Genomic DNA, 56,592 nt, shown 5'->3' on the forward strand with positions numbered 1-56,592 from the left:
ACCCGCGTGGTGCCCAGGTGTGTCCCTTCGGCGGCCTCAGTCCCTGGCCTGCCTCGTCCTCGAAGCAGATGTGGGCGCCCAGGTCCGCCGCGGTCCTTTTACCCGCGGCCACACCTCGGCCTTCCACACCTCGATCGCCTCGTCGTCGCGTTCGATCGCCCGCCGCAGGGGTACCTGCGCGGACCAGCCGTGCCGCCGCAACAGCTTCCACACGCCCTGGACCGTGTACCCGACGTGGAACATCCGCCCGATCAGCAGCTTGACCCGCTTCAGCGTCCACCCCTGGAACTCATCGTCCCAGCCGTGCGCGAGCGGGCCCCGCTTCAACTCCCGCTCCAGCCGCTCCCACTGCCGGGAACTCAGCCGTTCCACCGAGGCCGGCCCCTTCGAGCGCAGAGTGTCGCCACCGCCCTCCTCCCACGCCCGCCGCCAACGTCGCACCGACCGCGACGTCACCCGAAGCTCCCGCGCGACGGCCTCAGTCTTCTCCCCACGAGCGAACCGCTCGGCCGTCTCAAGACGCAGCCGCTCCCGCTTCTCCTGCTCCCTGGGCGACAGGCCGCCCCCATGCGCGTACCGCATGACGACGTCATACCGCAACGATCAAGAAGCGTCACGGGCCACCGGACTCCACGAGTTCAACCTGAGTAACCGCAGTAAATAGCGACCGGGCCGACCCCCAACTACAGTGGGGACGGCCCGGTCGCGTGATGAGGCATCGGGACGGGTCAGAGATCGAGCAGGAAGTCGAAGTCCGTGTCCTTCGCACCGAGCAGCCAGGCCTTGGCCTCAGCAGGAGTGAAAACCTGAGGCAGGCGCCCCGGGTTCTGCGAGTCGCCGATCAGAACGTATCCGTCCTGGACGGCAACCTGGACGCAGTTCCCGCCGCCGCCGCTGTACTTGGACACCGTCCATTCGATCGACGCCAGGTCGAACGAGGATGGGTCCGGCTTCGATGTCACTGTTCTAGCTCCTTGATCCTTTTCTCGAGGCGCCTGCGCGTCTCTGCGGGGTCCAGCGCTCGCTCCCACAAGTTGGTGAAAGCTGCGGTGTAGCGCTGCACGTCTTCGTCACCGTCGAAGTACACCGAACTGACCATGGTCTCCACCCACACGACCTGACGGGCAGCTTCGGGAAAGCCCATGAGGACGAACGCGCCTGCAGATCCCGGATGGAGGCCGATCGGATCCGGCAGGATGCGGATGGTGTTGCGATCTTCCTCGGACTCGGCGCGGATCCTCTCCAGTTGGCGCCTCAGCACTGGTCGGTCGCCGATGGTGTCCCGGAGCGCGCTCTCGTCCACGAGAGCGCGAAAGTCCTTCGGTGCGCCACCTCGGACCTGCTGCTGCCGGTCCATGCGGACGTCAACGAGGGCCTTCACTTCTGCAGGACGCAATTCGGGTCGCATCCGGGTGATGACGATTCGGGCGTAGTCCTCGACCTGGAAGAGTCCCGGCCACACGTCTCGCTCATAGTTCCAGAGCTCAGCAGCGCGTCGCTCCATCTTCAAGAAGCCCTCGAACTGCATGGGGCCAAGCAGGTTGGCGTTCCGCCGCCACAGTGCGGGGCGCGGCCGGCCGGCTGGTGTGGTGTCTGCGTTCAGGAGGGCCTGAATTTCAGAGCTCTCCGTGGCGTTGGCCTGGTAGCACTCGAGCAGAGCCTCGACGAGATCGCGGGTGACGCGGCGGCGCTGTCCCCGCTCCAGTCGGCTCAGCCCGCTGTTGTCGATCTTGACACCGCGTCGACGCAGCACTTCGTGGCCCGCGACATCGCCTTGGGTAAGGCCGCGCCGCTCGCGCAACTCCTCAAGGCGCAGGCCGACTTCGCTGAGGGTCAACGACCACGGCGTCTTCGCTTCTGGCATGGTGGCCAGTCTGACGGCTCGCCGGGCTGCCTACAAGCAATATGGTCGAGCAATTTGCTCGACCATATTGCTAAGCGCTCGTCCAAGGGAGCATCCTAGCCAGGGTCACGAAGTGTGCAGCACCTGTCGCCATGCGTGGAGTTCGTCCCGCTGCTTTGCTGCCAGTACACGCCTAGGGAGGGGCCGCCGCGATGCGTCGGACGCTGTTCAGCCTCCTGTTGAAAGACCGCGACCTACTCGGCTGGGAAGCGTTCTGCGTCCACTTCACGGCAGCCGGTCGGGAGCTCGCGCCCAAGAAGGGCAACCGTCGGCTCGCCACGGCCAGCGTCGGGCGTACGACGTTCGACAGATGGTCCTCGGGCACCTGGTACGGCCGTCCCCGCGGCGAGGCGGCGCAGATCCTGGAGTGCATGTTCGGACACACCGTCGAGGAGCTGTTCAGCCCGGCGCCCCACGCGAGCGAGCTACCTGTGGGGTTGGAGTCGGTCCCCGCGCGGATCGGTTCGCGTTGGCCCACGTCAAACTTGCTCCTCCCCGCTGGCGGGCCGGGAGGCATCTGGGAGATCGCTGGACGCCAGCGCCTGGACGGCACCAGCGCCGCGGTGCACCTTCTTCCCGTCGTCAGGCGAGGCGACGAGGCCGACGTTCGAGACTTGAGCCAGGACGGGCTGCACGAGCTGGAGCGGTTCTTACGGCCGGCACGCCGCGGGTTTCTCGTAGGCGTCGAAGCGCGGCAGGACGACTTCAACCTGTACGTCCGCGACGCCATAGCTGCACGCAGGTCCGCGATGCCGGGACGGCCAGCTGCGGGAGGTTTGTCGATTCCCTCGGCTTACCTCCTGGACGACCTCACCTACGGCATCCTCTGGGCGCTCACCCAGCTCGATGACGGCCTCTTGTCCGATGATCAGGCGCTCGACGCCGAGCAGCACCTCCTCGACACATACCTGTCCCTGCCCCGATCAGCACCGAGTCAGTTACTCGTCGACCTGACCGCCGTCGGCAGCAGCTGGATGGGATCGGCCTTCTGCGCCCGCCACATCGAGCAGGAACTGGCCGACGCGAACGCGGTCCCGATCTTCTGGACTCGCGAGCAGAGTGGAGAAGAGGCGGCCTGCTGGCTGTTCTTCAAGCACAAGCTGGACTACCTCCGATCTCTCGAACGCTTCCACGGGACCACGGCGCAGACCATCCGGGTCTTCTGTCTGCCCGAGGGTGAGGTGGCGCGCTCTGAGAGATACGAGAGGGTCTTGCTGCTGTTGGCGATCGCCCTCATGGAGCGCTGCGGGATCCGGGCCAGGGTGGTGCCGGATCCGGAGTACTCGGAGGTGGACGGAGTGGCCCTGATCCCCGGCCAGCGAGCCGTCGTTGCCAATTGGGTTCGGGCTCCCGGCGGAGCCCTGTGGGCTGCTGACAGCACCTCGGCGCGTGGGGAGCTGCGTACGTACGCCACCGCCTTCGCTGACGCGCAGGGCGCCGACGTGCTGGTGGGCGAGGACTCTGCGACCCGTCTGCGATCACTCGCGGGTTACCTGGGCCTGGACTGGGGCTGGTTGACTGGCCGGTGCCGTGCTCTGGGCGAGTTCGGCGTCGGCGGTCTCGTTCGCCCCCGCAGCCGTCTGCTGACCGTGGAAGCGCTGGATGAGACCCTGCTTTTCCTCGGCAAGCTCTCCTCGTCCTGATGAACCCCGTCCGCATAGCCATCCCGAGGAAAGGTCCTCCGTGCTCTCCGCTGATCGTGCCCCGAGCCGCACCGTGCTGGTACTCACCCTGGGCGGCACCATCGCCATGACGCGCACTGCCGCAGCAGCCGGCGTCACACCGACCCTGACCGGCTCGGACCTGGTGGGCGCTGTGCCCGGCCTCCAAGGCGTGGCCGAGGCCGTCGTGGAGGACTTCCGGCAGATGCCAGGGGCCTCCCTGGCCATCGGCGACATCGTCAGCCTCGTGGGCCGACTGCAACGGGCCGACGGCGAGGACATCGACGGCGTCGTGGTGACCCAGGGCACCGACACCCTCGAGGAGACCGCGTTCCTGACCCACCTCTACTACCAAGGCACCACGCCGGTGGTCTTCACCGGCGCGATGCGCAATGCTGCGACAGCGGGCGCGGATGGCCCAGCGAACCTTCTCGCAGCCGTCCAGACCGCCGTGAGTACGGAGTCTCGGGGAGCCGGCGTCCTTGTCGTCCTGGGCGACGAGATTCATGCCGCCCGGCACGTGAGAAAGATGCACACGACCAGCCCGGGAGCCTTCGATTCCCCGAGCACCGGGCCGCTCGGCCACGTCGTGGAAGGGGCAGCGCGGTTCCACCGCTCGCTGAGTCCGACCGCGCCTGTACCGCTGCCCGTCGGCGCCCTGCCGCAGGTGGAGATCGTCGCTGCGTCGTTGGGCAGCAGCGGAATGTTGCTGGAGGGCCTGGAGCGCAAAGTCGCTGGCCTGGTGGTGGCCGCGTTCGGCGCCGGCCACGTCCCCGAGACGTGGTGCAGTCGGCTGGAAGCGCTGGCGGACGCAATGCCCGTCGTGCTCGCATCGCGTATCGGCACCGGCCCCGTCCTCACCTCGACCTATGCCTTCCCCGGATCCGAGAGCGACCTGCTGGCCCGCGGCTTGATCCCTGCGGGCGCACTCGACCCCTACAAGGCCCGTCTCCTCCTCGTCGCCCACTTGGCCGCAGGCACGCCGCACCCGGAGATCGCAAAGGCGTTCCTCGACTACTCCTGACTCGCTCGCGACCAGCCAAAGGACGACTCTGACCATGCGCTACGCCCAGGTGCACACCGGCCGGCAGTTCATGCTTGCCCTTGACCACGGGGAAGACTTCCTGGAAGGCCTCACCCAGTTCTGCGCGGATCGGGGCATCCGAGCCGGGTACATCCCCACCTTCGTCGGTGGTCTCCGCTCGGCCCGGCTGGTGGGCTCTTGCGAACCCCTCGCCGATCCCGAGGCCCCCTTGTGGGACGAGATCACCGTCGAGACGCTTGAAGCACTCGGCGGCGGGACGCTCGCATGGGACACGGAGAAGGATTGCCTGGCCCCTCACATCCACGTCGCGGCCGGCATCAAGGGGAAGTCGGCCGAGGGGCGAGTTTCGCACCTGCTCGGCGCGAAAGTGCAGTTCATCTGCGAGATTCCGATCATCGAAGTCACCAACGCCGCCGAGGGGCCCGCGTTGACACGACAACGAAGCGCTGAGCTGTATGACGTGCCCCTCCTCGGCTTCGGCACCGGCATCTGAAGGCGGTAGATGACGATGCGTAGGGCGATCCGCTTCCCGGAGGTGCTTGAGGCCCACCGCATGCGCATCTACGAGACGTTCACGCTGCACTTCGAGCGGGCGGCCAAGGAGGCGGCCCGGCTCGACGGCAACCCTTCCCTCGCTTCCGTCTACGTCTCGCGTTCCACGTGGGATCGCTGGATGGTTGGGGACATCAAGGGTTTGCCCCGACAGGCGACATGCCGGGTTCTGGAGCACCTCTTCCAGGAGCCGGCCGCGCAGTTGTTCGCTCAGCTGGCGTCGGAGGCCGGCCAACAGGTCGATGTCGGGACGACCGCGCCGATGGGGGTCCACTCGGTGGCGTCGCCGCATCTGGCTGCCATGAATTCGTTCCGACTCGCGGACCGCCAGCTGGGCGGCGGCCACGTCTACCGGTCCGTGGTGCACTACCTCAACACGGTCATCGCCCCGAACCTCTTCAGCGCAGCGGACGGTCGCGAAGACGGCGAGAGCACATTCGGTGCAGCGGTTGTCCTCACGGAGATGGCGGCCTGGATGGCCCACGACGCCGGACGGGACGACATGGCATCCAACCATTTTGACCGCGCCTTACGACTGGCGCAGAGCCTTACCGACGTGACCGCGGGCGCGAATGTACTGGCCGGCATGAGCCACCTGGCCCTGCAGACCGATCAGATCGTCGCCGCCGCGGAACTCGCCCGCAGCGGGCTCGCCCGCCTCGCCGCCGGCACGCCGGTGCCGACCCTTGCCGCCCGCCTCTACGCCATGGAGGCGCGGGCACTCGCTCAACTCAACGCCGAACGTGAGGCGCAGCGGAGGCTCGACACTGCACGTGAAGCTCTGGCCCTTGCACAGACCGTGCCAGCCCCCCAGTGGGTGGCACCGTTCGACGAAGCCGCGCTTGCCAGCGAGGCCGCCTCCGTTCTCCTGGATCTCGGCGCGCTCAAGGCAGCAGCGAAGGAGGCGCAGCGCGCCTTGGCACTGCGCGACGCGAGCCGGGTCCGCAGCAGGGCCTTCGGTCAGGTCACGCTGGCACGAGTCCTGCTCGCGCAGGGGCAGTTGGACGCGGCGTGCTCGGTAGGCCTGGATCTGCACGACGTCTGCCAGTCGGTGACGTCTGTGCGGCTGAGCAAGCAACTTGACGCGCTGCAAATTGAGTTCGGCTCGCATCGGCAGGTGCCCGAGGTCCGCGAGCTCCTGTCGCGGATGACTGCGTCGGCGCAGCACCGTAAATTGCTGCTCGGCAGTCTTGTGCTCCCGGAAGGTCCGCAGTGAACCATGCACCCAAGCCGGGTGATCCCGGCCGTGACGCCTATCTGGCCGAGGGAAACGCACGACAAGCTCGGAAGCGGGCCGCCGCCGACGCCCTGATCCGAGACGAGGGCGGCAGGTTGCTTCTGGTGAACCCGACCTACAAGGACGGGTGGGATCTTCCCGGTGGCATGGCCGAGGACAACGAAGCACCCGAGGATGCCGTTCGCCGGGAACTCCGTGAAGAGCTCGGTCTCACGGTCGCCGGCCTGCGGTTCCTGTGTGTCGACTGGGTCGAACCTCACGGCCCGTGGGACGACCTTCTCGGCTTCGTCTTCGACGCCGGTGTCCTGTCACCGGAGCAAGCCGCCGAGCTGAAACCCAGCGATGAGGAGATTTCGGAGCATCGCTTCTTCGAGGTCTCGAAGGCACTGTCACTGCTGCCGGACCGTCAACGGGTTCGGGCTTCCCAGGCATGGGCGGTTCTTGACGACGGCATCCCGCGCTACCTCCGCAACGGAGTTGCTCTCTGAGCAGTGGGACGGGCCTCTGGGCCGGTCACACATTGACCTCCACGGACGGGGCACGACCCTCGGGTTGGATCAGCATGCTCCGGATGCGGGAAAACACGCCGCCGATTTCCGCAAGCTCGTGCTCAGACAGCGGCTGGCCGAGGAAGTGGCGGTCGTACTTGGCGTTCTGGTCGTCGATGCCGACAACGACCACAGCGTTCTGTACTTGCTGAAGGATGAACCGCACAGCCACTCGAGCCAAGGCATCCGGGGACGAGCCGAACCGGCTTGCCAGCTCTGCGAGGCCGTGAGTGATCGCGGACGCCATGGCTCCGGCGCAGGCGACTGCCGAACCGCCCCAAGCAGCCACAGCGCGGTCCGCGCGGCCACTCACTAACGCACCATGGGCCAGCGGCGAGGCAATCACCAAGCCCACACCGCGGCGCGCAGTGAAAGCGCCGAGGTCCTCACCCTCACCAAGGTCGACAAGCGGCACCAGGCCGCTGGCCTGCGTCCAGACCACGTCGGGGCGGATCCGGTCGAACAGATCCAGGAAGCGCCGTATCGAGCGGACCGAGGAGCGGAAGCCCGGACCACGCAAACCGACGGCCCGGATTTGACCAAGGTCGCGCAGTGCTCGCATTTGCTCGATGACCGGGTCGAGGTATCGGTCACCGAGACCGAAGTCGTACGACTCAAGGGTGTAGAGGGCCAACTCGTCCAGGTACAGATTCTCCAAGGTCTGTTCCAGCTGGTGCCGGACCCTCGGTCCGGCGTAGGGGTGAGGAGCAGAGCCTTGAACCCGACCGACCTTGCTGGCGACCTGCACCTTGTGGCCCCGATGCTCCTTCAGGACTTTGCCCATGAGCCTTTCCGCGTGGCCGCTCCGGTGGCTGTCGGCCGTGTCGAACAGCTGCGCCTCGTCCTCACCAGCGCCTGCCTCCAAGGCGCGGCGCAGCCCGTCGAGCAGTCGCGCGTCGTCTGGTTGGACGGCGCTGGGCGACCAGCGAGAGGATCCGCTGCCAACGCCCAGCGGGAGCACCGTCAGGTCCCGGGCCAGACGGCGGGGTGCGAGATCGCTCGGTGTCATCGGTCAGCGTCTTCCGCTCGGTAGAGGAAGACCGCGATGACGCGCTTCCCCATGCTGTCGCCCTGGACTCCCCAGGCGCTCGCCAGTACATCCACCAGAAACAGGCCTCTCCCGCCTTCGTCATCCTCATCGGCAGCCGGGGGATTCCCGGGCACCGCCGCGATGTCTTCACCGCCGTCTCGAACCTGGACGGTCACTCCCCAGTCGTACACGTCGAGGCAGATGTCGAGCGCCGCTCCAGCGTGCTCAACAGCGTTGCCCACCAGCTCGTCCGCGACCAGGACCACGTCGTCCGTGTACGTGTCGTCAGCTCGCCCCGCCAGGGCCTCGCGGACTATGCGGCGGGCGGCGCTCTGCGGGGCGTCAAGACCGCAGAGGTCGATCGCAGCGTGCGTAGCGGGGCTGCCGCCGTCGCGGCCTTGGCCACATGGCAAGGCAGTGCTGGTGGAACCAAGCACGGGGATCACTCCTCGCTGCATTCACGATGCCCGGGGGCACGGACTGGCAAGTCCTGCTGAATACCGTGGCCCAAGTCGCCGCGCAGGCGATAGCGAATCCCGTCCCCACTTCTCCCCACTTCACCGGCTCTCCCGCCTACTTCCGACGTGGGAGGAGGCACCAGAGTGGATGACGTCGTACAGAAGAGCGAGATTCGCGCACTTCTCTCGTAGTGCGATCCGTCGATAGGGACGTCACCGCCATCCGTCCGACGGGTGACCGAAAGCGGGAAGCGTGACGAAAACTGCTTCTACCTGGCCTTTTGCCGAGCAATCGGCCCTGATGACCGATCAGCCTGTATTTGGCGCCGATATCACTGGTGGTGAATTCCGGTCAAGCACTTCCAGAGAAGTGGGGTGAAGTGGGCTACGAAGTCGATCTTCAGCCACAAGGGTTCCGAGACCGGCATCACTACCGGAAGCGGTGACCGACTTCCGCCCTATTGTCCGATCCTCAGCGGGGTCGAGTGGACATCAACTCCGTTCTCTGCACGGCCGAAGTGGGGAGAAGTGGGGGTCGATTTCACTACCGGAACGTGCCAATGAGCGGCAACGCTATTCGCAGTTCTTCCGCCTCGCTGCCCACGGAAAGGTAGTCGTGATCACTCTCGTCCCGCCGGTCGTCGGCGCCCAGTTCGGTGGCGAAGTCCGCGCAGCCAGCTCGGCAGGCCGACGGTTTGCGTCTCGGCTGCGTCGCCTCGGACGGCCCCTACGCGGCGGCGGCGACATCGTTGCCCCCCTGATCCATCAGGTACTGGGAGACCCGGACCGGCCCCTTCCCCGTTGCCAGGGCGAGGTCGACCAGATGGTGGCCGTACTCCGGGCACAGCTGCCGGCGCTAGTGCGGGCAGCGGGCTGGCCGCGACGGGCCGCGATCCTCGCCAGCCCCGCCCCAACCGACTACATGGGCTCGCGGGTGCACCTGATCCTGCTAGCCGAGACCGCACAGCACCTCATAGCAACTGCCAAGGCAGGGGCGAAGTCCACAGTCGACCACCCCACGAGCGGGGCGGGCGCCGTCGTACGGCAGTACACCCCCGTGAACGCCGTACGTCAGCGCCCGCCCTCGGGCTCCGAGTCCTATCCCGAAGGCATCCGGTGCCACCCCGTCACCGCAGCCTCCGGAAGACCGGAGCGAGGCGCAGGGCCGTAGTGCTGCTGCCTCCCGGCTGCCGTGGTGAGTGCCCTCCACGGCAGCCGGTCCCGCTGCCGGATTGCCAATCGTCCATCCCCCATGCCGATTCTTCCGAGGACTCACCATGTGTCAGCACAAGCCCACCTGTCCCTCCGCCGAGGCCACGGACCGCGAGGCCGCCGTCGTGGTCGCGGCCCACCCGGAACAGGGCTGGAGCCTGCTGTGCAACGGTGTCCTCCTCTTCGAAGACACCGGTGAGATCCTTCCCAACGGCAAGATCGTCGCTCCGCACCGGTTGACGAGCGCCGCGGCATGAAAAGGACCCAGCACGAACAAGGGGGTCTTCCGGTGCCGTACGTCACCGCGTGGAGCGGGGAAAATCACCGGACTCCTGCCGTGGTGCGTCACCCGAGCGGGCGAGGTATCGGCTTCGCGGGCGAGATGCCTTACGACCGCGACGCGGACGGGGTGCTGTGGGTCAGGCAGTCCATCGCCCCCGGATCGGGCCGAGCGTTGTTCCCGACGGTCCACGTGCTTCGTCAACGGCGTGCGGTGAGCCGGATGCTGTGCCAAGTCTGCGGCGCCGACACCCTTGAGCAGGATCCGGAGCGGCAGCTCTTCGTTCTCAAGCAAGTCGGTCAGCCGGTGGCTGAGGGCGAGCTGACCACCGCTGCCCCGGTCTGCCCACCGTGTGCGCTCATCGCGGTCAAGCACTGCCCGCACCTGCGCGAACACGTAGCCGCCTGGGTCGAACGACCGCTGTCCTGGGGTGTCGCCGGCATCCTCTACGACCCGCGGACACTGCTCATGGTCCCTGGCAAGGACGTCGTCAACGTCTCCTACGAAGATCCCGCACTCCCCTGGCTGCTGGCGAGCCGTCAAGTGCTATCGCTCCAGGGCTGCACCGCCGTCGATCTGAACGACCTCAGCGCGAAGGCTGTGGCTCGATGAACTCAGTGCTGCCGACCACGGCCGCTCGAACCCGGCCCCGCACTCAGCGGCTTCAAGCCGGTCGCTCGCCCGGTTCGTGGCACTGAGCGAGCCGCTCCCGTACCCGCCCCTGTTCCCCGCCTCGCCTCGCAAGGCCCCGGGAGCACCCGCACCTATCGAGACGGATATTCCATGGCTGGGCGTATCGAGGACTACGCACTCATCGGAGACATGCAGACGGCCGCCCTCATCTGCCGGGACGGCAGCATCGACTGGCTCTGCTTGCCGCGCTTCGACTCCTCCTCTGTTTTCACCCGCCTCCTGGGAACCGGGGATCACGGCTACTGGCAGATCGGCCCCGCCCATCCCGACGGCGCCCAGGCCCCAGATGCGGACCGGCGCAGCTACCGCGGCGACTCACTCATCCTCGAATCCGAGTGGGACACCCCGACCGGCACCATCCGTGTCATTGACCTCATGCCTCCCCGTGACGGCCACAGCCCGCAACTCATCCGGATCGTCGAAGGGATCAGCGGAACGGTTGAAGTCGCATCCGCCTGGTGCCCGCGCTTCGGCTACGGAAAGCACCGGCCCTGGATCTACGAACATCAGGGCCGCACCGTTGCAATCGACGGGCCGGACGCCCTCTGGCTGGACGCCACCGTGGACACGGTCCAAAAGGAAGACGCCCTGGTCAGCCGGTTCACCGTCACCGCCGGCGACACGGTGACGTTCGCCCTCAGCTGGCACTCCTCCCACCGCCACACGACACCGGAAATCCCAGACACCTGGGCTGCGCTAGAGGCCACCGAAACGTTCTGGCGGGAGTGGGTGTCGCGGTGCACCTACGACGGCCCGTACCGTGACGCGGTCGTCCGCTCGTTGATCACGCTGAAGGCAATGACGTACGCGCCGACCGGCGCGATCGTCGCCGCCGTGACCACCTCTCTTCCCGAGACGATCGGCGGCGTACGCAACTGGGACTACCGCTACACCTGGCTCCGCGACGCCTCGATCACCCTGTCCGCCCTGCTGCGTACCGGCTACCACCAGGAGGCCGAGGCGTGGCGGCAGTGGCTCCAGCGGGCCGTGGCCGGCAACCCTGACGACATTCAGATCATGTACTCGATCCTGGGCGAGCGGAATCTGCCCGAGCGGGAGTTGCCCTGGCTGCCCGGGTACGAGGGCTCCACGCCTGTTCGAGTAGGCAACGACGCTGCCGACCAACTCCAGCTCGATGTTCCCGGCGAGGTCATCGACACGCTGTATCTGGCCCATGTGCACGGCATCGCCCGGTGCGAACGCACCGCGACCCTGCACCTCGGGCTCGTCGACTACCTCAAGCGGCGCTGGCAGGAGCCGGACGACGGCATCTGGGAAGTGCGCGGCGGACGACGCCACTTCGTGCACTCCAAGATCATGGCCTGGGTCGCGGTCGACCGCACGGTTCGCCTGGTGGAGGCTGGCGTCCTCGACGCCGACCTGGCCGAGCTGACCGAGCTCCGCGACGCCATCCATGCCGAGGTGTGCCAGAGGGGCTACGACTCCGAGCGGAACACGTTCACCCAGTCCTATGGATCCACCGAATTGGACGCGGCCCTGCTGCTGCTCCCGCGCACCGGGTTCCTCCCACCGGACGACCCGCGGGTTGTCGGCACGGTCGCCGCAGTGCGCCGCGAGCTCTCAACGGACGACGGCTTGGTCCACCGCTATCCGACTGACGGCAACCAGGTGGGGGTCGACGGCCTGGCCGGTGACGAGGGGAGCTTCCTGCTCTGCTCCTTCTGGATGGTCGACGCCCTCGCGCTCACCGGCCAGATGGAGGAGGCCCGGGCCCTGTTCGAGCGCCTGCTAACGCTGTGCAACGACATCGGGCTGCTCGCCGAGGAGTACGACGCGGCCTCCGGCCGGCAGCTGGGGAATTTCCCGCAGGCGTTCTCGATGATCGGCCTGATCGAGAGCGCTGTCCTGATGCACGAGCTGGAGCGGGCGGCGATGCCGGTGATCGCCGCATGAACACGGTGCCCACGATCGCGGACCTCTTCCCGGGCACGATCACCGCCGGCGCCCCAGTCGCTGTCCAGATCGGCCGTGAGTGTGACACCGCGGCGATGCCTGAACTGGCGGCACGCCAGATTCTCTCCCTGCTGGGGCACATCAACCCCCACCCGGTGGGCGCCGCGATGGCCCGCGGGAACGAGTGGGTGCTGATCCTGCCGCCCCACTCCGGCCGCGGTATGTGCTGGCCCTGGCCGGTAGACCACCGCGACAGCGGAGTTCTGGCCGTGCCCCCGCTGAGCTCCGGCCCGGCCGAGGATCTCCACTGGGCCCGACTCGGCAACAACGAGGGCCGCGTCTACTCCGCGCCCCTGCCGCTGTATGCGTCTCTGCCACTGCTCACAGCAGTTCGGCCGCAGCCCGAAGCACGCCGCTTCGGCCCTGCCCCCGCCCGTTCACAGTCGACCCCCACTTCGCGCGAGGACCTCTCATGCTCGATTCGCTGGTGACCGCGACCGCACTGCTCGGTGGCGGATTCGCCACCACGTCGGTGGGGCTCATAGTGCAGGCCCGGAGAAAGCAGGCCCTGGCCGCCAGGGTCACACCCCTGGAAGCCCAGCGCGACTCCGCGCTCGCCTACGCCCGTGCGGTGGAGGCGGAGTCGAAGCATTTCGCTGAGGTGCGGATGCCCGCGTTGGTGGACACCCTGGCCCGCGGACACCGTGGCGTGCCGGTGCCCGAACTCAGCCAGGAGCGTCTCGCCGGCAGTCCCATCGACCACAGTCATCAGACCGTGATGGGGCTGCTCCAGGAGGCCCTCACTGTCACCCGCGATCAGATCGGGCTCTCCGCGCGGTCCTCAGTGCGGGACATCATCGACGAGGCGCAGACGCATCTGCACCGCTGCCAGCTGAACGTCGTCGAGGAGATGGACCGCTACCCCCAGGGCACGACGTACCACCAGAGCCTGATGGGCTTCGACCACCTGGTCACCCAGGCCCTCCACACGCTCCAGCGCACGCGCATCCTGGCCGGTTCGTGGCCCGGTCTGCAGCGGGCGGACTGCACCTTCGGCGAGGTCGTCGAGTCCGCGCGGGGCCGGATCAACGCCTATCTGCGGGTGAGCTACACCTACGAGCCCGGCAGCGGCGAGACCTGGCTCGAGGGCCGTGTGGTCGAGCCAGTCACGGTGGCGCTCACGGAGCTGCTGTCCAACGCCACCGCGTACTCCGACGGCAAGGTCTTCGTCGAGGTGCAGGCGTTCCAGACGGGGTTCTGCATCGTCGTCGACGACGGCGGCCTGAACATGAACGCCTATCAGCGCGAGGAGGCCGCCCGGCAGTTGTCGCGGCACACCGTGCTGGACGTGACGGCTCTGCAGGACACGCGCCAGCTCGGATTCGCCGTCATCGGCCGCCTCGCCGGCGAGTACGGCTTCGCCGCCGATGTCACCAGTACGTCCCCGTACGGCGGAGTGCGGGCCGTCCTTCGCATCCCGCGGGAACTCTTCGGACACGGTCCGACCGCAGAGGAAACCCAGGCGGAGCGCCGCGCAGCGGCCTCTCGGACCACAGGACACGCCTACGCCTCACCAACCGAGGCTCCCCCGGAAGGGGACCAGGCCGACCGACAGGGTGAGCCGTCGGACGGCAGTGCTTTGCCGCAGAGGCGCAGGCGCTCACCCCGTCCCACGGCCCCCGTAGTCACTGGTGAGCCAGCGCCTGCGGAGGACCCCGAGGCGTTCACGCAGGGCTTTGCCCACCTGGCGGAGACCATCCGCGACCACGAGTCCAGCCCCACCGAAGGAGAGCAGTTCCGTGCCTGACCAGCAGCCCACCGCCGACACCCACGACATGTCCTGGGTCCTCAACCGTCTCGCGGAGGAGAAGGGCGTGCTGCACGCCGTCCTCTTCAGCTCCGACGGCATGGTGCTGGCCCACTCGGACGGCGTCCACCGCGATGTGGCCGACCGCGCTGGGGCCAGCTCCTCGAGCATCTTCTCCCTCGGCCGCTCCATCGCCGAGCTCGCCGAAGCAAACAAGGACGAGGACACCCCCCGCAAGGTCATCATCGACCTGCCGAACCGCTGCATCCTCGTCTTCGGGGCCGGGCACAACACCGCGCTGGCCGTATCCGTCGCCGCGGAGATGACCGCGCCCGAAGTGGCCGTCGCCTCCGGGGCGACGATCAAGGCCATCAAGGGCCTGGCTCCCGCGCTGTCCGCCCGGGAGCGGACAGCGTACGGAACATCGTGACCCCCCGCGGCCGGCGGCGCGCCGGAATGGTGCGGCCCTACACCCCGACCGGGGGAAGGGCCGCGCCCACCCGCCGCACCCTGGACCTGGCCACTCTCCTGATCGCCGACCCGGACAAGCCGCTGTACGGCCTGGACGCCCACTCCCGTCGGCTGATGCAGCACTGCCTGCCCGGAGTGCTGTCGCTGGCCGAGGTCAGCGCCGACCTGCAACTCCCGGCCGCTGTGACGAAGGTGCTGGTCTCCTCTCCCGTCGACAGCAGCCATCTCGTCAGCCGTGACCCCGTACCCGCCGCTCAGCAGCACGACAGACAGCTGCTGGAGAGGATCCGCGATGCGCTCATCAACCTCTGAGGGCAACTACCTGGCGCCCGGTGTCCGCCACTCGGTGAAGATCGTCGTGCTCGGCCCCTTCGCCGTCGGCAAGACCACGTTCGTCGGTGCGGTCTCCGAGATCAGGCCTACGTCAACCGAAGAACGGATGACGAAGGCCGGCGAGATCGTCGACACACTGCGGGGGTTGTCGGACAAGAACACCACCACGGTCGCGCTCGACTTCGGCCGCCTCACCCTGACCGACGACATCGTGCTCTACATGTTCGGCGGCCCCGGTCAGCCGCGGTTCGACTACATGATCGACGAGCTGATGCAGGGCGCCCTCGGCGGCGTCGTCCTGGTCGACACGGCGCGCATCACCGAGTCCTGGGACGCCATGGGGCGCATGGAAGAAGCCGATCTGCCCTACGTCGTCGCGGTCAACACCTTCGCGGCCTCCCCCCACTACAGCGAAGCCGAACTGCGCAAGGCCCTGGACCTGCACCCGTCCACGCCCCTCGTCGAGTGCGACGTACGGGAAAAGAGCTCGGCGAAGTCTCCGCTGATAGCACTCGTCTCCCACCTGCTGTCCCGCCCCAGCCTGGAGCCCGCCTCATGACCATGCCGCCCCCGCTCTCCGCGAGCGGTTGCCCCATGCTGCACGGGGCCGCCTTCGCCGCCCAGCCCCAAGCCACCTACGACCGACTGCGCAGCCAGGGACCCGTCGGCTGGGCCGAAATCGCCCCCACCGTCCACGCCCTGGTCGTCACACAGCACCGCGCCGCCGTCACCCTCCTGAACGACACGCGCACGTACTCCAAGGACTCCCGCCGCTGGGCAGCCCTGGCCAACGGCGAAGTTCCGGGCGACAGCCCCGTGCTGGGCATGATGGCCTGGCGTCCCTCGGTCCTCTACACCGACGACCAGGAGCACGCCCGCCTGCGCTGGGCGATGGACGACTGCATCGCCCGCATCAGCCCCCACTGGCTCAGGGAGATCACTCAACGCAGCGCCCTGACGCTGATCGCCCGGATCATCGGGGACGGCCAGGCCGACATCATGAGCGACTTCGCCGACATCCTCCCCATGCTGGTGTTCGCCGAACTCCTCGGATGCCCGCCCGAGAAGTCCACCCGCATGGTGCGCGCGTGCCAGGACCTCATCAGCGCCGGCCCCGAAGCGGCCCAGGGCGCAGCCGACTTCGCAGGACTCCTGTACGAGCTCATCCAGATTCGCCGCGCCCAACCCGGCCAGGACCTCACCTCCTGGATGATCAACCACGCCGCCGCCCTGACGGACGAGGAAGCACTCAACCAGTTGTTCTGCGCCGTCGGCGCCGGCATCATCCCCGCCGCCGCGTGCACCGCCTGGACCCTTCACCTACTCCTGCGCGACGACGACTACGCCGGCAACCTCGCCGCCGGAACTCTCACCGTGCGCCGCGCCCTGGAGAAGGCCCTGTGGCAGCGCCCGCCGATGGCCAACTTCTCCGTCCACTTCGCCCGCCATGACACCTACCTCCACGGGGCGTACGTGCAGGCAGGGACTCCCGTTCTCATCTCCCACGCGGCAGCGAACACCGACCCGGCGCTCCCCGACGACCTCGGGTACGACAACCGCAGCCACCTCGCCTGGTCAGCGGGCCCGCACCGCTGCCCCGCGATCTCCCAGGCGACCACGATCGTCCAGACCGGTGTCGAGACCGTTCTGGACCAGCTCTGGGACATGGAGCTTGCCTCCACCGACCCGGAGCCCCTTCTGCGGCACGGCCCTTTCCACCAGTGCCCGCAGACGATGCCCGTCAGGTTTCGGCCCAAGTCGAAAGACCGTCTTCCCACCGCCGCTCTCGCAGGAGGTTCCTCGTGACCAGCACCCCCGCCCGGACCGCGACCGTGACACTCGACAGCAGCGGCGGCCGCCGCCTGTTCGCCCAGGCCGACGAGCTCCGGGCGGCCGGCCCGGCCGTCCGGGTCCGCATGCCGGAAGATGTCCCCGCCTGGTCGGTCACCCGCGGAGACGTCGCCAAGCGGCTCCTCACCCACCCCGATGTATCCAAGGACGCCCGCAAGTCCTGGCCCTCCCATACCCCGGGCTCCATACCGTGGCTGTACGCCTGGGTCGACGTCGTCTCGATGTTCACCTCCGACGGCGACGACCACAAACGCCTGCGCCAACTGGTCAGCCGCGCCTTCACCCCCGGGCGGGTCGAAGCGATGCGCCCGGTCCTCCAGGCCATCGTCACCGACCTCCTCGACAGCCTGGCCCACCAGGACCAGACCGCGCCCGTCGATCTGCGCACCCACTTCTCCTACCGGGTGCCCACGCGCCTGATCTGCGACCTCTTCGGCGTTCCCGCCGATCAGCGCCCCGAGATGCTCCGCGTCATCGACTCCGTCCTCGCCACCGACGTCACCGCTGAACAGGCCGAAGCGACCAAGCACGACCTCTACCAGGCCATGCAGACGCTCATCGACGTCAAACGAACGACCCCGGGCGAGGACATGACCAGCCTGCTGCTGGCCGCCCACGAGGAAGACGGCGACCGGCTCAGCCACATCGAGCTGATCTCGACCCTGATCCTGATGATCGGAGCGGGGAGCGAAACCGCCGTCGCCCTCATCAACGCCGCCGTACGCGAGCTCCTCAACCACCCGGACCAGCTGGCGACCGTTCTGGCCGACCCCCGGCGCTGGCGCGACGTCATCGAGGAAGCCCCCCGCCTCCACCCGCCGATCATGCACCTGCCCCTGCGCTACGCCACCAAGGACATCGACCTCGGCGAGGGCATCACCATCAAGGAAGGCGACGCCATCCTGATCGGCTTCGGCGCCCACGGCCGCGACCCGGGCGTCCACGACGATCCCGAGGCCTTCCGCATCGACCGGGACGACAAGGACCACATGGCCTTCGGCCACGGCATCCACTACTGCCTGGGTGCCCCGCTGGCCAAGCTCGAAGCCGAAGTAGCGCTCCCTGCCCTGTTCGAGCGGTTCCCCCGAATCGCCCTGGCCTGCAAGGTCGAGGACCTCGAGCCGCAGCGCTCCTTCATCGGCACCGACGTCACCGCGCTGCCCGTCGTGCTGCACGCCGCAGCGTAGAAGCGGCGCCGCTACCGCGTCGGCGGAGACCGTGCTCACCGTCCCCGCCGGCGCACCTCCACCACCCCGCATTCGTCACACCACCGCCGACCCAGGACTCCACATGACCACCGCCCTGCCCGCCACGACCCTCACTGCTGACCAGCGCCGCGTCGCCGCACAACTCGTCTACGGCGTGTCCAACAAGGCGATCGCCAACCAGGTCTGCCTGTCCGTCGATGGCGTGGCCAGCCACCTCAGTGCGGCCCGCAAGAAGATGGGCTGCCCGGGATCTTCGCGCGCCGTCCTCGCTCACACCCTTCTCACCGCGCGGGAGGTTCCCCCACCGGCCAGCAGCGAGACGGTCCCGGCGTTCACCAACCACGAGATGACCGTCATACGGGCCATCGCCGAGCACACCCTCAACGCCGACATCGGGAACGCCATCGGTGTGCCGCCCGACGACGTGCGCGCCGAGATCGACGCCACCGTGGACAAAGGGAACGCCCGCAACGCAACCCACCTGGTCGGGCTGGCACACACGTGGGGCATCCTCGGCACCTCGCACACTCAGCCCACGACCGACGCAACGGCCACTGCAGAGCCCGCCCTATGAGCACCCAGTCCAGCCTCCATGACGGCGACCGGCAACAATCTCCGACGGACCGCAGGCCCACCGCGCCCGTGTACGAGGTGCTGCCGATCAACACCGACGCCGCTCGCGCTGAAGCCGCGGCCCTGGCCACAGACCGCGTCCGCCTGCTCGCTGGACAGGGCATAACCGTCTCCGCCGATCGCGCCAAGGCCCTTCTCCGGGAAGCCGGCGCCCTTGGGTTCTACGAGGGCGGCATCCTCGTCGGCGCTCTCGTCCTGCACAGGAATCCGGACATGCGGCACTGGGGCGCCGACGGCCGCGATCCGGGACTCCTGGTCTCCCTTGACCCGGTGACGGCCGGGTCGAGCCAGGTCGGACGGATGCTGACCCTGTGGCTTGCCGACTACGCGGCCAACAGCCAGCTGACGTGGGTCCGGTGCGACGTTCCGTGCAAGACCGGAGACGTCGATGAGGCAGCCCAGTGGTTACTGAAGTACCTGTGCGACCTCGGGTGGGAGACCCGATCGCCGACCAGTTTGAGTCCGACCGGCGAACGCGTCATCCGTCTGCGGCTGCGCGCCCAGGCCAGACCCGCACTGACAGAGGCGATCTCCGATCCGCACGCAGTCGGGCCCTCGGCGGTCAAGGCGCCATGACGACGCCTCACTTATGTCCGCCCACAGCCGAACGCTCCCCGATCCCACAAGGACACATCGATGCGCCTCACGTTCTCCCGTACGAGACCCTGTCCCTCACCTTGCCGCCGTGGGTACCGCCGCCCGGCGGCCTGGGTACCTGGGGGTGCGGCGAGCACTTCGACGCCGTACGGCTCCTAGCAACCCTCGCACCTCCGCTGATCGCCGCACTGCAGGCCGCCGGTGGGCACGGACCGGTGCTCGCCGACCCCTACAGCGGCAGCTGGCACATACTCCTCGACCCGGACACCGTCCGCCCCGGGCCGTGGGCCCGCCACGGGATACGCCTTCTGCGGCCCGGAACCCGCCTCACGATCCCCGCAGCCCATGTCACCGCCGGCCCCGACCTGCACTGGCACACCCCGCCCGGCTCCGGCCACACCCACGCCGAGTTACTCAACGACGCCCTCACCGCTCCGTCCGGTCTCACCAGCACCCCGCGCCGCGCCGCCCGGCGCCCCAGGACCAGCCGGTGACCAACAACGCCTCCGTAAGCGCACCCGGCACCCTCCTCGGGCCCGCCACGAGCCCTCACTCCGCAGGAAGCTCCGTGCACCCCACCACACCTCCGTACCTGATCCGACACCTGGACGGACGTACCGAGTACGAAGTGCTCAGCGCCCAGGTCATGGCCTGGCGCCGAGAGCGCGACCTGCCCGCCGAGAGCGCTCGGCCGATACTCGAGTCCCTGCGCGATGAGCGCGAGATGGCCGTCCTGGTCGACACCGACGACAACGCCTTTGTCGGCTGCCTCCAACTCGATCGGACCGCTCTGGCCGCGCCGCCGTGGACGGACTCCGAGAACGCTCAGCCGACACTGGCGTTGTCCAGCGCCGCTGCCGCCCCAGGCGTCGGCTACAGGATCGGCTGGCTCCTGACCATCTGGGCCCGCCATTACGCCGCCCTGTGTGACTACACCCGGGTGGCGTGCACCGTCCCCCTTCGTCACCACCGCGATTCCGCCGGCGAGCGCCTCATCGGTCATCTGGTGGACGAGTGCGGGTGGAACCGTCACCGGTCGGCGGGCCCACCCGTCGCACTGGACGTCCTGCTGACAGCAAATGCGTGCCGCGCGGACAGTCTCGACGCCTTCATCACCACGGAGATCCCCGTACTGCCCGCAGTGTCCGCGGAGAAGGAGCCGGCTTCATGAGCAAGGTGACCCTGCCGGGCAGGCGGAAAGACGGTCGGGCACTGCGGCGGCACGGCGCGGCCGTCCACCCCAGAGGGGGCGGTGCCGTGAAGACACGGTTCTCCCTGACCGGTGACCTCTGGCTACGTGTGTCGCTGAAGCTGACACGTCTTCTGCTCACTGTCCGCGTGCCGCCCCCGGGCTTCCGCGACACAGGACCCTTCGCCAGCTTCAACACCCCCTCATACCCCATGGCTCCGCTTGCGCGGGCTCAGTGCGGCCACGGGCAGGCTGGCGCCACAAAGCGCGGCCGTTGGTCGGCAGGACCCTCCAGGCCGGTGACACCGTGAGCGAGCCGTACGAGTCGAGCCCGAGTCACGCCGCGTTCGCTGCCGAACTGCTGAGCCGCGTGGAAATCACCAGAGAGCAGTGGCGCACTCCTGGACCGGAACGCGTCCGCATGGCAGCAGATGCCCTCGCGGCCATCCAGAAGGCGCAGCAGGACAACGCCGAGGCGCTGCACCGCATCGTGGAGAGTCTCAGGCAGTGGCCGGGGCACCGGACGGTGGGCCAGAACGCGTGCCAGGCGGCCGTGAGCATCGCGGTGCACTGCGACCACGATCAAGCTTTTCAGCAGAGGCTTCTGCGACTGCTCCAAGTAGCCGTAACAGCAGGTGAAGCCACTCGTGCTCAGCTAGCCCACCTTCACGACCGCTGCCTCGTCAACGCCAGGCAGCCCCAGCTGTACGGCACCCAGCACTGGTACCGCTCTGATGGGCAGCTCCAGCCGCACCCGATCGCCGACCTCGCGCAGCTCGACACTCGAAGGGCCGGCGCTGACCTGCCCCCCTACGCCGAGCAGGCCCGGCACCTCCGCGAGCGCCACGGGCCGCTCGGCTCCTTATCGACCTCCGCTACAGCGGACCCCCTCCCCGTCTCCTTGCCCGAGAGGTGCGCGGCATGAACGAATCGATCACCGTCCTGAACTGGAACCTGGAGAAGGGCATCAACCTGGAGGCGGGTGCCCGTTGGGTCCAGGAGCAACGCCCTGACATCTTCTTCCAGCAGGAAGTCCAGCCGGACCAGCTCGCCCGGGTGTCGGAACTCCTGGACATGGACGGCCATATCGCTGTCCCGCGCCCGGGCAGCTCCAACGACAACGCGATCTTCGTCCGCCGCGATGGACCGCTGGTGTGCACGGAGGAGTACCCGCAGGCCTGGGCACCCTGGCACGCGCCGGCAAACATCGCCGTCCGCCTCCGCGACCCTGACGGCACCCTCAGCCCCCGGCAGATCAGCGCAGTCAGCATGCACACCTGCTACTGGTCGCCCGAGCACCGCCTGACCGAAGCCCGCTGGTGCACCACTCTCGCCAAACCCGGATGGCTGGCCATGATCTTCGGCGACTGGAACAGCTATCGCGTCGGCACGGACATCCGCTGGGACGACTACACCGACCACGCCTTCGTCGCCAACCGCACCTACGAGTACGACGACCGTCGGCACACAGACATGCGCCCCGACCGTGAACTGCTAGCGGCCGGCTACGTCGAGATGGCACGCCACGCCGCCGAGCACCTCGACCAGCCCGAGGCCCTGGCCCCCAGCTCCGGCTACCGCGACCACCCCGGCCGGCCCTTCGGACCCCGGCACTGCATCGACCGCGGCTACCTCAGCGCCGAACTCGCCCCCACCCTGGCCAGCTTCACCGTCTGCGACACCCCGCAGCTTCGCCAGCTGTCCGACCACCTGCCTCTGCGTGCCGAGTTCGACTTCGCGCAGATGCGCACCGTCCTGCACCGGACGCCAGCGATGTATCAGCCGCACGACAACCAGCACGCCGCGTCGGTCCACGGCCACCACCCGGCGGCTGCCGGCGGTGCGGCATGACCATCACCGTGCGGCTGGGTACGTACAACCTGCTCGACGGCGGCGGTGAACGCTGGCGCGCCCAGGCGGAGTTCCTACTGGCGCAGAACCTGGACGTCCTGTGCCTGCAGGAGGCGAAGAGGTGGGACGAGAGCGGCTACGCCCGCATGCTCGGCTTCGCCGACCTTCTCGGAATGCAGGCCCAGTTCGCCCACTCCAACAGCCACAGCTGTCACCTGGTCACCCTTCACCGGTGGCCCCGCGTGCGGTGTACGGCGTTCCACCCCGATGTCGCAGAAGGCACCTTCCACCACACCGTCTCCCGCGCCCACTTCACCGCGGACGGCCACGAGCTCACGGTGCTCAACACCCACCTGGCTCCCTTCAACGGCGCCAGGCGCTCCCTCGAAGCCGGCTGGTTGACCGAGTACGCCGCCGCCGGCCGGCGCGTGGCCCTGGCCGGTGACCTGAACGTCCGGGGCTTGGACGACCCCGAACTGGAGGACTGGAGCGTTATTCCGGCCGAGCTGCACTCCCGCCACCGGCTGCAACTGCCCGACGGCAGTTACGGCGGCAGCGACGACCGTCTGGCGATGGCCAAGCTCGTGCACGCCGGTTTCACCGATCCTGTCGCGGCGCTCGGCATCCCAGTGCCACGCACGGCTGGCTACTGGAGCGACGCCGAGCGGTGGGACCACCGCTCGGATCACATCCTCCTCGCTCCGGCCCTCACCCCCGCCCTCTCCGGGTGCGAGGTCCCCGATACCGAGGAAGCGCGGGGCCTGAGCGACCACCTGCCGTTCATCGTCACGCTCGACCTGCCACAGGCGGATGCAGCTCTCACCCCCGACCGGTGAACCGCGCCGCCGCGCCCGTCCACCGTCGAGACCGTCAGCAAGGAGAACCAACACGTGACCGATGAACTGCGCGTCGTCTGCTGGAACATCGAGCACGCGCGCCACGAGGCGCTACATAACCGAGCTGGGGTGTAAGACCCCGGCCGTCGGGCGGTCGCAGCCGCCTGACTGAAGCTGAGGACAGCCTGAACCGGGGAACGCCGGGGAGGGCGGAGAGCAGTCCTGACAAAGCCCGGACGCGTCAGAACTACCAGATGGCGTGGGTCGGGCAAGCGAGGCCAGAAGGTGTAACGAGAGTGAACCGGTATCAGACGTCTCGTAAGAGTTCCAGCGGCTCCAATCTGGTGGATATGGGCCGCTTTGCAGTGCGTGCTGCCCTTGATGGGCAACAACTCCGAAGCCGTTATGTGCTTGACGGTGTGGAGGCCGTGCCGAATGCCTGCGGCGTAAGCACGGCGATGCTGCCGGGATATAGCCGGACACCTAACTGGCCAATCGGTTACGTAGTGAACGTGGGAACCACCTGTGGCTCTCCATTCGCCTGGGCATCCAGCTCAGGGAGCGGAAAGGCCCGTTGTCGGCTGATGGTCACAGCGTGGGACGGAGGCCCCGTAGTAGTCCGAGCGCGCGAAAGGCGCGTACATGGCGAAGGGGGCCAGCAAGTCAGCAGTAAGGACACTGGAATGTCAGGAGGCCGACGGTGAATACCGACGCACTGGAGTGGGCCTTAATGAAGGCCGAGCGCCGGGTACTGGAGATCCAGGCCAAGCTGCACCAATGGGCAATCAAAGATTCTCATCGCAAGTTCGACGATCTGTACAACCTTGTTGCTGACCCTGCGTTCCTTCTGGTGTCGTGGGATCGGGTGCAAGGGAACAGGGGAGCCCGTACGGCAGGAGTGGACGGTAAGACGGTCCGCTTCATTGCGGACGGGCAAGGGGTCGAGGCTTTCCTCGACAAGTTACAGTCGCAGTTGAAGGACTCCAGCTTCCGACCGGTTCCCGTACGCGAGCAGATGATCCCGAAGGCGAATGGCAAGAAGCGCCGACTGGGGATTCCGACCGTGGCGGACCGTGTGGCCCAAGCAGCCCTGAAGCTGGTGTTGGAGCCGATTTTCGAGGCGGATTTCCTCCCGTGTTCGTACGGGTTCCGCCCGAAGCGCCGAGCACACGATGCGATCGCTGAGACGCGCCTTCTGGCATCCAAGAGCTACGAGTGGGTGGTAGAGGGCGACATCAAGGCGTGCTTTGACGAGATTTCACATACGGCCCTGATGGACCGCGTGCGAAACCGGATCAAGGACAAGCGCATCTTGGGCCTGGTGAAGGCGTTCCTGAAGTCCGGCATCCTCTCGCGGGATGGTCAGCTACGGGATACGAACACCGGCACTCCGCAAGGAGGCATTCTTTCACCGCTGTTGGCGAACATCGCCCTCTCTGTACTGGATGAGCACGTGGCCGGTATGGCTGGGGGCCCGAACTCGACCCAGAGCGAGCGCGCGAAACGCAAGTACCGAGGACTCGGAAACTACCGGCTTATCCGGTACGCGGACGATTTCCTGGTGCTCGTGTCAGGCACCCGCGAGAACGCGGAGGCCGTGCGCAACGAGGTCGCCTCGGTTCTCACTCCGATGGGGTTGACCCTGTCGGAGGAGAAGACGTTCATCACGCACATCGACGAAGGATTTGACTTCCTCGGGTGGCACGTCCAGCGCCATACCAAGCGGGGAACAGATAAGCGGTACGTCTACAACTACCCCTCCAAGAAGGCCCTTACGGCCGTCAAGGAGAAGGTGAAGAAGATCTGCCGCAAGAGTACGCACTTGTCCATGGCCGCCCTGCTCCACCAGCTCAATCCGGTGTTGCGGGGGTGGACCACCTACTTCCGCCCAGGAGTGTCCAAGACGACGTTCCAGTACCTCGGTCATTACACGTGGACGAGGGTTTTCATCTGGGCTCGACGCAAACACAAGGGGATGCGGCTCAGTGGGTTCCGCCGTACGTACTGCAACGGCGGATGGGTCCCCTTCTCGGAGAGAGGACGGCTGTTCCAGGCCGCAGAGGTCACCACGACTCGATACCGGTTCCGCGGATACAGCATTCCCACCCCTTGGACGGTCACAGCATGAGAATGGCGATTGCTCAGATGGGACTTGTGGAGAGCCCGGTGCTCGGAGACGGGCACGCCGGGTTCGGCGGGCGGTCCGGGGAAACTCACCAGCGGCAACGCTGGCAGAGCGCCCCGGATCGACCCAACAACGGCCGCGGCCCGAGCGGAGGCGACGACCACCGCGACCTGGCCCGCGACATCCTCGCCGCCATCGAACCGCACATCGTGCTGCGCCAGGAGCTGACCGGCGCGTGGGACCGCGGGAAGGCCGACCTGTACGCCGAGGCCAACCGGCTCGGCGGCCTCACGCCCTTTATGGCCGCGCCGCGCGAGGGGCGCAGCCGCAACCCCGTCGGCGTGATGGTCGATCCCGCCCTGTTCCTCGTCGACGGCGAGTTCGAGCACGACCTCGCGTGGAAGCCGATCTGCAATCCCCGTGTCCGTCTCAAGGGGTGTCCGAAATCACTGGATCTGGCCTCGGCCCACCTGTGCCACTTCGACCCGGACATGCGCGCGACCGAGGCGAGGCGGCTCACCACGCTCGCCGACCACGGCCGTAGCGTCCTGGTGGGGATGGACGCCAACAGCTATCCGCACCAGACGGCGCTGGAGTCCGTGGCGCTCCTGGACTGGGACAAGGTCGAGGACCGCGTCCACTTCCAGCACCGCACCATCGAGCGCGACGGCCGCCGTGTCTCGGACACCCGGCCGGACGAGATCCTCTCCGGCGGCAATCCGGTCTTCACCGATCTCGGTCTGCACGCCGCCACCGCCCTCGGCCAGCCCGGCGCGCTCGCGGCGACGGCGAGCCTGAAGCGCACCGACCAGGGGCCGGCTCAGCGCATCGACCGCATGTACGGCACCCCCGATCTCGCCCTCGCCCTCCTCGCCTTCGACGTCTTGGCGACCGACGAGGTGCGGGAGGTGTCCGACCACGCCCTGCTCGTCGCGCGGTTCGACCTCGACGTCCTCCGCCAGGTCCTCACGCCCGCCCGCTGACACTTCTATCTCTGGGGGAAATCTCCATGCTCATCAACGCGGCGATCTGCAACTTCGAGAACAACGGCGGCGGCGACCGCGCACTGTGGCAGCGGATGCACGACAAGCTGGCGTCGCTCGACCTGCATCTGCTCCTGCGGCAGGAGGTATGGAACGCGCAGGATGACGGCAACGCGCTCGCGGATGCTGCCGAAGCCGTGCTGGGCATGGCCAGCCTGATCGGCCCCGAGTGCTGCACCGCCCTCTACCACGACCCCACCCTCTTCACCCCCGTCGGCGAGTTCCCGAAGACCGGCCCCATGTGGGTGCTCCCGCCGACCGTGCGCAGCCTGCAGCTCACCGGCACGGCCCCCGGCGCGGTCCCTCTGATCGTGGGCTCGTACCACCTCAACTACGGCTCCACCACCACGCGCCTGTCGGAGGCCGAACGGCTGACCCAGTGGAACGACAGGTGGGTCAAGGCCGACGGGCGACGCGTCCACTACCCGGCGCTGCTCGGCGGCGACAACAACAGCTACCCGGTCCCCGGCACCCCGGGGGACCCGGCCCTGCCCGTCCTGGAAGAGATCCCCGACGAGCCCCACCGGGCGCACCGCTCCTACATCGGGCCGGACGGCCTGCGTCGGATGGACGACCGACCGGACGACACCCTGCGCACCGCCGGCCTCCAGGACGTCGCCCGTCACCTCGCCACCACCGCGGGTAACAACGCCGCGGTCGCGCCGACGGTCGACGCCTACGAAACGCACGGACCGGACTCGCGCATCGACAGGATCTACGCCAGCAAGCAGCTCCTGCCCGCCGTGCGCGAGGTCGAGGTCATCAACATGAAGGGCCTGTCCGACCACCACACGGTCGTGGTGCGCCTGGACCGGGACACCCTCACCGACATCCTCAACAACCCGCTCAGCCGGGCGGTGTGACCGGTGGCAACGACAAAGCCGCTCGTGCTCCGCATGCTTCGCTCCCCGCTCGCGTACATCGCAGCCCCGCTCTGCCGTCCGTCGTCCGAGGAGTGCGCCGAGGGCTACGCCTGGTTCCGGGAACGACTCGCCGCCCCGGGGCTCCTTGACCGCGCGGTCAGTGTGAAGGTGGGCGGCGCCATGCTCCTCGCGGTGCCCGCCGGCGGCCGCCGGCGCGGCGGCTACCTGTCGGTGGGCAGCGTGGCCGATGCCGTACGCGTCTGGGCGGCTCTTCGGAGCCAGCCCGGATTCCCGCGCGTCCGGCTCGGCCTGTCGGCCCGACGCGACACCTGCCACACCGTCGACTGGGGTCCCGGGCAGCCCTGGGAGGACGCGGAGCGCGGCAGGTACTTCGGGTATTCGCCGTCCGCCATCGACTCCTTCCTCCGCCGCGGTTGGACGCCTGTCCCGCCGTTGCAGGAGGCGACGACGGTGCTCGCCTCCTCGCGGGGCGAGGAGGCCCTCAAGGAGGCGGAGGGAATGCCGCAGTCCCGCGCGCGGGACCAGGTGGAGCTCCTGATCACCGGTGCCGAACTGGCGCGCCTCCGGGGGGATTCCGCGGAGCAGACCCGTCGCCTGCGTGAGCGGCACGGGCCCATAAAACTCACCGCGCCACGCTGTTGCTCAGCCGTACGTCCAGCGCTGGCCGGTCCCGCGGTACTCCTCTACAGGGATCGGTTGCACACCCGGTCGCATGCGCTCGCGGTACAGCACGCCGCCCAGGTGGTCGACCTCGTGGTGGACGAGCCGGGACAGGCCGTGGGTGAACCGCGACAGGTGGGCGGAGCCGTCGAGGCTGCTGTGAGCGACGACGATGCTCAGCGGGCGAGGCACGAGTCCTCGGACGTCGAAGAAGCTGAGGCAGCCTTCGTACTGCTCGTCCTCGTCCTCGGATGCCTCAGCGACGTGGGCGTTCAGCAGCACGATGGGCTCTGTCCCGGCATCGGGTGGGAAGACAACGGCGGCGGAGCGGTCGATCCCGATTTGGGGGGCGGCGATACCCATGCCCTTGCCGAACGTGTGAAGTTGGCGGACGCGGCCGACTGCGTCCATCAGGGAGGTGATGACCTCCTGGGCCTCTTCAGCCTCATTGGGCAGGTCGAAGGGACGGGCGGCGCGGGTGAGGACGGGGTTGCCGTCCTGGACGATGCCGGCGGTGGCCATGGCCTGGCTCGCGGACAGGGTGCTCACGGGGTTGTTCTCTTTCTCGTCGGCTGCGTTCTTCAGGCGCCATTCGAGGCGGAAGCGGGCGTGCAGGGGCGGGTCGAGGGTGGCCCAGGAGAAGACGCTGTGCTCGCCTCGTTCCGTGCGCTGTGGGGGTGTGCGCAGTGGGGCGAAGTCGGCGCTCATGGAAGTCTCGGTTCCCCAGACGGACGGTTCACTGTCTCGGGGGAAAGCCAGTTCCACAGCCAGACACCGGGTAGGCAGTCGCACCGCGCGCTGGAACCAGGGACCCCATTTCTCGGCGCCGACCGAGTACGAGTAGGAGATCTCGGCTTCCTGGCCGGGGTAGAGAGGGAAGCGGCTCGTTGGGTTCTGGAACTGAAGCCACACCTCCTTGAACGCGTCCCGGTCGTGCTTGACGGTCCAGCCCATCGGCTCATCGGCGCAGTGCGCGGTGAGCTGGAATTCTTCCCAGGTCAGAGGGTTGCGGCGGTAGAGGGCGTTGGACCGTTCCGGTTCGGATGGGTACCGGTCGACGGCGATCCGTACGAGGTAGCGGGTGACGGGCTCGGTGCCGTTGTTGCGCAGGAGCCTGCTCATGCTCAAGTGGAAGCGCCCGTTGTCGTAGCGGAGCGCCGCCTCGTCCTCCAGGACCAGCAGGCCGGTGCCGGACGGCGGGTCGTTGTGCTCGGCCGCCTGCGGGGAGGCGTCGGTGCGCTGCCATGCCCGCCACAGTGCTCCGCCGGCGTCGAGTTCAGTGTCCGCCCGGCGAGCGAGCTGGGAGCTGCCGTGTTCCCGGCCGGCCTCAAGGTGGCTCACGTACGAGGGGTCGATGTTCAGGCGCTGGGCGAGAGCTGCCTTCGACAGTCCCCGCACGCTGCGCCAGTGCGTGAGTTCCGCAGCAAACGTCGCCCGTTCCTCCCTCTCCAAGGCGGCTTTCCTCTCCGGGAGTTGCTGACGATCGTGAGTGAGCGCTCCTCATGGTCGCCTCATCCTGCCCGGTTGAAGCCCAATGGTGCTAGGCAGCGGCCCCAGCGAACCTCCGTGCTCGTCGGCCCCCAACCGTTGCCGCGGCGACCTCATCCGAAGTTCACGATCCGTGTCACCACGAAGGATGCCCCGTGAAGGTGATCACCCGCTTGGTTCTGCAGACCAACCGGAGGCGCAGCACCGCTGAGGGACCGAGGCCCACATGAGTCCGAACGGCACCTACTGGATGAACTACGCCATTAGCGTCGCACAAAGGGCGCCCTACCCAGGTCGGCGAGTCGGCGTTGCGCTCGTCTCCGAACACGGCCGGTTGATCTGCTCCGCCTTCGAGGGCGAAGTGCACGAAGCGTCCTGGTCCCGCCTTCTGCGGCGCAGGGTCCAAGAGATCGGAGTATCCAGCGCGCACAGCGCCTATCTGACGATCAACACCCTGTCGGAGGCCGGATCCTTCGAACTGGCCGAGGTCCTGAACGACGTGCGGATCGACAGGGTGTACATCGGTCTGCCGGACCCCGCGCTGACGAGCTACCTCAGCGGCGATCCCGTCACCGAGCGAGGCCACGTACGGCGCTTCCCTGACGAACTCCAGCGCCAGATCCTGGACCAGAATCGCGCCCTCTACACGGCGAGCGGGCAGAGCATCGAGTGCAACCCCCACTACTCCACCCATCGCATCAGTGAAGCCGTCACCGCCAAGCTGTTGTCCATGGGGTTCGCGCTGACCAAGGACGACGTCAACGCGCACCGGGGAAGGGCGGCGCTTGCCTCTCTCATCTCCCAAAGGTACGGAACGGAGCACAAAGAGGCGGATGGCGCCGTGGGCGATGCACTGGCCGCCGCGTTCGATACGAAGTACGGCACCTACGACTACGCGTTCGACGCCCGCACCGCCAACGCGGGGTGGGCCGACGACTTCATGTCGGTGTACGGGAGGATGTCCACAAGGCCCCTGTCCGCCGTCAACGTCCTCAACGTCGGCGTCGGCGCTGGCCACGAGGCAACGGCCTTGTTCTCTGACTGCCCGCGAATCACCTTCGCCGATATCGCGGAAAGTGGCCTCGCAAACATAAGCGGACGCATTCCCCGTTCGAGAACCGTCGTCTCGAGCGCTGAGGATCTTTCCGCCCTGCCGGACGGCAGTTTCGATCTGTATGTCTCCTTGAGGACATACAACTCGTCATTCTTCGACACGTCCGCAGCGGCCCGAGAAGCGCACAGAGTACTGAAGCCCGGCGCGGTGATTATCGTCTCCGTGGCCAACGGGTTTCTGTATACTCAGCGGGGCTGCGTCGTTCCGGGACTCATCATTCCCGGAACTGAATTCGTCGACCTCTATCGCGGGATGGACACAGCCAATCTGATCGGCGCGGAGCTCGAGTGCGCTGGATTCAAAGATGTTCGAATGCTCCCAACAAGTACCGAGATCTACCTGTCGGCGGTCACCGTCTAACCCTCCACCACCCGGCCGGCCGCGGTCGCCGAGGTCCTGTCGGTTCCGCGGGAAGGACGGCGGACGGCGTGGGCTTCCGGGCGGCCTGGAGGACAGCGTGAAGGAAGGGCTTCTGCAATGAACGGGCGAACGACGGTTGCCGATCGCATCCTGCAGTTCAATGAGGGACTCGCGGGCACGACGCTCGAACTTCCCCCCGGGTTCAGGGTCGTCAACCCTTTCAGCGGCCCGCAGAAGGAGCGCGTCCGCGAGGTGACGACCGCGTTCTACCGCAGGTACTACGCCGACGACAGGCCCCGCCGGCTGGTCCTGGGCAGCTCGCCCGCCCGGCGGGGCACGGCCGTGACCGGGGTCCCGTTCGAAGACGCGAAGGTCCTGGAAAGCGACACGGGAGTCGACATCGCCGACGGCTATGCGGTGAGTCGGCCCTCCGCCGGGTTCCTGCACGACGTCATCGCGCGCTACGGGGGCCGCGAAAAGTTCTACGCCGACTTCGTCATGAGCTTTGTGTGCCCGCTCGGCCTGGTGAGAGCGAACCCCCAGGGAAGGGAGGTCAACTGCAATTACTACGAGAGCAAGAAGCTGATGGAGTTCCTGCGATCCTTCCTCGTGGACGCCCTGGAGCGCCAGTTGGAATTCGGGACCGATACCTCGGTGTGCTACTGCATCGGTAGTGGCGAGAACTTCAAATTCCTCTCGGCGCTAAACGACAGTCAGGGCTACTTCAAGAAGATCGTGCCCTTGGAGCACCCGCGCTTCATCACGCAATACAACAGCGGAAGAAAAGAGGAATTCTTCGAGAAGTACCTCAGTGCTCTGCGCGGAGAAGGCGATTAGCAGCGGCGCCCTCCGCAGCACCTTCCCCGGCCAGCTCCCCTACTGAGGGCTCCCAACGCGACGGATCGAGAAGAAGGAGAACAGCACAGTGGCGTCAGAAGGCAGGATCCTGGTCCACTTCGGCCCGGAACACGTCAGTGTCCACCGCTCCCAGGGCAGCGGACTGCAGCTGCTCACGAGGGAACGGCTTCCGTTCGGAGCCGGCCTCGCCGGCGAGGCGTTAGCGGAGCGCGTCGGCGAGTTCTGCGCCGGGCTCAAGGAGTACGCCGAGGCCGTCGACAACAAGAGCACGCGGGTGCACGCCACCGGGGTCTTCCAGCAGCTCCCGCGGCCGGAAGCGGCCGCGCTGGTCAACAGCGTCTACGTCGACACAGGCCTGTACTTCAACATCGTGGGGCCCGAACTGGAGCGGTTCTATCTGGACACGGGCATGTCCGCCTGCGGTTCGAACGACATGCTGGAAGGCCTGATCCGGCGGGAGTTCCGGACGGCCGTTGTCTGCGGCAGCTTCCAGCAGTGGCTGGAGCCCATCGAGGGCACCATTGCCCGGCTGCGCGAGACCGGCACCGAGGTGCTCAGCCCCCGCAGCACCAGGATCAAGCCGGAGACCGAGGGCACCGACTTCATCCTCTTCGACTACCAGGACCTGCTGAAGAACGAGCGCGACACGTGGCGGCACAAGTACGGGCACATGGACGCGTTTCGGCAGGCCGACGCTGTCGTCGTGTGCAACCCGGGCGGTCGCGTCGGAAGCGGCACCGTCTTCGAGCTCGGCTTCATGTCCGCGCTCGGCAAGAGGGTCATCTTCACCGAGGAGCCCCAGGGCGTGTCCGTCTCCTTCCCCTGCGAGGTGGGCCTGGGCGCCTGAGCCCAACCCGCTGAGGACTGCCGCACCCCACCCCGTTCCCGCGTCTTCGCCCGGATCAGGTCTCGGTGAACGGTGCAGTTCCCGGAACAGGTCGCCTGCTCGTCCTCTTTGTCCAACCCGACCCCGCTTTTCGGCTACGAAGATACGGAAAGGACTCCCGCCGGTGGAACACATCGACATAGCGCGCGACAGGCTGCGAGAGATCGTGGCGTCTGTCCTTGAGGTGGACAAGGAAGCCATCGAGCCTGGTGCCCAGTTCTACGAGGAACTCGGCATGAGCTCCTTGGAGAAGACCGAGGTCGTGGTCGCGGTCGAGCGCGAGTTCGGGGCCCTGTCCGCGCAGGAAGCGGCAGCCTTCACCAGCCTCGACGCCGCGGTGGCCGTGCTCGGCGAGCGGGCGAGGAGCCGCCAGGGTGTCGACGTCGACTTGGTCGACCGCCTGGTGGCGCGCCATGTCGACGCCGGCCGGGGTGACCGGGCCAGCTACCTCGACCCCCAGGCCGGGGCGATCACCTACACGGGCCTCCTGGAGGCAGCCCGTGGGTACGCGGGCGCCCTGCGAGCCGCAGGAGTACCCAAAGGCGCCCGCGGCCTCCTGGTCGCCGACGACTCCGTGGCGACCGTGGCCGCCGTCCTCGGCCTGTGGTGGCACGGCTGCATCCCTGTGGTGATCAGCCCGGTGCTCACGGACGACGAAGTCCGCTACATCGCCGCCGACTGCGCCGCCGCGATGGTGCACCTGGACGCAGCTCCCGCGCGCCAGCGCGCCCTGGAGGAGCTGTTCACTGCGACCACCCGCTTCGCCGGCGCTGACGTCCGCGCTGCTCTGGCGACGGCCTCGGCCGGCCCCGCGCACCGCCCGCAGGAGGCCGGGCTCCCCGCCGCGTGGAGTGCGAGGAGCGAGGCGCTCGTGCAGTACACCTCCGGCAGCACTGGCATGCCCAAAGGGGTGCGGCACTCGGCGGGCGCGATCGCGGCCATGGCCGACGGCGTCGGCACGGTCCTGGCGCTGACGCCCGATGACACCGTGCTGTCCAGCGCCCGCATGTCCTTCGGCTACGGCTTCGGCAGCTCCGTGCTGTGCCCCCTGGCGGCCGGCGCCCGCGTCGCGCTCCTCTGCGGCACCGTCGACGTCCACTCCCTCGCCGCCGCGCTGCAGCACCACCGGCCCACCGTGCTGTTCTCCGTTCCACGGCTGTACGCGGCGCTGCTGAACGCCTCCGGGACGGAGCTCGCCCCCGGCAGCGTCGACTCCGTGCGGCTGTGCGTGGCGGCGGGCGAGAACCTGCCCGGTCCGCTCAGCGAGCGGATCCGCGCCGCATTCCAGGCCGAGCTGCTCAACGGCCTCGGCGCGACCGAGGTCCTCCACATCGTCGTCGGCACCCCTCAGGGGGAAGAACGTCCGGGGACCTTCGGGGTCCCGGTGCCCGGGATCACCGCGACCGTGCGCGCGGCGGACGGCACTCCCGTCGCCGACGGAGAGCAGGGCCGGCTGCACATCGCCGGCCCGACCGTCGCCCTGGGCTACATCGGCCGGCCGGAGGCCGCGGCGGTCACCTTCGCCGACGGCGGCGCCTACACCGGCGACGTGGTGCGCCGTGCGCCGGACGGCACGTTCACCCATCTGTGCCGCGCCGATGACGTGCTCAACCTGGGCGGCTACAAGGTCGTGCCGAGTGAGATCGAGAGCGTCGTCCGCAGTGTCGACGGGGTCCAGGACTGCGTGGTGGTCGGTGGCCGCGACGCCGACGACCTGGAGCAGGCCGTGGCGTACCTGGTGGCCCGGCCGGGAACCGACGAGGCCGTGGTGCGGCGCGCGGTAACCGCCGCGATCCGTGGCGGGCTCGCCGCCTTCAAGCGCCCCGCCCGTCTGGAATTCCTCGACGAGCTCCCGACCACGTCGACCGGCAAGGTGGCCGCCTTCGAGCTGAGGAAGGCGGCAGCCCGATCGTGACCTGGGACATCACGGGCATGGCGGCCGTCGCCAACGTCGGCGCCACCCCCAGCAAGATCTTCGCCGCGCTGTGCACGGGTCAAGAGAGCCGCAGACCCCTGATGGCGTTCGACCCGGACAAGTACCGGGCGGCGTACGCCTACGAGATCGACGACCGGCCCGAGGGCGGCGGCGACCTGCCGCGGCGTGCCACCCACTGGCTGACCACCGTCGTGCGCCAAGCGGCCGCCGACGCGGGCCTGGGCGAGGACCTGGCCCAAGTGCCCGTGCTGGTCGGCACGACCATGCGCGAGCAGCGCAGCCTCGAACTGTGGTGGCGCGACGGCGCGGACGTCGCTCTTGAGGAGCTGCACTTCGGCACCGCGCTGAAGGCGGCCTTCGGGGCGTCCACCACGTACACCTTCGCCAACGCCTGCTCCGCGTCGCTGTACGCGCTCGGCATGGCCACCGACATGATCGAGGGCGGCCTGGCCGACACGGTCGTCGTCGCGGGCACCGACGCCGCTACCGAGGGCGGCTTCGGCACGCTCGACCGGGTGCAGAACGACCTCCCCGACGCGCTGCGCCCCTTCGACGTCACGCACAAGGGCATGCTGATGGGGGAGGGCGCGGCGGCCGTCGTCGTCCAGCGCGCCGGTACCGGGAGCGGGCCCGTGCACGCCCGGGTGCGCGGTGTGTCCATGGGCTGCGACGCCCACCATGCCACCGCGCCCGACCCCGACGGCATCACCCGCGCGGTGCTGGACGCCTACCGCAGAGCAGGGGTGCGGGCGAGCGACATCGACCTGGTGATGCTGCACGGCAGCGGCACCCCCCGCAACGACACGACGGAGGCGAGCGTCCTTCGCCAGATATTCCAGGGCGCGGGTGCGGGTCCGCGGATGACCGCCATCAAGGCGATGACCGGACACACCCTGGGCGGCTCGGGACTGCTCAGCCTCGTGATGGCGGTGCTCGCCATGAAGAACGGGGCGGTCCCCCCGATCCTGGGCCTGGCCGATCCGATCCCCGAGGCCGCGGGGCTGGGCCTGGTGCAGGGTTCCCCCGCCGCCGGTGACCTGGCCATCGCTCAGATCGACGCGTTCGGCTTCGGCGGGATCAACGCCGTCGCGATCGTGGAGGCAGCCAGATGAACGCGACGAGCACCACGCACACGAGGAACCCGAACGCCCGGGAGGTCGTCGTCACGGGCATCGGCCTGGCGCTGCCCGGTGTCGCGAGGTACGGCGACCTCCTGGGACCGCTGCCGGGTGAGGGCGGCTTCGACCCGGCCACCGGACTGATCGGACGCGAGCTGCGCCACAAGGACCGCGCGTCCCGGCTCGCCCTGCGCGCGGCCGAGTTCGCCCTCCACGACGCCGGTCTGACCGACGCCGACGACACGTTCACCGGCTCGACCGCCGTCGTGGTCAGCACCAACCTTGGCAACGCGGACAGCGTCTGCGAAGCCACCGACACCATCGCCACGGCAGGCGTCATGGGTCTCAGCCCTTTGGCCCTGCCCCAGACCTCAAGCAACGTCATCGCCGGCTGGGTGGCCATCCGCTACCGGCTGCGCGGCCCCAACCTCACCGTCTGCAACGGCGCAACGAGCGGGTTGGACGCCGTGGCCTGGGCCCGGAACCTCATCATCGCCGGGCGCGCCGAAGCAGCCGTCGTCGTCGGCGTCGAACCCGCAGGCGACGTGGTGACGAAGGTCCTCGGCCAGCAGTCCACCGACGCGGCGGTCGCGGTCGTACTGGAACCCGCGGACGCGGCCACTTCCCGCGGCGCACGGCCCCGCGCCACGATCACCGGCTACGCACGGGCCCGGAACCTTGCCGCGGCGCTGGACGGCGCCGGGGCAACCGAGGAGGGGCCCGTCGGACTGTGGCTCGCGGACGAGGCGGAAGCCGCCGGAGCCGGGGCGAGCCATCTGCTCGCAGCCCGGCGCCGAATCGACCTGCAATCCCAGCTGGGCCCGCTGTCCGGGGCGCTCGGCGTCCTGCAGTGCGCTGCCGCGGCCGCCTACCTGGAGGGCGGCGCCACCGGCAACGTTCTGGCCACGGCCGGAGGCCCCCGCCACGACGCGACGGCCGCCCTGCTGCTGACCCCGCCGCCGGCCCTTCGCCCATCCACGCAGGAACGAGGACAACACCCATGACCACGACGAGCGTGACCATCGAGGAGCTCCGCACCCTGATAGCCGACGTACTGGAGACCGAGCCCATGGAGGTCACCGACGACGCGCACTTCGCCCACGAGCTCGACATCGACTCGCTGCTGATGCTGGAGATCTCCACCCGAGTGGAGGGCGCGTTCGGTGTCCCGGAGAACGCCGTGGCCGCCAGTGGCGCCACCACCCTCGCCGAACTTCACGCCTTCCTCACCTCGCAGCTAACCCACGAGCCGCCGACTTCCCCGCTCATCTGCCCCAGGCCGGTGAGCGACCCAGCGGTGCGCCTATTCCTGCTCCACCACGCCGGCGGCTCACACCTGCTCTACCGGGGCTGGGCGGAGCACTTCCCCGAGGACTGGGAACTGTGCCTCCTGGAGGCCCCCGGCCGAGGCACCCTGCAGGCCCTGCCGCTGATCGACGACTGCGACCGGCTGGTCGACTACTTCCACGCCGCCATCGCACCGTTGCTCGACCGGCCCTTCGGGTTCTTCGGCCACAGCATGGGCGCACTGATCGCCTACCAGCTCACCCGCCGACTCCTGCGCCAGGGGGAACCGCTCCCCACCTGGCTGGGGGTGTCTGCCTACGGCGCCCCGCGAGGCGACGCCGACGCCGACAGCAGCCCTCACCTGATGGCCGACGACGAACTGCGCGCCTGGCTGCGGAGCGGCGGCGGCAGCCCACCGCAGCTCCTCGACAACGACGACGTCTGGCGCAAGTTCGCCCCGGTGTTCCGCAGCGACTTCAAACTCGTGGACACCTGGACTCCGCCCCGCAGCCCCGAGCCGCTGCCCGTACCGCTCACGGCATTCACGGGCCTGCACGACAATATGATCGGTGAGAAACGACTCGTCGCCTGGCGGAGGCTCACGACGGACTTCCGCGGACTCGAGAGTTACGACGGCGGCCACTTCTACCTGATGGACCACCAGCAGCGCATCGCCGCAGCCATCATGGCCGCGATGCGTTCCGCAGCTCCTTGAGCCCGCTCGCATCGCCACGCCACCCGCCAGACGATCAACTCCAGCGGGATGCCGGCGGAGGTGCGGGGCGAGCCCTCGGGTCACGCGTCGGGGTCGACCTCGGGGTGGGTGAACCGCACGGGCCGGCCCAACGACCGGGCGTAGGCAATTTCGGCTCGAGTGCTGTCTCCGATGTAGTCGCCGACAACGAGCACCTCATCAGCAAGCAAGATCTTCGACCGGTGCAACGCGTCGAGTCGAACCTTCAGCGCCTCGGCCTCGACAGGATCGGACCAGAGCTCGTGCGATGACTTCAGGTCGCAACCCGGCTTGACGACAATCCGTCCGGCTTCGGTCTCCCGCACATCGGCCTCAGCCATTTCGGCCATGAAACGAGTGGAGCCGCAAATCGCAACAATTCGTGGAAAGCTCAGCTGCTTCTTCGCCTCGGCCAGCTTTTCCTCGGGGGTGATCACTTGCGGGGATGACACTGATTCCTCCTGGTGGTGCGGCCCGAGGGATGCCTGCGGAGACGAGAACGAAGGCGTCCAAGATCATCTTTTGGTGAACGACGTGGACACCCGTGCGCTCGCACCTTATGCGACGGGCATCCCTACCCGGCGCGGCGCCCGCCGGTCGGCCCTGCGCCCCGCCTGTGCGATGCCGAACTGGTCGCCCTCGCCCCGAAGAGCCGGTGTCGGTTACTGCGTTCATCGCCCCTATCAGCCGATTCATGTGGCAAGGGGCCGCGGTGTCGGTTTGGTCGGCCGGTCCCCTGCCGGCGGCTGGTGGCGATGCCGGGGCGGGGCACGGGCACTGCGACAACCCGAACGAGGGAGGTGCAATCAGATGACCGCGTTGACGAAGCGTTGTCCGTCGGCGACCTTGCGGCCCAGGCGCGCCCCGCCGCGGCCCGCTGATCCCCTGGCGGCCACGGTCCGTGCCCGCCACCGGATCGCCCCGACCGCCTGGCGCCTGGCGCCTGCCCATCATCTGACCGCTATTGCTGTGCGCTTCGACGAGGAGACCATGTCCACCGCATCTCAGCAGCCCGCCTCCAAGCCTCTCGCCGCGCCTTCCCCACCCGGCCGCACCGCGGAGGAGGAGCAGATCATGGCGGTCGCCGCCACGCTGGTGCTCGCGTACGGGCTGCACCCGGCAGACATCACGCGTATTCCGGAAGGCACCGCGACGGACAACTACGCCGTCGTGGACCAGGCGGGTCGGCGGCACTTCGCCAAGGTCTACCGCACTCGGGAACACCTGGATCTGGAGCGGACGTCGGTCGAACTGTCCGAGTATTGCGCCGACGGAGGTGTCGCGACCGCGCGGGCAACCCGCACGCGCGAGCACGAACTCATCGAAACCCAGGGCCGCCTGCCGATGTCCCTGTGGTCGTACGTGCCGCACACCGAGACCGCCGAAGGCGGCCTGAGGGGTGCCCGGTGGGCAGCCGTCGGCACAGCGATGGGCCGCCTCCACATCCGGCTCGCAGCTCACCCCGCCGCCGCCCCCACCCTGGAACCCGGTGCCGCGGTGTGCGACGTGGCCGCCTCACGTGACCGCTTCGAGCATCTGATCCATGCGTACCAGCACATGCCCAGGCTCGGGGAGTTCGAGACGTGGGCGCTGCAGGCGGCCCGTGAGCGACAAGCCATCTTGGGGGACGTCGAGCGCGCCCTCGCTTCGCTTCCACAGCTGACCGTCCAGGTCCTGCAGGGCGACATGGCCGGCCCCAACGTTCTGTTCAAGAACGACGAGGTGGCCGCGATCGTGGACTTCCGACCGCCCGCACCTGGGTACCTCGCCTGGGAGATCGCGCGTCTTGGCTGTGACCCCAAGAGCGTGCTGGACAACAGTGCGGAGAGCTGGCTCACCGGATACACCGATCTCACCCTGGCCTACCGGGACGCCAACCCGAGGGCGTCCGTGGACGACCTCGTGTCCTCGCTTCGTGTCGGCTGTGCAGCCATGCTCTGCTCGGCCTTTCCTCTGTCGGTACCAGTGGAACGACCGCACATCCTCGACGCTGCTACGGAGGCCTATGGGCGGGTGCGGCACGAGGCAGCTCTGATGCTGCTGGACCGGCTACCTGTCATGGAGGAGGCCCTGCGTGACGCTCTTCGCTGAGTTGATGACCCCCATGGCCGGCGTACCTCACGCAAGCCGCAACCCCGGGCAGCGAACTCGCTTGTCCGGGCCCGCGGTAGCAGCAGGGCGCTTAAGGGCCGGCCGAGGGCGCAGAGTCGGCGCGTCGAGCTCGGCATGGAGCCGGGCGGCGGCCGCGGTAGGTGAGGAGGGCGGGCTGCGATCATCTGGTGAGCTGGTCCACCCGGAGCAGGTCGTCGGGGCTGATCTGGATCGCGGCGATGTTGGCGAGCCGCTGCATCCACACCGGCTCGATGCCGGGGGCGGCCTCGAACTCGGCGTCTGTGATGCACCCCTGGGCGTAGGCGACCGTCCGGTCTGCCAGCTCCTGCAGAGCATCGGGAGCGATCCAGCGGACGTTCTTCGTCTCGTGGGCGCTCGGGGTGAGGTCGCCGGCGACGGTGGCCCGGTAGACGGTCCATTCGTGGCGGTGACCGGTGCTGCGCGCGCCGGGAAGGCGGCGGCATGGGTTGTCCCGCCAGCCGCCGGTGACGTGGGTGAGGCCGGTGACGGTGAGGCCGAGCTCTTCCTCGACCTCGGCGCGGGCAGCGTCCTCGGCGGTCCCGTGGTCGTCGATATGGCCGGCGGCAGGTGCCGTGCCGGGTGGGAAGGTGGCACGGTCGAACATCAGGCAGCGGCCTTGGTGATCGGTGATGACGATGCCGACCGAGGTGTTGTCGCAGGTCTTCATGGTCTCGTTCCCGGTGAGTGCTGGAGGTCAGGCGGCTACGAGCAGAAGATGGCGAACCTCGCCGAGGCCACCGCCGGGAACAAGCCAGACGACGTCACGGTGACGAGTTGGCTCGTGATCGTCGCCGAGCTCCCGGAGGGGGCGTGACGCCGATCGCGCCCGCCCCAGTGCCTTCTACGACGGGATGCTCCCTGCCCGTTAGCTGGCCGCCGCGAGAACTTCCGGTGGTGCAGGGGTTACCTGATTCCGGTCGATGTGGTGGCCGCCCGCGCGATCCGGGATCCGACGAGGCGCTCCGCCACATCGAGTGGGTACCAGGCGGCGCCGGTCACCTCGGACTCCTGGATACGTCCGACCTCGGCGTCGCCCGTCGCGAAGGCGTAACCGATGTCCAGGTGGTAATGGTCCGGCTCGTCCTTCGCGGGCCTGGCCGGCACCTGGCCGAACTCGATATAGGCGGGGTGCGCCGAGACGGGGACAACCTGTTCGGGGTCAATGCCGGTCTCCTCGGACAGCTCCCGCATGGCTGCGCCGATCAGCGTCGTATCGGTCGGTTCAAGATGACCGCCTGGCTGCAAAGTGATCCCGTACGCGAGGTGTTCGATCAAGAGGACCTCGGCGTGGTCCCGAACCAGCAGCGCGCCGGCGGTGACGTGCATCGGGAAGGTACGCCGCGAAGCGAACCCTCGGCCTTCGGCCAAGAGCCGCAGCGGCTCGCCCAGTTGTCCGGCCTCTTGCGGGTAGCACTCCAGATAGGCGGTGAGCACTCCCGCGATGTCGGAATCAGTGATCGCCACAGGTCATCGCCCTCCGCTCAGCCCGAAGAGGGGTTCCGCCGGAATGTGCCGCTCGAGAGCGGCCATCAAGCACGTGCACAGTCAGCTCCACGAGGGTCGTGCCGTTCCGGAAGCCCCGCACTCTACAAGCCCGACGGGCCCCATACGCTCCAACGCGCCCGTTGGTGTGCGGCGCTTGCGAACCTCGGCGATTCGGCCAACCGCCCTTGGTGTCAGTGCCGTTGCGCGAGCTGGGTCGGTGCAGCTTCCACGGTTCCTCGAACGCTCTATCCCGGGACTTCAGGACCGACCGAAAAACGTGTGTTCGATATCAGGGCTGTGTCGTTGAGCCTCGCGAACCAGCCGTGACCGACCGACAGGGGGATCGACTTGACCTCGGGCAGCACAGCCGCACAGCCGAGCACGGACGAAGCAGAAGGGACTCCACCGGACAGCGAGGGCACGGCGCAGGAGGAGGAGTTCCAGTACCGGGACGAATCCCGGCTCCAAGCCGGCGCGCAGATGACGACGACCACGATGGCGCGGCGCCTGCCCGTGCTGGTGCGCCGGTCGTTGCGGATGGCGTGGCAGGTGGACCGGGGCGCGACGGCCGGACTCCTCGCGTGCCAGATCGGCACCGGCGTGCTGGCCGCACTGGGCCTGTTCGCCGTCACCGGCACCCTCACCGCGCTGATCTCCTCCGGCGACATCACCGAGCGGCTGCGGGAGGCGGCCCCGCAGCTGGCCGTCATCGCCGTGGCCGCCGGGCTGCGCGCCCTGCTGGGAGTCACGGTGACCTGGCTGACCGGGCGGCTGCGGCCAGTGCTCGCCCGCGCCGCAGAAGTCAGCATGGTCGAGGCGGCTCTCGGCGCCGAAGCCGCGGCGAACAACAAGCCCGGATACAACGACCAGTACGACATCGCCGACCGCGGCGCCCAGGTCACCCCCGACCTCGTGGAGGAAGCCCAGGACGTGCTGGCCGCCACGGCGACCCTCGCCGCCGGTGCCACGGTCCTTACCGTGATCCATCCGGTTCTCTTGCCTCTGCTTCTCCTGGCATGCCTGCCGCAGGCCGCCGCGTACGTGCGCGCGGCCCGCGTGGTGTACCTCGCGAGCCTGGAGACATCGGGGCGCCGGCGGATGCTGCACAAACTGCGCTGGCACATGTCCTACATGGAGTCCAGCGAGGAGATGCGGGCCTGCCTCGCCGGTCCTTTCCTCCTGGGCCGCTACCGGCGCCTGGCCGCCTCCGTCAACGTCTCCGAGCGCGAAGCCGCGAACACCGGGGCCTGGATGGGCCTGGCCGGCGCGGCGGCTGGCGGAGTCGCCTCGGCGGCGGTCTGGGCGACCCTGCTGTGGCTCCTGGTCTCCGGCCGGATGGACTTGGCGGCCGGCGGCGGCGCGGTCTTCGCCCTGCAGACGGCGACCGGCTCCGTACGCGGCATCATCAACGGCGGGGCCCGGCTGGTGCGCACCGGTTGGTACGTGCAGGACTGGCAAAACTTCATCGACAACGCGCACGGGCAGGCGATGGTGGCCTCGCGCGGCTCGGAGGTGCTGCCGGCACCGCCGGAGCGGTTCGAGGTCCGCGACGTCACCTACCGGTACGACGGCGCGGACAAGGACAGCCTGGCCGGGGTGTCGCTGAAGGTACGGCGCGGGGAGATCGTGGCGCTGGTCGGGGAGAACGGGTCGGGGAAGACGACGCTGTCCCGGCTGATCTGCGGGCTGCTGCTGCCGACCTCCGGGGAAGTGGCCTGGGACCACACGACCACAGCGCGGCTGGAACCGTGGGAGGCGTGGAAGCACGTAGCGGTAGCACCGCAGCGGTTCACCTACCTGCCGCTGACGCTGCGCGACAACGTCACCCTAGGGCAGGGCGACACCAGTGACGCCGCGCTCATGGCGGCCTGCGAGGCGTCCGGAGCCGCGGACATGCTGCCCGCCCTCCGCTCCGGTCTCGACACCCTCCTGACCAGCGAATGGTTCGGCGGCCACCAGCTGTCCGGCGGGCAGTGGCAACGCGTCATCCTGACCAGGGCATTTCACCGGAAGGCCGAGCTCCTGGTGATGGATGAGCCCACGGCCGCCCTCGACGCCCGAGCTGAGCACCATGTGTTCACCGGCCTGCGGGACCTGGCCAAGGACCGGGCCATCCTTCTGATCACGCACCGGCTCGCCAACGTTGCCGTAGCCGACCGGATCGTCGTCCTCGATCAGGGCCGCCTGGTCCAGGAGGGAACGTACGCGCAGCTCACCCGCGAACCCGGGCTCTTTCGGACCCTGTGGGAACTGGAGCAGCGCACCGGCGGTGCGCCCGATCCCACCTGAGCCTCGCAGCAGTCCTGAACCGACTCCAACCGTCCGCAACGGCCCGAGTCGGCTGACCCGCCGACCTGGTCGGCCGATCCGGCACCCCGACGACCAACTCGACCGACGCCCCTGGGAGGAACCGTGTTCCCCGATCTCACCGAACCTGATGGCGGTGAGCCCTGGCGCTCCGACATCCAGCACCCGGGCGCGAGGTCTGCCGGATGAGCCGGACGAAGCCGCTGCCCGCGGCACTGCAGCGCTGGGCAGAGCAACGGATCGGACCCGTCGTGTCCGTCCGCGACGCCTCGCACGGCTGGGACCGCTCCCGGGTGTGGGACCTGGAGGGCGGACGCGGGGTGCACCACTACCTGAAGGTCTCGCCCTCGGAGAAGTTCTTCACCCGGGAAGGCCGGGCCTACCGTCACATCGTGCCCGTGCTCGGACACACCCGGGCGCCCCACCTCATCGACAGCCGCGCCCAGGACCTGGCCCTGCTGCTCACCGCGGTCCCCGGCGCCCCGGCGAAGAAACTCGGCTTGGACGCCGCCCAGTGGCGGACCGTGCACCAGCAGGCCGGAGCGCTCTGCGCCCGGCTCCACGAGGCCGGGCCACTCGACCACGGCGACCGGGTGGAAGCCGAGGCCTCCTTGCCCGCCGCCGCTGACGGAGCAGAAAAGTACCTGGCTCGCGCCGGGGACCGGCTCAACCAGGACGAGCAGCAGCTGATCCGGGACCACGTCGCACGCCTTCGCCGCGTCGGCCCGGTGCCCATCGGTTATATCCATGGCGACAACCAGCCGAGGAACTGGCTGTGGTCCACGGGCGGCCTCGCCCTCATCGACTTCGAGCGGTCCCGGCCGGCCGCCCGCGTCCAGGACCTCGTCATCCTCGCCACCACCCAGTGGGCCGACCATCCGGACCGCGAGAAGGCGTTTCTCCACTCCTACGGGCGGTGTCCGACGCTGAGCGACACGCGCTGCGCTGCCTGAGCGCGCTGGACGCGGTCAACTGCCTGGCCTGGGGCCCGGACAACGGTGACGCCGAGGTCACCGCCCGCGGTCGGCGGACCCTGGACCGGCTCATGAAGGAGGACCGGCCGTGAGCGCCGTACACCGGAGTATCGGGAACGTCATGGTCCTGCTCCAGCGTCCCGCCGACGGCCGGATCCTGACCGTCCGGCACCAGGCAACATCGTGGCACTCCCCCGGGATGCTCACGGTCGTCGGAGGACGCCTCGAGGATGGCGAGTTCCTCGACGAGGGCGCGGCGCGCGAGCTCGCCGAGGAAGTCGGCATCCACATCAGCCCGGACCGCCTGCGGTTCTGCCAGCTGCTCCACTTTCACGCGGCGGACGGTGAGCGGGTGATCGGCGCCGCCTTCACGGTGCGGGAGTGGGAGGGCACCCCGTACAACCGCGAGCCGGGCACGCACACCGAACTGGTGTGGGTCGACCCGGCCGCTCCGCCGCCCGACTGCCACCCCTTCACCCACGCTGTCCTCACCAACTTTGCCACCGGCCAGTTCTACGCCAACGTGATCGCCCCGGAACTGCTGGGCGGTGAGGCCGGGTGACGACCTCCTCCCAGACGGCCAAGGCCGCGCAGGTCACCTCCCCGGATCTGCGCCGTTTGGTCGCCAGCGAGTGCGCGAGCCTGTCCGGATCCGCGGTCAGTACCGTCGCGCTCCCCACTCTGGCCGTACTGGAGCTCCACGCCTCCACCACCCAGATCGCTGCGCTCGCCTTCCTCGGCCAACTGCCGAACGCCGTCGTGGCGCTCCCGGCCGGCGCGTTCTCGGACCGGTACGCCAAGCGCCCCCAGATGATCGCCGCGGACCTCACCGCCGCCGCGGGCCTCTCGACCATCCCGGCCGCCGCCTTCGCCGGGGTGCTCGGCATCGGCCAGCTGTACGCGGTCGCCGTCGTGTTGGGCATCACCAAGATCGTGCACGACGCTGCCGCCATCAGCTACCTGCCCGTCCTCGTCGAACCTCACCTGCTGCAGCGCGCGAACTCGAGGCTCGGCGCGGCCTCGTCGGTGGCTGACAGCGCGGGCAGCAACGCGGGCGCCGCGCTGGTCGGCGCCGTCGGCGCGGCCCGCTCCGTCCTCGTCGACGTCCTGTCCTACCTCGTCTCCGCTCTTCTCGTGTGGCGCATCGGCACCCCCGAGCCGGTCGCCGCTCCATCCGAAGGCCGCCGCAGCCTTGCGCGGGACATCGGTGAGGGCCTGCGCTACGTGGTCGGGCAGCCCCCGATCCGCACGGTGATCGCGGCCCTGTCCACGCTCAGCTTCGGCCTGGCGGTCATGAACACGTACTGGGCGTACTACCTGCTCGCCGACCTGCACGTATCCCCGACGGCGTTCGGCGTGATCATGGGGGTCGGCGGCGCGGGCAGCCTGGCCGGGGCGCTCCTCGCGCCGCGCATCGCGTCCCGATTCGGCATCGGACCGACGATCATCATCGGGTTCGCGGTGAGCCCGCTGGCCCAGATCCCCCTTCTGCTCGCCGGACCCGGACTGCGCTGGCAGATCGCGCTCGCCGGGACGCTGGCCGTTCAGCTGTTCTGGGCCACCGCCTCCGGGACGAGCCAGAGGTCCCTCAGGCAGATCCTGTGCGAGCCCCGCTTCCAGGGCCGCATGCAGGCCGCGAGCACCACGGTGACCGCCGGAGCCCGGCCCCTCGCCGCCGCGGCCGCCGGCGCCCTGGTCCTCGTCCTCGGCGTACGCGGCACCCTCACCATCGGGGCGGTCCTCCAGATCGTCCCCGTGATCCTTCTGCTCGCCTCCCCTGTCCGCGCCCTGCGGGACATGCCCGTCCCGCCCGCGCGCACCGCCGTGGCGCCCGCCCGTGAAGGAGCCTTATGACGACGACCGCGACCGCCGCGTACTGGGAGCCGCTCTGGGCAGGAGGTCGTAGGTATCGGCAGCTCGACGGCCCCGAGAACCGGCTGATGGACCAATACCTCGGCCCCGGCCGCGGACGCCCGGCGCTCGACATCGGCTGCGGCGACGGCACCCTGGCCCGCCACCTTCACCACGGGCTCGGATACCGCACCACGGGTATCGACATCTCCCCCAGCGCCGTCGCACTCGCCGCCGCCCACGACGAAGACCCCGCCCCCGGTCCGGCGTGGCGGTGCGCCGACATCACCACCAGCGACCTCACGAGCCTGCCGGAGCCCGCGTACGCGGTCATCACCTGCCGCCTGGTGTACCGGTGGATGGACGACAAGGCGGCCTTCCTCCACCGCGTCCGCCATCTCCTTGTCCCCGGCGGGACGTTCTGGGTGGTCACCGAGATCGCCGGACGCCGCGAGGACACCGACCCCCTCCACAGCCTCGGGATCAGCCCCGCCGAGACCGAAACCCTCACCTCCGGCTGGTCCACCGTCCAGACCGCCGACCTCGATGTGCTCCGCTGCTACGCCCTCCACCCCTGACCCCCACTCACCCCTTGCCGATGGAGGACTCGGTGACCACCGAGAAGGAAACCGTCGAAACCTGGAACACCTACGGCACCCACCAGATCACCAGAGGACTTCAGCTGCCCGAGCTGGAGAGGTGGGACTGGGGAATCCCGGATACCGGCCCCGGCATCAACGCCCTCGGAGAGGTGGCGGGGCTCCGCGTCCTCGACCTCGGCAGCGGCCTCGGCCGGCACGCCGCGAACCTGGCCGACCTGGGCGCCAAGGTCACCGCCGTCGACGCCTCCCCCGCCCAGCACCAGCGCGCCCTCACCCGCTACCCGGACCACCCCCGCCTGCACCTGGTGTGCGCCGACGCGGTGGACCACCTGCACGCTGCCGACCCGTACGACCTCATCTACTCCGTCTGCTCTGTGCCGTACCTGGACCCCAACCGGCTGATGCCGGCCCTGGCCAACGGGCTCAAACCCGGCGGACGTCTCGTCTTCTCTGCGCTGCACACCAACTCGGACGGCGCTGGCCCCTCGAACGAGGTGACCCCGCGCCCCGAGATCCTGCGACTGCCCGGCACAACCCAGGACCACCCCGTGAACATGTGGGTCCTCAGCGTGCAGCTGTGGGAAGACCTCTTGGTCCAGCACGGCCTCACCCTGGAATCGGTCACAGCGATCGACTCCCCGACGACGGACAACGCGGTCTCCTACCGGCTGTACACGGCCCGCCGTCCGCAACGCGTGCCGAGCCGTCCCCGCACCAGCGCGCCTCCGCCGCCGAACACCGCCCTCGGGGTCGGTGTGATCGTGCACGGCCCGGACGGCATCTTGCTCGGTCAACACCGGCGCCGCACTTGGGAGCTCGCCGGCGGGACCGTCGAACCGGGCGAGACCTTCGCCGAGGCCGCCGTCCGTGAGCTCCGCGAGGAAGCCGGCCTCGTGGCCGAGCCCGACGACGTTCAGGTGCTGGGCACGCTCCTGGACCGGGTGGGCGACGTCGTACGGCTGACGGTGCCCGTCCTGATCACCCGCTGGTCCGGCACCCCCCATCAACGCGAAGAGGCCATCGGATCCTGGCGGTTCTGGCCTCTTGCCGCGCTGCCCCAGCCGCTGTTCGTGCCCAGCGCCCAGTGCCTGACCGCCTGGGACCCCGCCCTCCCGCTCGATCACCCCCGCGCCCACTTCCAGCCGTACGCCTCCCCTGGCCGGTAGCCCGGCACCGGCCACCTCCCGCTACCGCGTTCCACAGAAAGGGTCTTACACCGTGCCTCCGTCCTCTTCTGGGTCCCGGCCGTCCCTGCTGGGCGTCTTCGGCCATCCGGACGACGAGTCCCTCCTGGCCGGCGGCGTCCTCGCGCAGCACGCCGCCGCCGGCGCCGCGACCGCCGTGGTCACCGCCACCTGGGCGCCCGACAGCCACCGGGCCGGTGAACTCGCCGACGCCCTGGGCATCCTGGGGGCGGGCAGGCCGCGAATGCTGGGATTCGCCGACGCCCGCATCCCGGACTCCGCGCCCGGCCGCCCCCGGCTCTGCGACGCCCCACTTGAGGAGGTGGCAGGGCTGATCGTCGAACACATCCGCGCCGTACGGCCACAGGTCCTCGTCACCCACGACGCCTACGGCCAGCTGACCGGCCACCCGGACCACCTACGCACCCACCAGGCGACCCTGCTGGCGTTCCACGCCGCAGGCCTGGAACACCTCTACCCGCAGGCCGGGGCTCCTTGGCAGCCCGATGCGTTGTACGCCGCGACGCATCCGCATTCGGGGGTGGGCGCACTGGGTGCGCTGTTGACGCGGGTCGGCAAGAAGGTGCTCAGCGTGCCGGACGGACACGTCACCGAGACGGTCGACGTGAGCGACTGCATGGACCGGAAGCTGGCCGCGATCTTGGCGCACCGCAGCGAAGCCGCGCGGGAGCGGCCCCTTCCTGGAATCCTCTCCCGGCTCCCCGCAGCGGAGCGGGAGCCGATCACCGCGACGGAGTACTTCACCCTCCTCGGCAGGAGGCCGGCACAGGGCGGGGCCGCCCTCCAACCGTCACCGTGAACTGCTGCCTAGGGGCTTGGTCATGGCCCGGTTGACTCGGGGATCGCGTCCGGCGACGTAGGAGGGGCAGGGCAGGTAACCGGCTCGGCGGTAGAGAGCGAGGGCGGCGGTGTTGCGCCGTCCGGTCTCCAGCATGATGCGCGTTGCTCCTCGGCTGGCGGCATGCCGTTCGAGGTGTGCGAGGAGGCGCTGGCCGATTCCGTAGCCACGGGCTTCACCGGAGACGTACATCCGTTTGATCTCCGCAGTGTGCTCGTCGAGGAGGCGTACTCCTCCGCACCCGACCGCCTCTTCGCCGACGTGGGCGATGAGGAACAGCCCGGGCGGGTCGAAGTCTGCCTCGGGGGTGGTGTCCGGGTCATCGGCGAAGCCGTACAGGCCGAGCTGTTCGGCGCGGAGGGCCTGGGTCAGGCGGCGGGCGTCCGGGTGGTCGTAGGGCGCGGCGGTCACGGAAGGCGTCAGGCGTATCGCGGCTGGGGAGCCGGGGACGGTGGGCATGGTCATGAAGCCGATATTGCCCCGACAACTGCGGTGAGTGCACGGGCGCCTGAGACCGCCCCCGATTCCTTGCGTACTTCAGCCGATAGCCCTCTTCTGAGTATCTGCAACCTGTGGAAGCCAGCGCACAGCGTTGCCACGAAAGGACTGGTTGACCGGAATGAGATCAGAGCCGCTGGTGTCGTCCAGCGCCGTGACGTTGATGCCGAGCTCTGGAACGCCACTGTCGATCGCCGCGATTCGACTGCCGCAGTTAGGACAGAAGCCGCGCTTGGTCTCGTGACGGTGTGAGGTCCCGAGAGATCTTGGACAGTTTGGTCCCAGGAGACGCTGGACGTCACCGGTAGATGCTGGACAGTCGCTACTTCCTCGTGCGCGCGACCGCCTTGAACTGCCTGATCGGTTTGTCGCTGGTGCGGTAGTGGGTCGACAGTTCGATGTCGCCGTCCAGGACGCGGAAGACGGTGTCCTCGATGAGGATGTTCACGGTTTTCCCGGCGTGAGGCCGGCCGATCCGCAGGCGCTGGCCGCCGACCATCACCACGCCGTCCGCAGGCACTTTGCGCTGAGCCCGCAGGGCCTTCGCCGACGGCGGGATGATCGCGGTACTCGGGCTGCGGGCCCCGCTGATCTGGGCTCGTTGCTCCGGTGGGATGGGCGCAGGCAGTGTCTTGACCACGCGGCCGTCGGCGATGACGTGCATCAGCTGGCCGTCGAACCGCAGGGTGACCTGCTGTCCGGCCAGCTGGGCCGCGAGCTTGACGCGCTGCCCGCCCAAGCCGACGTCACCGTCCCGGCCGACCAGCCGGTCGACCTCCACCACGAGCGGGGCCTGCGCCCCTTCGGGCAGGGCTGGGGCCGCTGGTTCGGGGCCGGCGATCCGCCCGCCGCGCTGCACCAGCGCCTTCAGGTCGGCCGCGGTGAACTGGGAGGTGCGGGTGCGGGCGAGTTCGCCGTCGATGAAGACGTGGATACTGCGCTCGTCGGCCCAGACGGTGGCGGTGCGTCCGCCCAGCGCGGCAGGGAACTTCAGCTGCTGGCCAGAGGGCAGACACAGCCTGCCGATTGGCGAGATGAGCGCCTCGAACTCCACCGCCCTGATGTGGGATTCGTCGACGGGCAACCGCGGTGACGGCAGCAGTGCAGGCAGCTGCGGCGCCAACAGTTCGGCCGTCGCAGGCGTTGTCCCATCCTGCGGCTCAGGCAGGTGGACCTCGTGTCGGTCCTGCGGTGGGTTCGTGGCCGCAGGGCGGAAGGCGGCAGCGGGCACCGCCATGTCGAGCGCTTGGTGCGGCCGGTTGTGGTTGTAGCCGTGGACCCAGGCGTCGATGGCAGCCTGGGCTGTTGCCTGGTCCGCGAACGGACCGACGTGGTCGAGCAGTTCACGCCGCAGGGACTTATGGAACCTTTCGATCTTCCCGGTGGTGGTCGGTGATCGGGGTTTGGTCAGCCGGGCGGTGATGCCGTTCTCCCGGCAGATCCGTTCGAAGAGGACCTCGGCCGGGACCGGCTTGGTGAAGCGGCCGGTGAACTGCTTGCCGTTGTCGGTCAGCACCTCCGACGGCACCCCGTAGGTGGTCATTGATTCGGCGAAGGCGGTGCACACCGCGCGGCCGGACGGCTGGGCGACCACCTTGGCGATCACGATGAACCGTGAGTGGTCATCGATGCCGGTGACCAGCTTGCACTCGCGCCCACTGGCAAGGAACACCCCGCCCATGATGTCCAGCTGCCACAGCTGCATCGGAGCGTCGCGCTGCCAGCGGCGGTAGACGCGGCGGTGGTTCTGCTCCTGGTGGTTGATCAGTCCGTGCCGGGTCAGGATCCGGTGCACGGTAGACCGGCCTGGCACCGGCACCAGCCCGCGCCGGCCCAGCTCATGGACAATCCGGCGGGCGCCCCAGCGAGGGTATGACCGGCGCAGTTCGCAGACCAGGGCCTCGACTTCGGCAGGCACCTGGTGCGGCGAGACGTGCGGTCGGCGCGACTTGTCCACCAGCGCGTCCAGCCCGCCGACGTGGTACCGCTCGATCCAGGTGTACACCGACTGCCGCGACGCACCGAACTCGCGGGCCACCTGCGCGACCGGCGCCCCGTCCAGCACCTGAAGTACTGCCCGGTACCGGTGCTCGGCCATCCACCGCCGGTCGTCCACCGGCTCCGGCTCACGCGTCTCCGTCACGGAAGCACCAACGAGCCACGGTCGTCCAGGATGTGCCGAGACCGTCAAATGTGCTGCGGGACCGTCCAGCATCAACCGGGACAGAACTGTCCAACAACCCATGGGACTTCACACTACGGGGAGAACGAAATGGCCGTTGACAGAAATCCCGGTGAGAACGATCGTGGTCGTCTAGCGCACGTGATCGGCCTGGTGCGGGGGTTCGGAGGAAGATCCTCGATCGCTGTCGGGGCATGGCTACCGTCCGCCGCATGCCGGTGGAACTTTTTGACTGATGAGCAGGCTGTTATCTGGATCTTTCATCCTCCCTGGTCGGTCGGAGCTGTGGTTTCGTGTTGCTGACAGCGTCAGCCACGTGCCGTCCCAGCGTGCTGTGACCGAGTGTCCGGTCGTCCGAGGTCCGTGGACAGCAACGTTGTCGTGGGCATGGGACGAGTGGTTTATCGAGTGGCCGTGGTGGGTGACGCCGAGCCAGACTCAGGGGCATGGACGGCACGGTTGCCCAGCGGGTTGGCGAACTGGACGCAGAATCGAGCGAAATGGCAGAGGACGCCCAGCATGCGCTGATCCCTATGGGGCCAGAAGCGCTGAACGAGCTGATCGCGGCCGTACCTGGTCTGGGACCGTTCGGACAACTGTGTGCCATTGAGGTCTTCACCGCGCTGCAGGATCCACTGCCGGGTGACATGCTGGTCGGCCTGCTGGACAGCGGGAACTCCACCGTTCGCCAATGAGTGGTGTGCAGCGTGAAGTCGCAGGTCGCGGGTCTGGTGTGAATGACGAGTGGGGTACTCGCGCCGGTCGGCGGCCGATGACCTGGTGTAGATCATTGGGTGGGTCCGGTTCCGGTGGGTGCCTGGTTCGGCTACGCCCGCGACTTGTCCCCGCCTACGATCCGTCGGCAGGTCGACCCGCCACGGGATCGCGGGAGGGCCTGGGATGCAGGAGCGGCAGTGGATCACGGCTCGCCGGAACGAACTGGACGCCCTCGCCGAGTAGTTGACCAAGCAGCTTCAGGAGGTCTAGGTCGAGCGGGACGAACTGGCCATCGCAGAGCGGGTGTTGAACCGCCTGGCCGAGCAGGTTCAGGCCGACACCGGGGCTGTCGCTTCGGTATCGGTGAAGGTGGCAGGGCGGGCAGTGCTGCTCATCCCGCACCGCAGCGACGCGGCCGGTGAGGGCGCGTTGCCCGGCGACTGTCGCAGGATCCTGGCGATCGTGCGGGAGGCCGACGGGCCGGTGCGGGTCAGGGCGGTCGGCGAGCGGCTGGGCCTGGACGCCTCGGTGCGCGGCAAGCTGGAGCCGCTGCGGGCGAAGATGACCAAGCTCGCCCGAAGGCCAAGACAGCAAGACGCCCTGTGACGTGGATCACAGCAACGGGATAACCTGTCGCCCGGGCCGGGCGTCTAGCAGGTGTGAGATCAGTCAGAGCAGCGCTGCACGAGGTGGACGAGGAGCGTCTCGTCCGGCTGGTGGCAAAGGGCGACCGTGCCGCGTTCGAAGAGTTGTACCGGCGTACGTCGCCGTGGATGGCGGTGCGGCTGCGCCGCCGGTGTGTGGACGAGCAGATCGTCGCGGAGGTCATGCAGGAGACCTACTTGGCGGTCTGGCGCGCGGCGGGTGCGTTCGCCGGGGCCGCGGTCGGGGGGACGGCCACCGGTTGGCTGTGGACGATCGCGGCGCGCCGCCTCGTCGACGCGTTCCGGCGCAGGGCGCACCACGCGGAGCCGCCGCCGGCCGCAGCTGCGCCCGAGGCGGCGCCCGCCGCCGAGGAGTTGGCGCTCGCAGGAACCGTCGACGGTGATGTCGGGGACGCACTGAGGTGCCTCGCGCCGGAGTTGAGACAGGTACTGCAGGCCATGGTGCTCGACGGGCTGTCCGTCCGTGAGACCGCGGTGCTGCTCGGGCTTGCCCGAAGGCACGGTCAAGACCCGTGCCCGCCGGGCCCGTATCGAGATGCGGAGGGCACTGGCATGAGTATCGAACACGCGTCGAAGCGGATCATCGAGGGGTATGTGCGCGGCGGCGCGGGCCTCTCCGCCGACGAGGTGTGGGCCGTGGAGGCGCATCTGGAGATGTGCCGGGTGTGCCGTGACCGGTTGTCTGCCGCTGTCGGTGCCGGGGTGCCCGCCGCGGCGTCGCTGGTCGACACCGTGTGGTCCGGCCTGGAACCCCAACTCGCGGTCACTGCCACGATGCCGCGCCGACGGCGCTGGTCGGCGCCGCTGTCGAGGTGGATGACGCCGACGATGGTGCCGTGGCTGGCCATGGTCGTGGGCGTGACGCTGCTGGCCCTGCTGCTCGATCTGTCCGACACGGGCTCCGGCGAGGTGTCGTTGGTGCTGTTGTTCGCGCCGGTCCTGCCCGTGTTCGGCGTCGCGGCGTCCTGGTCGCGTGGTCTGGACCCTGTGTACGAACTGACGGCCTCGGTGCCCAGGGCCGGGCTCTATCTGGTGCTGCGACGCACCGCGTCCGTGCTTGCCGTGGTCGTCCCCGTGCTGCTGGTGGGCGGTTGGGCGACGGGGGTGATGGTGGCCCAGTGGCTGTTGCCCTGTCTGGCCTTCACCTCGACGACCCTGGCGCTCGGCGGTGTCGTCGGTGTGATCCGCGCAGCCGTCGTGCTGGCCACTGTCTGGGCCGCCGTGGTGGTGGCGCCGACCCTGGCCACCAGCCGTACGAGCTTCGCTCTGCAGACGGGCGGTTTGCCCGCGTGGGGGCTGATCCTCGCGATCGGTATCGGTGTCGTGATCGCCCGCAGAGGCGCGTACACCGTGCTGGGAGCTCATCGATGACCATCGGAAAGAACTTCGGAAAGGAACACCACATGACGTCCGCCGTGAGCGCGGCCGACATCGCACCGACGGCCTACGCCTGGGAGATCCACGCAACCGGGCTGAAGGTCAGGGTCGGCAGGAAACGGATGGCCGTCGACGGCCTCGACCTGTCGCTGGGCACCGGCGTCCACGGACTCCTCGGCCCGAACGGGGCGGGCAAGACCACCCTCATCCGGACGCTGGCCACCGTACTGCGCCCCACCGGGGGCAGCCTGGAGCTGCTCGGCGAGTCCGTGGGCGGCATGGGCGAGTACCGTGCGCTGCGCCGCCGGATCGGCTATCTGCCGCAGGAGTTCGGCTACTACAAGCGCTTCACGGTGCGCGAGTTCGTCGAGTACATGGCGTGGCTGAAGGAGGTGCCGAGGGCGGACATCCCCGCGGCGGTGCAGCGCGCTGTGGAACGGGTGGGTCTGGCGGACCGCGCCGACGAGAAGATGAAGGCCTTGTCGGGCGGCATGGTGCGCAGGGTCGGTATCGCCCAGGCCATCGTCAACGATCCGACGATTCTGCTGCTCGACGAGCCGACGGTCGGCCTGGACCCGGCGCAGCGGCTGCGCTTCCGCGAGCTGCTGCAGGAGTTGGGTACGGACGCCTGCGTGCTCGTCTCGACTCATCTGGTGGAGGACGTCGCCGCCGCCTGCACCGACGTGGTGCTCTTCGCCGAGGGCCGGCTGGTCTTCCAGGGCCCTCCGGACGAGCTGGCCTCGGCGGGCGGCCCCGAACACGTGGGGGACAGCCCGCTGGAGCGCGGCTACTCGGCCCTGCTGCTCAACCCCGAGCAGGCAAGGGGGACTTGGTGAACGCCCGCGTCCTGCGTATCGAGTTGAGGCGTTCGGTCGCCCCGTGGGCCGGCGTCGTGGTCCTGGTACCGGCGCTGGCGTTCCTGTACCTGCTGAACGGCGCCTGGTGGAGTGGCACCACGGCATGGACGGCCCAGTGGACACCACTGGCCCTGTGGACCCGCTCCCTGCTGTTCTACCTGTGGCCGCTCGCCGTGGGGCTCGGGGCGCTGCAGGGACTGCGCGATCACCGCTCGAAGATGTCCGAGCTACTGACGAGCACGCCGCGGCCTGCTCGGCACCGCGCGGCCATCCTGGCGGGCGCGACGGCGATCACGCTGGCCTCGGCCTTCGCGTTCCTCGTCCTCGTGGGTGGGGTCCAGGTGCTCGCCCACACCGAGTACACGCACTTCGGGTGGCTGCCGATCTCGCTGGTGGGGGCACTCTTCCTCGTCGCGGGGGCTGTGCTGGGCATGGGGGCCGGGAGGGCCCTGCCGTCCCCGCTCACCCCGCCCGCGCTGGCCATGGGCGCCTTCGTGTTCACAGCCCTCATGCACATGTCGCTGGGCCGGACGGAGACGGACACGGCGGACGGGTTCACGAGCACGGAGCCGAACCGGCTCTCGCTGCTGTCACCAACGGTGGACGAGGTGCGCGAGGCGTTCGTCACGCTCTCCGCCTCCGTGCACGTCGGCGCAGACGATCTGGCTGCTCGGCATGGCCGGGACCGGCTTCGCGCTGCTCGTCGCCGCGACCCCGCGCGCCCGGCTGACCGCCTTGACGCCCGTCCTGGCGGGTGCGGCGATCGCCCTGCCCGTCCTCCCCGCCGACGCGCGCCGGATGTACGTCGTCGACGAGGCCGCTGCGGAGCTGGTGTGCGACGGCCCCGTGTGCGTGACGAAGACGCAGCAGGCACGACTCGCGGACCTCGCGGGTCCCGGTAAGGAGGCGCTGCGGCTGCTGCCCGGTGCCCTGAGTGATCAGGCGCCGGTCTCGGTCCGGGAGAACACCGCCGTACTGCCAAAGGGCTCCACGCCGCAGTGGTCCCGCAAGACCGTGCTCCTCGACTTCGACGACGACATCGTCGCCACCGCGAAGGGCAAGGAGCTCACCCGGGCCCTGATCGCCAAAGGCATGGTGCC

56 protein-coding genes and 3 pseudogenes (1 of these 59 only partly in view) are annotated in these 56,592 nt (G+C 68.9%); 48 read left to right on the forward strand and 11 right to left on the reverse strand.

Annotated elements, in window-relative coordinates; translation table 11 throughout:
• Positions 1 to 36: 36 nt before the first annotated feature.
• From ACIRFL_RS34435 to ACIRFL_RS34445, 3 genes are all read right to left on the reverse strand, one after another.
• Complete coding sequence (locus ACIRFL_RS34435; RefSeq protein ID WP_404036572.1) at positions 37 to 582, reverse strand: winged helix-turn-helix domain-containing protein; 546 nt, start codon at positions 580 to 582, stop codon at positions 37 to 39.
• Between the two features lie 146 nt (positions 583 to 728).
• Positions 729 to 962, reverse strand: a complete 234-nt coding sequence (locus ACIRFL_RS34440) for a DUF397 domain-containing protein (protein WP_060880100.1) — start codon at positions 960 to 962, stop codon at positions 729 to 731.
• Positions 959 to 1,864, reverse strand: coding sequence for a DUF5753 domain-containing protein (locus ACIRFL_RS34445; RefSeq protein WP_396288524.1), 906 nt, complete (start codon positions 1,862 to 1,864; stop codon positions 959 to 961). The genes ACIRFL_RS34440 and ACIRFL_RS34445 overlap by 4 nt, the downstream gene beginning before the upstream one ends.
• A 191-nt stretch (positions 1,865 to 2,055) precedes the next feature.
• Between ACIRFL_RS34445 and ACIRFL_RS34450 the strand changes: the two genes are divergently transcribed.
• From ACIRFL_RS34450 to ACIRFL_RS34470, 5 genes are read left to right on the forward strand one after another with little or no spacing between them, the layout of a single operon-like run.
• Positions 2,056 to 3,546, forward strand: a complete 1,491-nt coding sequence (locus ACIRFL_RS34450) for a hypothetical protein (protein WP_396288522.1) — start codon at positions 2,056 to 2,058, stop codon at positions 3,544 to 3,546.
• 40 nt (positions 3,547 to 3,586) lie between these two features.
• Entirely contained in the window at positions 3,587 to 4,588 is a 1,002-nt protein-coding gene (locus ACIRFL_RS34455) for an asparaginase (protein ID WP_404036577.1), read from the forward strand.
• 34 nt (positions 4,589 to 4,622) lie between these two features.
• Entirely contained in the window at positions 4,623 to 5,102 is a 480-nt protein-coding gene (locus ACIRFL_RS34460; RefSeq protein ID WP_396288518.1) for a PPC domain-containing DNA-binding protein, read from the forward strand.
• Between the two features lie 60 nt (positions 5,103 to 5,162).
• Complete coding sequence (locus ACIRFL_RS34465; RefSeq protein WP_404036580.1) at positions 5,163 to 6,377, forward strand: hypothetical protein; 1,215 nt, start codon at positions 5,163 to 5,165, stop codon at positions 6,375 to 6,377.
• On the forward strand, positions 6,374 to 6,886 hold the full coding sequence (locus ACIRFL_RS34470) for an NUDIX domain-containing protein (RefSeq protein WP_396288515.1): 513 nt from the start codon (positions 6,374 to 6,376) through the stop codon (positions 6,884 to 6,886). The genes ACIRFL_RS34465 and ACIRFL_RS34470 overlap by 4 nt, the downstream gene beginning before the upstream one ends.
• A 25-nt stretch (positions 6,887 to 6,911) precedes the next feature.
• On the opposite strand, the gene ACIRFL_RS34475 is transcribed toward ACIRFL_RS34470, so the two are convergent.
• Complete coding sequence (locus ACIRFL_RS34475; protein ID WP_396288513.1) at positions 6,912 to 7,955, reverse strand: aldo/keto reductase; 1,044 nt, start codon at positions 7,953 to 7,955, stop codon at positions 6,912 to 6,914.
• The gene (locus ACIRFL_RS34480) at positions 7,952 to 8,413 is read right to left on the reverse strand and encodes an ATP-binding protein (protein ID WP_396288512.1); all 462 of its coding nucleotides are present in this window, start codon (positions 8,411 to 8,413) and stop codon (positions 7,952 to 7,954) included. The genes ACIRFL_RS34475 and ACIRFL_RS34480 overlap by 4 nt, the downstream gene beginning before the upstream one ends.
• 1,298 nt (positions 8,414 to 9,711) lie before the next feature.
• Between ACIRFL_RS34480 and ACIRFL_RS34485 the strand changes: the two genes are divergently transcribed.
• The 21 genes and pseudogenes from ACIRFL_RS34485 to ACIRFL_RS34585 form a co-directional block, all read left to right on the forward strand.
• On the forward strand, positions 9,712 to 9,903 hold the full coding sequence (locus tag ACIRFL_RS34485; RefSeq protein ID WP_210539560.1) for a DUF5999 family protein: 192 nt from the start codon (positions 9,712 to 9,714) through the stop codon (positions 9,901 to 9,903).
• Between the two features lie 32 nt (positions 9,904 to 9,935).
• Complete coding sequence (locus ACIRFL_RS34490; protein ID WP_396288510.1) at positions 9,936 to 10,538, forward strand: hypothetical protein; 603 nt, start codon at positions 9,936 to 9,938, stop codon at positions 10,536 to 10,538.
• A gap of 171 nt (positions 10,539 to 10,709) precedes the next feature.
• Complete coding sequence (locus tag ACIRFL_RS34495; protein WP_404036585.1) at positions 10,710 to 12,533, forward strand: glycoside hydrolase family 15 protein; 1,824 nt, start codon at positions 10,710 to 10,712, stop codon at positions 12,531 to 12,533.
• Positions 12,530 to 13,024, forward strand: coding sequence for a hypothetical protein (locus ACIRFL_RS34500; RefSeq protein ID WP_404036588.1), 495 nt, complete (start codon positions 12,530 to 12,532; stop codon positions 13,022 to 13,024). The genes ACIRFL_RS34495 and ACIRFL_RS34500 overlap by 4 nt, the downstream gene beginning before the upstream one ends.
• A complete protein-coding gene (locus ACIRFL_RS34505) occupies positions 13,006 to 14,340 on the forward strand; it encodes a histidine kinase (RefSeq protein ID WP_404036591.1) in 1,335 nt (444 codons plus the stop codon). Before ACIRFL_RS34500 ends, ACIRFL_RS34505 begins: the two co-directional genes overlap by 19 nt.
• The gene (locus ACIRFL_RS34510; RefSeq protein ID WP_404036594.1) at positions 14,333 to 14,770 is read left to right on the forward strand and encodes a roadblock/LC7 domain-containing protein; all 438 of its coding nucleotides are present in this window, start codon (positions 14,333 to 14,335) and stop codon (positions 14,768 to 14,770) included. Before ACIRFL_RS34505 ends, ACIRFL_RS34510 begins: the two co-directional genes overlap by 8 nt.
• A gap of 26 nt (positions 14,771 to 14,796) precedes the next feature.
• Positions 14,797 to 15,123 (forward strand): DUF742 domain-containing protein, encoded by a 327-nt coding sequence (locus tag ACIRFL_RS34515; RefSeq protein ID WP_404036705.1) that lies wholly within the window; start codon positions 14,797 to 14,799, stop codon positions 15,121 to 15,123.
• Positions 15,104 to 15,703, forward strand: a complete 600-nt coding sequence (locus ACIRFL_RS34520) for an ATP/GTP-binding protein (protein ID WP_366104524.1) — start codon at positions 15,104 to 15,106, stop codon at positions 15,701 to 15,703. The genes ACIRFL_RS34515 and ACIRFL_RS34520 overlap by 20 nt, the downstream gene beginning before the upstream one ends.
• A complete protein-coding gene (locus tag ACIRFL_RS34525) occupies positions 15,700 to 16,950 on the forward strand; it encodes a cytochrome P450 (RefSeq protein ID WP_404036598.1) in 1,251 nt (416 codons plus the stop codon). The genes ACIRFL_RS34520 and ACIRFL_RS34525 overlap by 4 nt, the downstream gene beginning before the upstream one ends.
• On the forward strand, positions 16,947 to 18,182 hold the full coding sequence (locus ACIRFL_RS34530) for a cytochrome P450 (RefSeq protein WP_404036601.1): 1,236 nt from the start codon (positions 16,947 to 16,949) through the stop codon (positions 18,180 to 18,182). The genes ACIRFL_RS34525 and ACIRFL_RS34530 overlap by 4 nt, the downstream gene beginning before the upstream one ends.
• A gap of 103 nt (positions 18,183 to 18,285) precedes the next feature.
• Positions 18,286 to 18,777 carry a LuxR C-terminal-related transcriptional regulator gene (locus ACIRFL_RS34535; RefSeq protein WP_404036604.1) on the forward strand — a complete coding sequence of 164 codons (492 nt, stop codon included), beginning with the start codon at positions 18,286 to 18,288 and terminating at the stop codon, positions 18,775 to 18,777.
• Between the two features lie 68 nt (positions 18,778 to 18,845).
• Complete coding sequence (locus tag ACIRFL_RS34540; RefSeq protein WP_404036607.1) at positions 18,846 to 19,412, forward strand: hypothetical protein; 567 nt, start codon at positions 18,846 to 18,848, stop codon at positions 19,410 to 19,412.
• Between the two features lie 101 nt (positions 19,413 to 19,513).
• Positions 19,514 to 19,927 (forward strand): hypothetical protein, encoded by a 414-nt coding sequence (locus tag ACIRFL_RS34545; RefSeq protein WP_404036610.1) that lies wholly within the window; start codon positions 19,514 to 19,516, stop codon positions 19,925 to 19,927.
• A 74-nt stretch (positions 19,928 to 20,001) separates the two neighbouring features.
• Positions 20,002 to 20,604 carry a hypothetical protein gene (locus ACIRFL_RS34550; protein WP_404036613.1) on the forward strand — a complete coding sequence of 201 codons (603 nt, stop codon included), beginning with the start codon at positions 20,002 to 20,004 and terminating at the stop codon, positions 20,602 to 20,604.
• Between the two features lie 292 nt (positions 20,605 to 20,896).
• Complete coding sequence (locus ACIRFL_RS34555) at positions 20,897 to 21,547, forward strand: DUF6624 domain-containing protein (RefSeq protein WP_404036616.1); 651 nt, start codon at positions 20,897 to 20,899, stop codon at positions 21,545 to 21,547.
• Complete coding sequence (locus tag ACIRFL_RS34560; RefSeq protein WP_404036619.1) at positions 21,544 to 22,473, forward strand: endonuclease/exonuclease/phosphatase family protein; 930 nt, start codon at positions 21,544 to 21,546, stop codon at positions 22,471 to 22,473. Before ACIRFL_RS34555 ends, ACIRFL_RS34560 begins: the two co-directional genes overlap by 4 nt.
• Positions 22,470 to 23,309: an endonuclease/exonuclease/phosphatase family protein gene (locus ACIRFL_RS34565; protein WP_404036622.1), complete on the forward strand. Its 840-nt coding sequence runs from the start codon at positions 22,470 to 22,472 to the stop codon at positions 23,307 to 23,309. Before ACIRFL_RS34560 ends, ACIRFL_RS34565 begins: the two co-directional genes overlap by 4 nt.
• A 700-nt stretch (positions 23,310 to 24,009) precedes the next feature.
• Positions 24,010 to 25,437 (forward strand): group II intron reverse transcriptase/maturase, encoded by a 1,428-nt coding sequence (ltrA, locus tag ACIRFL_RS34570; protein WP_404036625.1) that lies wholly within the window; start codon positions 24,010 to 24,012, stop codon positions 25,435 to 25,437.
• Between the two features lie 2 nt (positions 25,438 to 25,439).
• Positions 25,440 to 26,417 (forward strand): endonuclease/exonuclease/phosphatase family protein, encoded by a 978-nt coding sequence (locus ACIRFL_RS34575; RefSeq protein ID WP_404036628.1) that lies wholly within the window; start codon positions 25,440 to 25,442, stop codon positions 26,415 to 26,417.
• 26 nt (positions 26,418 to 26,443) lie between these two features.
• The gene (locus ACIRFL_RS34580; RefSeq protein WP_404036631.1) at positions 26,444 to 27,340 is read left to right on the forward strand and encodes an endonuclease/exonuclease/phosphatase family protein; all 897 of its coding nucleotides are present in this window, start codon (positions 26,444 to 26,446) and stop codon (positions 27,338 to 27,340) included.
• 33 nt (positions 27,341 to 27,373) lie between these two features.
• A pseudogene (locus ACIRFL_RS34585) lies at positions 27,374 to 27,763 on the forward strand (DUF6302 family protein); the annotation flags it as partial.
• A gap of 240 nt (positions 27,764 to 28,003) precedes the next feature.
• Here ACIRFL_RS34585 and ACIRFL_RS34590 read toward each other — a convergent pair.
• Positions 28,004 to 29,473 carry a peptide deformylase gene (locus ACIRFL_RS34590; RefSeq protein ID WP_404036634.1) on the reverse strand — a complete coding sequence of 490 codons (1,470 nt, stop codon included), beginning with the start codon at positions 29,471 to 29,473 and terminating at the stop codon, positions 28,004 to 28,006.
• Positions 29,474 to 29,735: 262 nt separating this feature from the next.
• On the opposite strand from ACIRFL_RS34590, the gene ACIRFL_RS34595 reads away from it, so the two are divergent.
• The 7 genes from ACIRFL_RS34595 (at position 29,736) to ACIRFL_RS34625 (ending at position 37,783) form a co-directional block, all read left to right on the forward strand.
• Complete coding sequence (locus ACIRFL_RS34595) at positions 29,736 to 30,983, forward strand: methyltransferase domain-containing protein (protein ID WP_404036637.1); 1,248 nt, start codon at positions 29,736 to 29,738, stop codon at positions 30,981 to 30,983.
• 117 nt (positions 30,984 to 31,100) lie between these two features.
• Complete coding sequence (locus ACIRFL_RS34600) at positions 31,101 to 31,820, forward strand: uracil-DNA glycosylase family protein (protein WP_404036640.1); 720 nt, start codon at positions 31,101 to 31,103, stop codon at positions 31,818 to 31,820.
• Between the two features lie 88 nt (positions 31,821 to 31,908).
• On the forward strand, positions 31,909 to 32,688 hold the full coding sequence (locus ACIRFL_RS34605; protein WP_404036642.1) for a nucleoside 2-deoxyribosyltransferase: 780 nt from the start codon (positions 31,909 to 31,911) through the stop codon (positions 32,686 to 32,688).
• A 163-nt stretch (positions 32,689 to 32,851) separates the two neighbouring features.
• Positions 32,852 to 34,642 carry an AMP-binding protein gene (locus ACIRFL_RS34610; RefSeq protein ID WP_404036645.1) on the forward strand — a complete coding sequence of 597 codons (1,791 nt, stop codon included), beginning with the start codon at positions 32,852 to 32,854 and terminating at the stop codon, positions 34,640 to 34,642.
• Positions 34,639 to 35,775 carry a beta-ketoacyl synthase N-terminal-like domain-containing protein gene (locus ACIRFL_RS34615; protein WP_404036648.1) on the forward strand — a complete coding sequence of 379 codons (1,137 nt, stop codon included), beginning with the start codon at positions 34,639 to 34,641 and terminating at the stop codon, positions 35,773 to 35,775. The genes ACIRFL_RS34610 and ACIRFL_RS34615 overlap by 4 nt, the downstream gene beginning before the upstream one ends.
• The gene (locus ACIRFL_RS34620) at positions 35,772 to 36,785 is read left to right on the forward strand and encodes a beta-ketoacyl synthase N-terminal-like domain-containing protein (RefSeq protein ID WP_404036651.1); all 1,014 of its coding nucleotides are present in this window, start codon (positions 35,772 to 35,774) and stop codon (positions 36,783 to 36,785) included. Before ACIRFL_RS34615 ends, ACIRFL_RS34620 begins: the two co-directional genes overlap by 4 nt.
• On the forward strand, positions 36,782 to 37,783 hold the full coding sequence (locus ACIRFL_RS34625; protein WP_404036653.1) for an alpha/beta fold hydrolase: 1,002 nt from the start codon (positions 36,782 to 36,784) through the stop codon (positions 37,781 to 37,783). Before ACIRFL_RS34620 ends, ACIRFL_RS34625 begins: the two co-directional genes overlap by 4 nt.
• Positions 37,784 to 37,863: 80 nt before the next feature.
• Here ACIRFL_RS34625 and ACIRFL_RS34630 read toward each other — a convergent pair whose 3' ends face one another.
• On the reverse strand, positions 37,864 to 38,253 hold the full coding sequence (locus tag ACIRFL_RS34630; protein ID WP_136243065.1) for a hypothetical protein: 390 nt from the start codon (positions 38,251 to 38,253) through the stop codon (positions 37,864 to 37,866).
• A 538-nt stretch (positions 38,254 to 38,791) separates the two neighbouring features.
• On the opposite strand from ACIRFL_RS34630, the gene ACIRFL_RS34635 reads away from it, so the two are divergent.
• Positions 38,792 to 39,892: a phosphotransferase enzyme family protein gene (locus ACIRFL_RS34635; protein ID WP_404036656.1), complete on the forward strand. Its 1,101-nt coding sequence runs from the start codon at positions 38,792 to 38,794 to the stop codon at positions 39,890 to 39,892.
• 181 nt (positions 39,893 to 40,073) lie between these two features.
• On the opposite strand, the gene ACIRFL_RS34640 is transcribed toward ACIRFL_RS34635, so the two are convergent.
• Positions 40,074 to 40,601 (reverse strand): NUDIX domain-containing protein, encoded by a 528-nt coding sequence (locus ACIRFL_RS34640; RefSeq protein ID WP_404036659.1) that lies wholly within the window; start codon positions 40,599 to 40,601, stop codon positions 40,074 to 40,076.
• Between the two features lie 236 nt (positions 40,602 to 40,837).
• Complete coding sequence (locus ACIRFL_RS34645; RefSeq protein ID WP_404036662.1) at positions 40,838 to 41,398, reverse strand: NUDIX hydrolase; 561 nt, start codon at positions 41,396 to 41,398, stop codon at positions 40,838 to 40,840.
• Between the two features lie 369 nt (positions 41,399 to 41,767).
• Between ACIRFL_RS34645 and ACIRFL_RS34650 the strand changes: the two genes are divergently transcribed.
• From ACIRFL_RS34650 to ACIRFL_RS34685, 8 genes are all read left to right on the forward strand, one after another.
• Positions 41,768 to 43,708, forward strand: a complete 1,941-nt coding sequence (locus ACIRFL_RS34650; protein WP_404036665.1) for an ATP-binding cassette domain-containing protein — start codon at positions 41,768 to 41,770, stop codon at positions 43,706 to 43,708.
• Between the two features lie 203 nt (positions 43,709 to 43,911).
• Positions 43,912 to 44,679: a phosphotransferase gene (locus ACIRFL_RS34655; RefSeq protein ID WP_404036668.1), complete on the forward strand. Its 768-nt coding sequence runs from the start codon at positions 43,912 to 43,914 to the stop codon at positions 44,677 to 44,679.
• Positions 44,643 to 44,792: a hypothetical protein gene (locus tag ACIRFL_RS34660; RefSeq protein WP_404036671.1), complete on the forward strand. Its 150-nt coding sequence runs from the start codon at positions 44,643 to 44,645 to the stop codon at positions 44,790 to 44,792. Before ACIRFL_RS34655 ends, ACIRFL_RS34660 begins: the two co-directional genes overlap by 37 nt.
• Positions 44,789 to 45,262 carry an NUDIX domain-containing protein gene (locus tag ACIRFL_RS34665; protein ID WP_404036674.1) on the forward strand — a complete coding sequence of 158 codons (474 nt, stop codon included), beginning with the start codon at positions 44,789 to 44,791 and terminating at the stop codon, positions 45,260 to 45,262. Before ACIRFL_RS34660 ends, ACIRFL_RS34665 begins: the two co-directional genes overlap by 4 nt.
• The gene (locus ACIRFL_RS34670) at positions 45,259 to 46,554 is read left to right on the forward strand and encodes an MFS transporter (protein ID WP_404036677.1); all 1,296 of its coding nucleotides are present in this window, start codon (positions 45,259 to 45,261) and stop codon (positions 46,552 to 46,554) included. Before ACIRFL_RS34665 ends, ACIRFL_RS34670 begins: the two co-directional genes overlap by 4 nt.
• On the forward strand, positions 46,551 to 47,129 hold the full coding sequence (locus tag ACIRFL_RS34675; RefSeq protein WP_404036680.1) for a class I SAM-dependent methyltransferase: 579 nt from the start codon (positions 46,551 to 46,553) through the stop codon (positions 47,127 to 47,129). The genes ACIRFL_RS34670 and ACIRFL_RS34675 overlap by 4 nt, the downstream gene beginning before the upstream one ends.
• Before the next feature lie 32 nt (positions 47,130 to 47,161).
• A complete protein-coding gene (locus ACIRFL_RS34680) occupies positions 47,162 to 48,319 on the forward strand; it encodes a bifunctional class I SAM-dependent methyltransferase/NUDIX hydrolase (RefSeq protein WP_404036683.1) in 1,158 nt (385 codons plus the stop codon).
• Positions 48,320 to 48,371: 52 nt separating this feature from the next.
• Positions 48,372 to 49,157 carry a PIG-L deacetylase family protein gene (locus ACIRFL_RS34685; protein WP_404036686.1) on the forward strand — a complete coding sequence of 262 codons (786 nt, stop codon included), beginning with the start codon at positions 48,372 to 48,374 and terminating at the stop codon, positions 49,155 to 49,157.
• On the opposite strand, the gene ACIRFL_RS34690 is transcribed toward ACIRFL_RS34685, so the two are convergent.
• Entirely contained in the window at positions 49,149 to 49,661 is a 513-nt protein-coding gene (locus ACIRFL_RS34690) for a GNAT family N-acetyltransferase (RefSeq protein WP_404036689.1), read from the reverse strand. The two genes, ACIRFL_RS34685 and ACIRFL_RS34690, sit on opposite strands and share 9 nt — an antisense overlap.
• A 355-nt stretch (positions 49,662 to 50,016) precedes the next feature.
• Positions 50,017 to 51,792 carry an IS481 family transposase gene (locus ACIRFL_RS34695; RefSeq protein WP_404036708.1) on the reverse strand — a complete coding sequence of 592 codons (1,776 nt, stop codon included), beginning with the start codon at positions 51,790 to 51,792 and terminating at the stop codon, positions 50,017 to 50,019.
• A 530-nt stretch (positions 51,793 to 52,322) separates the two neighbouring features.
• Between ACIRFL_RS34695 and ACIRFL_RS34700 the strand changes: the two genes are divergently transcribed.
• The 6 genes and pseudogenes from ACIRFL_RS34700 to ACIRFL_RS34725 form a co-directional block, all read left to right on the forward strand.
• Complete coding sequence (locus ACIRFL_RS34700) at positions 52,323 to 52,571, forward strand: hypothetical protein (RefSeq protein ID WP_404036692.1); 249 nt, start codon at positions 52,323 to 52,325, stop codon at positions 52,569 to 52,571.
• A gap of 391 nt (positions 52,572 to 52,962) precedes the next feature.
• On the forward strand, positions 52,963 to 53,199 hold the full coding sequence (locus tag ACIRFL_RS34705; RefSeq protein ID WP_404036694.1) for a hypothetical protein: 237 nt from the start codon (positions 52,963 to 52,965) through the stop codon (positions 53,197 to 53,199).
• A gap of 110 nt (positions 53,200 to 53,309) precedes the next feature.
• Positions 53,310 to 53,814 (forward strand): annotated as a pseudogene (locus ACIRFL_RS34710) (RNA polymerase sigma factor).
• Positions 53,811 to 54,629, forward strand: a complete 819-nt coding sequence (locus ACIRFL_RS34715; protein ID WP_404036697.1) for a zf-HC2 domain-containing protein — start codon at positions 53,811 to 53,813, stop codon at positions 54,627 to 54,629. The pseudogene ACIRFL_RS34710 and the gene ACIRFL_RS34715 overlap by 4 nt, the downstream one beginning before the upstream one ends.
• Before the next feature lie 32 nt (positions 54,630 to 54,661).
• Positions 54,662 to 55,471, forward strand: coding sequence for an ABC transporter ATP-binding protein (locus ACIRFL_RS34720; protein WP_404036700.1), 810 nt, complete (start codon positions 54,662 to 54,664; stop codon positions 55,469 to 55,471).
• Positions 55,468 to 56,592: pseudogene (locus ACIRFL_RS34725) on the forward strand (hypothetical protein); it runs 269 nt beyond the window's last position. Before ACIRFL_RS34720 ends, ACIRFL_RS34725 begins: the two are co-directional and overlap by 4 nt.

This window comes from Streptomyces sp. NPDC102462 (assembly GCF_044765425.1).
GTDB lineage: Bacteria > Actinomycetota > Actinomycetes > Streptomycetales > Streptomycetaceae > Streptomyces.

Coding starts and splice junctions, on each gene's coding strand:
- ACIRFL_RS34435 (WP_404036572.1), bottom strand. CDS start 582: ATGCGGTACGCGCATGGGGGCGGCCTGTCGCCCAGGGAGCAGGAGAAG.
- ACIRFL_RS34445 (WP_396288524.1), bottom strand. CDS start 1,864: ATGCCAGAAGCGAAGACGCCGTGGTCGTTGACCCTCAGCGAAGTCGGC.
- ACIRFL_RS34450 (WP_396288522.1), top strand. CDS start 2,056: ATGCGTCGGACGCTGTTCAGCCTCCTGTTGAAAGACCGCGACCTACTC.
- ACIRFL_RS34460 (WP_396288518.1), top strand. CDS start 4,623: ATGCGCTACGCCCAGGTGCACACCGGCCGGCAGTTCATGCTTGCCCTT.
- ACIRFL_RS34465 (WP_404036580.1), top strand. CDS start 5,163: ATGCGCATCTACGAGACGTTCACGCTGCACTTCGAGCGGGCGGCCAAG.
- ACIRFL_RS34475 (WP_396288513.1), bottom strand. CDS start 7,955: ATGACACCGAGCGATCTCGCACCCCGCCGTCTGGCCCGGGACCTGACG.
- ACIRFL_RS34485 (WP_210539560.1), top strand. CDS start 9,712: ATGTGTCAGCACAAGCCCACCTGTCCCTCCGCCGAGGCCACGGACCGC.
- ACIRFL_RS34495 (WP_404036585.1), top strand. CDS start 10,710: ATGGCTGGGCGTATCGAGGACTACGCACTCATCGGAGACATGCAGACG.
- ACIRFL_RS34500 (WP_404036588.1), top strand. CDS start 12,530: ATGAACACGGTGCCCACGATCGCGGACCTCTTCCCGGGCACGATCACC.
- ACIRFL_RS34505 (WP_404036591.1), top strand. CDS start 13,006: ATGCTCGATTCGCTGGTGACCGCGACCGCACTGCTCGGTGGCGGATTC.
- ACIRFL_RS34515 (WP_404036705.1), top strand. CDS start 14,797: ATGGTGCGGCCCTACACCCCGACCGGGGGAAGGGCCGCGCCCACCCGC.
- ACIRFL_RS34520 (WP_366104524.1), top strand. CDS start 15,104: ATGCGCTCATCAACCTCTGAGGGCAACTACCTGGCGCCCGGTGTCCGC.
- ACIRFL_RS34525 (WP_404036598.1), top strand. CDS start 15,700: ATGACCATGCCGCCCCCGCTCTCCGCGAGCGGTTGCCCCATGCTGCAC.
- ACIRFL_RS34535 (WP_404036604.1), top strand. CDS start 18,286: ATGACCACCGCCCTGCCCGCCACGACCCTCACTGCTGACCAGCGCCGC.
- ACIRFL_RS34560 (WP_404036619.1), top strand. CDS start 21,544: ATGAACGAATCGATCACCGTCCTGAACTGGAACCTGGAGAAGGGCATC.
- ACIRFL_RS34565 (WP_404036622.1), top strand. CDS start 22,470: ATGACCATCACCGTGCGGCTGGGTACGTACAACCTGCTCGACGGCGGC.
- ACIRFL_RS34575 (WP_404036628.1), top strand. CDS start 25,440: ATGGCGATTGCTCAGATGGGACTTGTGGAGAGCCCGGTGCTCGGAGAC.
- ACIRFL_RS34580 (WP_404036631.1), top strand. CDS start 26,444: ATGCTCATCAACGCGGCGATCTGCAACTTCGAGAACAACGGCGGCGGC.
- ACIRFL_RS34595 (WP_404036637.1), top strand. CDS start 29,736: ATGAGTCCGAACGGCACCTACTGGATGAACTACGCCATTAGCGTCGCA.
- ACIRFL_RS34600 (WP_404036640.1), top strand. CDS start 31,101: ATGAACGGGCGAACGACGGTTGCCGATCGCATCCTGCAGTTCAATGAG.
- ACIRFL_RS34620 (WP_404036651.1), top strand. CDS start 35,772: ATGAACGCGACGAGCACCACGCACACGAGGAACCCGAACGCCCGGGAG.
- ACIRFL_RS34625 (WP_404036653.1), top strand. CDS start 36,782: ATGACCACGACGAGCGTGACCATCGAGGAGCTCCGCACCCTGATAGCC.
- ACIRFL_RS34635 (WP_404036656.1), top strand. CDS start 38,792: ATGTCCACCGCATCTCAGCAGCCCGCCTCCAAGCCTCTCGCCGCGCCT.
- ACIRFL_RS34640 (WP_404036659.1), bottom strand. CDS start 40,601: ATGAAGACCTGCGACAACACCTCGGTCGGCATCGTCATCACCGATCAC.
- ACIRFL_RS34655 (WP_404036668.1), top strand. CDS start 43,912: ATGAGCCGGACGAAGCCGCTGCCCGCGGCACTGCAGCGCTGGGCAGAG.
- ACIRFL_RS34675 (WP_404036680.1), top strand. CDS start 46,551: ATGACGACGACCGCGACCGCCGCGTACTGGGAGCCGCTCTGGGCAGGA.
- ACIRFL_RS34690 (WP_404036689.1), bottom strand. CDS start 49,661: ATGACCATGCCCACCGTCCCCGGCTCCCCAGCCGCGATACGCCTGACG.
- ACIRFL_RS34695 (WP_404036708.1), bottom strand. CDS start 51,792: ATGGCCGAGCACCGGTACCGGGCAGTACTTCAGGTGCTGGACGGGGCG.
- ACIRFL_RS34700 (WP_404036692.1), top strand. CDS start 52,323: ATGGACGGCACGGTTGCCCAGCGGGTTGGCGAACTGGACGCAGAATCG.
- ACIRFL_RS34715 (WP_404036697.1), top strand. CDS start 53,811: ATGAGTATCGAACACGCGTCGAAGCGGATCATCGAGGGGTATGTGCGC.
- ACIRFL_RS34720 (WP_404036700.1), top strand. CDS start 54,662: ATGACGTCCGCCGTGAGCGCGGCCGACATCGCACCGACGGCCTACGCC.